This is a genomic window from Ensifer sp. Root954, assembly GCF_001429005.1.
Classification (GTDB): Bacteria; Pseudomonadota; Alphaproteobacteria; order Rhizobiales; family Rhizobiaceae; genus Ensifer; species Ensifer adhaerens.
Map to the genome: position 1 here is coordinate 63789 of NZ_LMJM01000027.1, position 56086 is coordinate 119874.

Sequence of the window (56086 nt, forward strand, 5' to 3'; positions counted from 1 at the left end):
ACGGTCTTTTTTTGCGCGGAACCGTGAATTTCGCCTCCGGTGAGGTCGCACCGCTGCTCGTCGATGGCCGCCTGGCGGCAAGCGTGGTGCTGATTGGCAATATCGGCGGTTCGCTGTGGCAGCCGTTCAGCGCGTGGCGGCAAGCCCGGTCGGATGGCGGCGGCGCCGATCCGCTCGACAATTGGTCGAAGGCCGTCATCAATCCGGTCGCCGGCGAGCAGGGGGCGACCGCCTTCTTTCCGTCGGATCCCCCGTGGCAGCCGTTCCAGCAGTGGGCGATGAGGGCCGAAGGCCTGAAACCGTCACCGCTGGGCATTCTCATCCATTCGCGTTTCGGCCTGTGGCACGGTTACCGCGGCGCACTTGCTTTCGGTATCCCGCTTGGCGAGACAGGTGAAGCGAGCGCCAGCCACCCTTGCGACCACTGTCTCGAAAAGCCGTGCATCTCGGGCTGTCCGGCGTCGGCGCTTGCAGGGGAACGCTTCGATGTCGGGCGTTGTCGCGGCCATCTGCGCACGGACGCGGGCAGGGCGGGCTGCCTTGCGAATGGCTGTCTATCGCGCGCTGCCTGTCCCATCGGGAGCCAATATCGCTACCCGCCCGAGCAGTTGCGCTTCCATATGTCTGCGCTTGAAGTGTGAGCGCCGGTCTCCACTCTGGCGCGCAAAGATGGTGCAAATCTCCAAAATGACTAAAATTGGAGGTGTCGTGGAAAGGTAATATTATCGAATTTATAACGATCTGGACGGCGTGGCGTTGGAGTCCATCGTATGAGAGGTAGCCCAGTCGTATCCGTGAGCAACTATCCTCCGCACCTGGCGCGCGAGGACGTGCAAGCGCAGATATCTCGGCTTGACAGTATTCACGCGGCCAACAGCCAGGTTTTGGGGGACGCTTTCAAGCGCCTGCTGGCGATCGGCGCCGGCCATGCGGCCGTCATCACCGCCTGCATTGCCGGCTTCGATGCGCTGGTGGACCGATCGGTTCTCACCGGCGATCTTCTGCCCGATGCCATCGACATCCTCAGGAAATTTGCGCTGACCGTCAGCGCGCTCGGCCTGTTCCTCACGTTCTGGGCGATCGGCAACAATTACGGCGAGGTCCAGAAAGAAGCCAGGCGCCATGCGGTGAAGGTGGCAACGACGCTCAGAGAGAAGCGGCTGCTTTTGTCGCTGTCGCAGGATGTGCTGAACCGCGATCCCAAATCCTATCTGCTTGCAGGCGTCGGGGGCTTTGCCTGCCTTTGCGCGATCTTCGGCCTTGCAAGTCTCGCCGGCATCGCCGGTCTCGTCACCACCATGGCGGCGATCGTCGGCGGCTAGTCGCCAAGCGTATGATTTCGCCTGTGCCCGCGCCAGAATAAGCCGCAATCTCAGGCATGCTTGGCGGCTGATTCGATTGGACCTTTCGCCATGCCGCTTTTTCCAAAACCCTTTCTCGTCGGTGCCGTTCTTTCGGCCGGTCTTGCCGGGCCTGCGCTCGGCGCCTGCCGCGATGTCAGCCACCTTGGCCAGGACTATGTCGCCTGCAGCTTCGATCCGGCGACAACCGATATCCGTCTCTACAACAAGGATCAGGCGGGCGTGCCCTTCCGCTCCTTCCGGGCGCTGTCGCTCGAACTGCGCCATCGCGAAGAATATATGAGCTTCGCCATGAACGGCGGCATGTATCACGACGATCTGTCGCCGGTCGGCCTGCATATCGAGGAGGGGCGCGAGCAGGCGCCGCTGAACACCAATTCCGGCTGGGGCAATTTCCACCTTTTGCCGAACGGGGTGTTTTATGTCGACGACGGCAAAGCGGGGGTAATGGCGGCGGACGCCTATCGCGACGCCAGGCTCACGCCGCGATTTGCCACGCAATCCGGGCCGATGCTGGTCATCGACGGCAAGCTGCATCCTCGCTTTCTGCCCGACAGCACCAGCTACAAGACCCGCAACGGCGTCGGCGTGACCCCCGAGGGCGAGGTGGTTTTCGTCGTCTCGAAGCGCCCGGTGCGGTTCCACGATTTCGCGACGCTGTTTCGCGATACATTGGATTGCCCCAATGCGCTCTTCCTCGACGGCACGATTTCGAGCGTCTATGCGCCTGATATCAACCGCCATGACCGGCTGTTTCCGATGGGGCCGATCATCGCCGTCGTCGGAAAATTTCCACGCTGACTTTCCTTGGGTGCGGGATTCGGGCGGAAAACCGCACACTTTTCCTCCTCCCGCGAAAAAAAATGTGCCGCCCACCCAAGGAACGGGCAGCCTGCAACGTCTAAGGTTCAAATGAGGTGAGGGCGGGCACGGATTTGGACGCTGAACTCGTCGAAAAGGCGGTAGGTGGAGACCGGCGGGCTTTCGGCCAGCTGGTCGAGCGACACTATGATTTTGTCCATGCGGTCGCCTGGCGATGGTCCGGAAACGTCTCTGACGCAGAGGACATCGCCCAGGATGTCTGCCTGCGGCTGGGTGCCGCCATTCGCGGCTTTCGCGGCACCAGCCGGTTTCGCACCTGGCTCTATACGCTGACGTTGAACGCCGCGCGCGACCATAGGCGGCGGCAGTTGCGCGATAACAGCCGCATGCAGGCCTATGCCAGCGAGCAGCCGACGGCAGCACCCCCTCAGGATCCTGACGAAGAGCAGCGCGAGGCGCTCTGGGCCGCGGTCCGGGAACTGCCGGAAAAGCAGTGCGATGCGGTGCTGCTCGTTTATGCCGAAGGCTTGAGCCATGCGGCGGCCGCCGACGTGCTTGGCTGTTCGGAGGCAACCATATCCTGGCATGTGCATGAAGCGCGCAAGCGGCTGAAGACATTGCTCGGCAAGGAGGCAGTGTGACCATGAGCGACGATTTCGAAAAGCTTGGCCGGATGAACCCGCCGAAGGCTTCTGCGGAAGCGCGCGCCCGTGCGCTCGCCTTGGCCATGCAGGCCTTCGACGAGCAGCAAGAAAATTCGAATGCCACCCAAGGATCGGTTCGGCCGGTTCGTCAAAGCTCCATCTTCAACCGGATATGGAGCCCCATCATGAACCGGAAACTGCTCGCAGGATCGGCACTGGCAACCCTTCTCGTCGTGCCCGCCGCCGCTTTCCTGACGTTTGAACTCACGCGCGACGGTGCGCCCTTCGGCGAGCCTGCGCAGGAGATCGCGCTGAAGGGTGAACTCACCAAGGAAGAGGCGCGGCAAAAGCCGGAGCCCCAGGTCGCCGCCAGGAAGGCGGCCGCCGACGAACGCGCGCGCCAGCAGGAAGCGAAAACCGTGGAGGTGCCCGCGACCGTAGAGGCCGAGAGCGAGGCTGCGGCTCCTGCCGCGCAGGCCGATGCGATGGCCAACAGTGTTGCGCGCGACAGCGTCGCTCCGCTCTCGGCCGTCGGCGGTGCGCAGCCGCAGATGACATACCTGCCGGCGCCCACGATTCAGGATGAGATGCAGCCGGCACCCGTGGAAAACCGCGAGCGCTTCGGCAAGGCCGACAGCAATCCGGTGAAGAGCGTTGCGACCGATCCGGTCTCGACCTTCTCGGTCGACGTCGACACGGCATCCTATGCTTTCGTGCGCCGTTCGTTGATGGAAGGGCAGATGCCCGAGCGCGACGCCGTGCGGGTCGAGGAGATGGTCAACTACTTTCCCTATGACTGGCCGAGGCCGGCAAGCGCTGCCGAACCCTTCAAGGCGACGGTGACGCTGACGCCGACGCCGTGGAATGGTGGCACGCGGCTGATGCATGTGGCGATCAAGGGTTATGACGTCGTGCCGGCGGAAGCGCCGAAGGCGAACCTCGTCTTCCTGATCGACGTATCGGGCTCGATGGACGAGCCCGACAAGCTGCCGCTCTTGAAAGGCGCTTTCCGGCTGCTGGTCGAGAAGCTGAAGCCCGAGGATACGGTCTCGATCGTCACCTACGCAGGCAACGCCGGAACCGTGCTGGAGCCGACGGCGGTCAAGGACAAGGCGAAGATCCTCGCTGCGATCGATACCTTGCAGCCCGGCGGCTCGACCGCCGGTGCGGAAGGCATCGACGCGGCCTACGGGCTTGCCGAGAAGGCCTTCGTCAAGGGCGGGGTCAACCGCATCATGCTGGCGACGGATGGTGACTTCAATGTCGGCCCGTCGAGCGACGAGGACCTGAAGCGGCTGATCGAGGAGAAGCGCAAAAGCGGCATCTTCCTCTCCGTGCTCGGCTTCGGCCGCGGCAATTATAACGACGCGCTGATGCAGACGATCGCCCAGAACGGCAACGGCACGGCCGCCTATATCGATACGCTGGCCGAGGCGCAGAAGACGCTGGTGGAGGAGGCGGGGTCCTCGCTCTTCCCGATCGCCAAGGACGTCAAGCTGCAGGTGGAGTTCAATCCGGCCGCGATCGGCGAATACCGGCTGATCGGCTACGAGACACGCGCCTTGAAGCGCGAGGACTTCAACAACGACAAGGTGGACGCCGGCGACATCGGTTCCGGTCACAGCGTGACGGCGATCTACGAGGTGACGCCGAAGGGCAGCCCAGCGGTGCTCAACGACGACCTGCGCTATGCAGAGGCGGAAAAGTCGGTGGCAGAGGTAAGCCCGAACAGCGGCGAACTTGCTTTCCTGAAAATCCGCTACAAGAAGCCGGACGGCGACAAGAGCGAGCTGATCACCACGCCGGTGACCGAGGCGAATGCGGTGCCGTCGCTCGCCGAGGCGTCCAATGACGTGCGCTTCTCGGTGGCAGTGGCGGCCTTCGGGCAGAAGCTTGCAGGCGTGACGGCGCTCGCTGACTATTCCTATGACGCAGTCATCGATCTCGCCGCAGCCGCCAAGGGCGCCGATCCGTTCGGCTATCGCAGCGAATTCGTCAATCTGGTGCGGCTCTCCAAGGGGCTCGGCGGTTCCGGCAAGTGATGTCGGGTGGGGGCAGCCCTCAACCGCGTGGTCAGGGTTTGCCCCTCATCCGCCTGCCGGCACCTTCTCTCCGTTATGACGGGGAGAGGGGAACAAGTGGCAACCGTTTCGCCCATCGTGAAGGCTGAGATTGTCGCTGACGTTGAGGCCTGGCACCGGAGGGTGCGCCTAGCGGCTCTCTCCCCGCCTGCGGGGAGAGATGTCCGGCAGGACAGTGAGGGGCACCCGTCACGCGCGAGCGTCGATCCCCTGTCGCCTCAAGCCTTCGGAAAGGCGCGTTCCAGCCCACCGGCTTTCGACAGGCCCGCCTTGAACGCCTGGTAGGCCGCATGCTGGCTGGAGCGTCCGGCTTCCATCAGGCGCATCTGCAGCCGCGCCGGTGCATGGCTGCCGAGCCACTGGCCGAGCTTTTCGAGTTTCAGCGAATTCAGGAACTTCGCCTCCGAGGCGATGTCGAGGTGGCGGTAGAGGCCGTCCATCAGGCGCTCGTCCTGCTCGGGGTTTTCCATCAGCAGGCGCAGGAAGGACTGGTCGGCTTCGCTGAAACTCCCGAATTTTTCGGCGACGGTGTCCCGGTCGGGAAAGGAGGCTGGGCCGGCGTTCATGTCACTGTCTCCCGTCTGCGGCCGCGCGGTGCGTTCTGCGGGACGCAAAGGCGCGGTGTGGCACGTTGAACCGCTGCAAGCAGCGAATCTCTCTTTCATCGGGGATAGGCCAGCGGTCACGGGTGCGCAAGCGGTGGCGAATATGCAGATATTGAACATATAGTCCAATATTGACAATTAATCCAAGTATGGGCATATGCGAGCCATGACCATAGCACCCGCCTTCACCTCGATCCTTGCAACGCACGCGCCGACGGCGGCTGCGATCAGCGCGCTTCTTTATCCGCATGGGGAGGTTGTGCTGCATGATCTCCGAACCGGTACGATCGCGGGGATCTGGAACTGTTTCTCCGGTCGCGCGGTCGGCGAAGATTCGCTGATCGAAGAGGAATTTTCAGCCCTCGGCAGCACTGAAGCGGTGCTCGGGCCCTATGAGAAGACCGGTGCGGATGGCCGGCGCTTCAAGTCGATCTCAGCCGTTCTGCGCGACGGGACGGGCGACGCGGTCGGCCTGCTTTGCATCAATCTCGACATGTCGATGATCGATCAGGCGGTGAAGCTGCTCTCGGCTTTCGCCGGCGCCGAGCAGCCGAAGCCGCAGGCGCTGTTTTCGCGCGACTGGCGCGAGGAGATCAACGCGACCCTGCATGGCTGGCTGAAGGAGCGGGGGCTGGCGCTCTCGGCGCTCAAACGCGGCGATCGCGTGGCGCTGGTGGCAGCGCTCGACGAACGCGGTCTCTTCCAGACGCGCAACGCGGTCGATCACCTTGCCAGCCTCATCGCCGCCTCGCGCGCGTCGATCTACAACTATCTCGCTGCGGCCCGCGGCGAGGCGCCCTGATTGCTGTGCGTAATATTTCGGACAGAGACCGCTTCTCGGGTCTTCGGACTTGCCTGACCCATAACCGTTCGCGTGCGCCTCAGCCGCGAGAGGAGGAAATATCCATGACGACCTTGCCCGATTTCCGGCTCGAAACCCATTTCTCCCGCTGGGAGTTCAGCGCTCGCCATCATATGACCGCGAGCGACAGCCAGACGACCAGCATGAGCGATCTTCTGGCGCTTGCCGACGCGGAGGACCGCGCCGCCTGGGACAACATCACGCTCGGCTATACCGAGACCTATGGCGCACCGGCGCTGAGGGCAGCGATCGCTGCGACCTATGAAGGGCTGACGGCTGCCGATATCCTCTGCTTTGCCGGCGCGGAGGAGGGGCTTTATTGCGCCATGCTGGCGCTGCTCGGGCCGGACGACCACGCGATCGTGACGGTGCCGAACTACCAGTCGATGGAGACCCTGCCGGTGACGATCGCCGGCGCGGTGACCGGCGTGCCGCTTCGCCCCGAGAACAATTGGCGGCTCGATATCGCCGACGTGCGCGCGGCGTTGAAACCCAACACGAAGCTGATCTGTGTGAATTTCCCCAACAATCCGACCGGCGCCATTGCCGACCAGGAAACCTTCGCGGCGCTCGCCAAGCTCTGCGCGGAGCGCGGCATTCATCTCTTCAGCGACGAGGTCTATCGCGGTCTGGAGCGTGACGCCTCGCTGCGCCTGCCGCAGGCGGTCGAACTTTTTGACCACGGAATCTCGCTGAATGTCATGTCCAAGGCCTATGGCCTGCCGGGCCTGAGAATCGGCTGGATCGCCTGCCGCGACCATGCGCTTCTCGAACGCATGGAGAAGATGAAGCACTATCTGTCGATCTGCAATTCGCGGCCGTCGGAAGTGCTGGCGACAATCGCGCTCAAGGGGCGTGCCGTTATCCTCGATCGCAACCGGGCGCTCGTTGCCGCCAATCTCGAGAGGCTCGGCGCCTTCTTTGCGGAATTCCCGGATCTCTATGAGTGGCGGGCACCTGACGGGGGCTGCGTCGGCTTTGCCCGCTATCTCGGTGCCGATGGCGTCGAGAGCCATTGCCGGGGGCTGGTGGAGGAGGCTGGCGTTCTGCTCTTGCCGTCGAGCCTCTTCGTATCCGATCTGCTGCCGGTCGCCACCGATCGCTTCCGCGTCGGTTTCGGCCGCAAGGATATCGAGGTCGGGCTCGATGCCTGGCGCCGACATATTCGGCGATAGCCCCAGTGTCGCCATCTTCGACCTGCTAGTTACCCGCAGGTCCCGCTCCCGGGCGTATGCCCCGGGAACCTTGGAACGCACGCATGTGGATACGGACCGCGCGACAATGGTTCCATTGTCAAGATTGTGTTAACGAGCGGCCCCCGCCACCGAGTGTTTCCTCTGCTGATGCAATACAGACCCGAAATCGATGGACTGCGCGCGCTTGCCGTCGTCCCGGTCCTCCTGTTCCATGCCGGTTTCGGCCTTGTCTCTGGCGGCTTTTCCGGCGTCGATGTCTTCTTCGTCATCAGCGGCTATCTCATCACCGCGATCATCCACCGCGAGATCAGCGACGGGAACTTCAGCATCGCCCGTTTCTACGAGCGGCGTGCCCGTCGCCTTGCACCGGCGCTGCTCCTGGTCTGCGCCGTCTGCATTCCATTCGCGCTGATGTGGATGCTGCCGGAGGAACTCAACAGCTTCGGCAAGAGCCTCTATGCGGTGAACCTGTTCGCCTCGAATTTCTTCTTCTGGGACCAGACCGGCTATTTCGCGCCGAGCACGGCGCTGCTGCCGCTGCTGCACACCTGGTCGCTGGCGGTCGAAGAACAGTTCTATCTGGTCTTCCCGCTGCTGCTTTTGCTGCTTCACCGCTTCTCGCGGGCAACGCTGTTGAAGGTGGTGGCGGCGCTCGTGCTCCTGAGTTTTGCGGCGACCCAGGTCTTTGCGAACCTGGACCCGGCTGCGAATTTCTACCTGCTGCCAAGCCGGTTCTGGGAACTCGGCGTCGGTGCGCTGCTTGCGCTCGTCGGCGTCGAAAAGCTCGATCTTTCGAAAGGCAGCCGCGAGCTTCTGTCAGCCCTCGGTCTGCTGGCGATCGTCGCGAGTTATTTGTTCGTGGTGGAATCGGCCTTCTATCCCGGCTGGACGACCGTGCCGGTGGTGCTGGGCACGGCACTGGTTCTCGCCTTCGGTCGCAGCGATACCGTCGTTGGCCGGCTGCTGTCGCTGAAGCCGCTGGTCGCGATCGGGCTCATCAGTTACAGCCTCTACCTCTGGCATCAGCCGGTCTTTGCCTTCGCGCGCTTGCGGTCGATCGAGGACATTCCGGCCGAAGGCTACGCGCTCCTGATCGCGCTCTGCTTCGTACTTGCCTATCTCAGCTGGCGTCTCGTCGAGCAGCCCTTCCGCAAGCCGGGCCGCTTCAGCCGTCGCGCGATTTTCGGTGCGACGTTTGCGGCCGGATCGGCGGCGATCGCCTTCGGCTTCACGCTCGACGGTTCGGACGGTCTCGCCGCCCGGAACCGCGAACTTGCACAGCTTTCGGAGCCGAGCGTCGGCCTCGGCAAGAAATGCGATGCCGTCGCCGACCTGCGCTGCGCCTCTAACCCGAAACCCGAGGTCGCGGTCTGGGGCGATTCCTTCGCCCGGCACCTCGTCGACGGCATTATCGCGTCGAAGCCGGACGTGCGACTGGTGCAGCTTGCCAAGAATAATTGCGGGCCGTTTTTGAACCTGTCGCCGATCATGCCGCGGCTCGGTCGCGACTGGTCCGACGATTGCGCCCGCTATAACGAAGAGGTCCGCCGTTTCCTGCTTGCCAACCGGTCGATCCGCTACGTCGTTCTGTCCTCGCAGCTCAGCCAGTACCTGAAGGAGGAGAAGGTGCTGGTCGATGGCCGCAGCGAGGTGACGACCGAGACGAAGCTTCTCATCGACGGCCTGCGGGCAACCTTTGCCTGGCTGCGCTCGAACGGCTTCGAACCCGTCTTCGTCGCGCCGACGCCGCATGATGGCCGCGATACCGGGCTCTGCGTTGCAAGAGCCCGTCTGCTCGGCCTGTCGGACCGGCATTGCGAGCCGGTGCTAACGACCGTTCGCGAATATGACCGCGATGTCCTGAACGTGGTTGCGGAAATCGCCGACGAGTATCCCGTCGTCAGCTTCATGGACTATCTCTGCGACGACGACAGCTGCAAGATCGAGGACAAGGGCGTCGCGCTCTTCGAGGACTTCGGGCACTTCTCCAAGGAAGGGTCCCGCCAGATGGGACGCGCCTTCGATTTCTACCGAGCTTTCATCGAGGCGGCGAAGGGCAGGCCCGTGGCTGAGCGGGCAACGGACGCCAAGGCCTTCGACAACGCCGCGCTTTAAGACAGCCGCCACATCGACGCATAAACGAAAACGCCCCGGATCTTTCGATGCCGGGGCGTTTGCTTGTCGATTTGCCTTGCCTGGCTTGATCAGGCGCGGCGGCTGCGGCGCTCGCGGGCAGGCGCGGCCGCCGTTTCGTTGGCGGTCTTGTTGCGCAGCGGGCCGATCTTTTCGATGATCAGGTCGAGCGTCGGGCGTTCGCGGCGCACATGTTCGTCGAGTGCGACGCGCATGGCGGCGAGGTGGCCGCAGGTGGTGCCGCAGCAGCCGCCGATGATCTTGGCGCCGGCATCGGCCGCAAGGCGCACATATTCGGCCATCAGCGGCGGCGTGCCGGAATAGTGGATCTCGGAGCCGCGGAATTCCGGAATGCCGCAATTGCCCTTGACGATCACGGTCGCCTCGGGTGCTGCCTCCGTCATGTCGAGCAGCGAGGAGAGAATGTCGGAAGCACCGACGCCGCAATTGGCGCCAACGGCGACCGGGCCGTCACCGAACTCGGTGGCAACGCCATGGATGTCCTTCGGGTGCAGCCCCATCATCGTCTTGCCGGCGGTATCGAACGAGCCGGTATAGACGTAGGGAAGGCCGACCTTGGCGGCCGCTTCGGCGGCCGCACGGATCTCGTCCGGCGAGGACATGGTCTCGATCCAGGCGACTTCGGCGCCGCCAGCCTTCAGGCCTTCGATCTGCTCGACGAAGGCGGCAACCGCATCTTCATAGGAAAGCGCGCCGAGCGGGATCAAGAGTTCGCCGGTCGGGCCGACGGAGCCGGCGGTGATGACCTTGCGCGATGCCTTGTCGGCAACCGCACGGGCGATCTCGGCGGCGCGCTTGTTCAGCGCATGCACGCGGTCGTCGGCCTGGTGCAGTTTCAGCCGGTGACGGGTGCCGCCAAAGGTGTTGGTGAGGATGATGTCGGCGCCGGCGTCGACGAAATCCTGGTGCAGCTTGGTGATGTTCTCCGGCTTCGTTTCGTTCCAGAGTTCCGGCGCTTCGCCTGCTTCGAGGCCCATGGCGAAGAGCGACGTGCCGGTGGCGCCGTCGGCGAGAAGAACGCCTTTTTCGGCGATGAGAGCGGAGAGGGCATTGGAGGCTGCGGTCATCGGTTTTTCCCGGCTAGAATAGATTGCAACAAGATATAAAGATATCTTTATGTCTTGGCAAGCGTTCAGCGACGGGAGGCTTCCGGTTCGGCGCGCATGCTCATGCGGCCGGCGAGCCCAAGGCCGAAGACGGCAAGTGCTGTCAGCAGCCACATCGGATCGGCGCGATTGAGGAAGAAGCTTTCGAGCATGGCGTTGTAGGTCATGAAGATCACCACCATGACGCAGAAATCGGCGAAGATGCGGCCCTGCGGTCGGCGATAGGCCCGTGCGTAGTCGAAGAGCGGTTTGACGAAGAGCAGAGTGGTCATGAGGATGCCGCCGGGCAGGCCGAACATCAGCACCGCGTCGAGATAGCTGTTGTGGCCGGTGACGATGCCGCGCACGTCCCAGCTCGCCTCGAAATTCGCCTCCATGCCCATGATCACGGGCGACAGCCAGAAACTCGCATAGCCCTGGCCGAGCCAGGGGCGCTCGGCGATGCTGGCGCTCGCGAATTTCCAGATGTCGTCGCGGCCGGTGAAGGTCGCATCGTCGATCAGCCCCTTGGTGATCGAAAGCAGCGTGTCGGAATAGATGGTACCGAGCGTCAGGCCGAAGACCAGCACTGACATGGCGAGATGGGCAAGGATCATCAGCCCGGGGCTGCGCACCGCACGGCCGGCAAAGACGAGGCCGATCGCGATCGGCAGGAATCCGATCGTCGTCTTCGATCCCGTGTGCAGCACGAAATTGGCCGCCAGCAGCGTGATCGCCCAGCCGCGAAGCGGCGCGCCGGCGCGCAGGCAATAAATGCCGAACATGCAGAGGATGGAAAAGACCGGCGCCGAGACGTTCTTGTGCAGGAGGTGGCCGCGCCAGAAACCGGCATGCCAGGGCTCGTCGCCGAAGGCCGAATGGATGGCGCGGTCGGGTGCCACGAAGAGAGCGGCGTAGTCGATCAGGATCAGAAGCAGGATCGCATTGGCGCCGGCGTTGACGAAATCGCGCTCGCTCTTCGGCAGCACCAGCACGCCCGCCACCATGATCATGGCGACGAGGCTCAGCGTCAGGCCGCGGGCGGAGGCGGCCGGGTCGTAGGACTGCAGGCAGGAGAGGTAGGCGATGGCGAAGATCGCGATCCAGGCCGGAGAGACGAGACGGGCGAGCACCCGCCGGTCGACGGTGAGCAGCATGGCGAAGAGATAGACCGCGCCGAGCACCAGGTAGCCGACCTGGTTGATGATGTTGCCTTCGTTCGCCGCGTTCGGATCCGTCGTCACCGCGCCCTGAAACGGGATCAACGTGAAGACGATGAGGAGCAGACCAAGGCCCGAAAGCAGCGCGGCAAGGCCGTTGACGAGTTCCGCCAGCCCGGCATCGAACGCCTCCGGCACGCGCTGGTGCGCGGTGGAGGTGTCTGCCGTGGCTGTGTTCGGGTGCATGGCGGCTTAAAAAACGAATGACTGGGACGCGGTTCGGCATCGGTGATCATGACCCCGGGCCGTCCTGCCGTTCGGACAGGGCCGGCCTTGGGAGATCCGCACCTTGGCGCAATCAGGTTAAACCTCGGTGAAACGGTGGACGGGCCGCCCGGGCGGGATCGGCAGTCGCGGCATTACCGGTCCCGATATTTGCGCGCCGATTGCCGCAGGTGCTTGCCGCCCGGTCGCCATGCCCTTAAAAGGCTAGGGTATATTGGCCGTGTGGAAAACGCGGCCCTTGCCGTATTTCGCGGTCCGTCTTCCATAATTCGATCTCGATTTTCGTTCCGAGGTCGTTCGATAGCGTCGAAACGAGAAAACACGATATGCAGTCCCTTATCCGTATGGTCGCGTCCGCGGCGGTCTCCGTAAGCCTGCTGCTTGGCAGCGCATCCTTTGCCGCCGCCGGGCAGGCTCATTTTGTCGTCAACGCCGACACCGGCTCGATCCTCGAGGCCGACAATGCCGACGAGCTGAACTTCCCGGCGTCGCTGACGAAGATGATGACGATCTATCTCGCCTTCGAAGCGCTGCGCAGCGGCACCCTGCAATGGGACCAGAAGCTGACGGTTTCCGAGCACGCCAACAGCCTGGAGCCGTTCAAGCTTGCCGTCGGCGCCGGACGCCAGATCACCGTGCGCGAAGCGGTCATGGGCATGGTCGTGCTTTCGGCCAATGACGCAGCCGTCGTTATCGGTGAGACGCTCGCCGGCAACGAGACCGCCTTCGGCCAGATGATGACCCGCAAGGCCAAGACGCTCGGCATGACCAGCACCGTCTTCAAGAACGCCAACGGCCTGCCGGACCCGGCCCAGGTAACCACGGCGCGCGACATGGCGACGCTCGGCCTCGCGCTGATGCGCGACTTTCCGCAGGAATTCCAGCTCTTCGCCAACAAGACGATCGAGTTTCGCGGTATGAAGCTGCGCGGCCACAACGGCGTGATGAAGCGCTACGAAGGCGTCGACGGCATCAAGACCGGCTACACCGACGCCTCCGGCTACAATCTCGTGACCTCGGCCAAGCGCGGCGACACCCGCCTCGTCGCCGTCGTCATGGGTGGCAAGACGGCGCAGTCGCGCGACGACGACATGATCTCACTGCTCGACAAGTTCCTGCCGCCGAAGGAAGACGCAAGCGCTGCCAGCGTCACTGAACCGGCTGCTGCAGCGGCGACGACCACCACGAACTGATCTCTCAGACCACTGAGATTTGCCCTTCACCCTAACCCTCTCCCCGCACGCGGGGCGAGGGGACGAGGGCTACGGCCGCGTTTCACATCGGGCCACCATCCGCGACGACGTCCAGGCGGACGGGATACGACGGCGTTCGTGTCCAGGCGAGTGGGCGCTACGAGTCCCTTCTTCCCGTCATGACGGGGAGAAGGTTCCGGCTGGCGGATGAGGGGCCGCGTCGGTCGCTGCCCCAATCATCGCTTGTCTCAAGCCGCAGCGCGATCCTCGTGGCTGACCGGCGTGACCATCGCGGCGATGACCGTGGAAAGGTCGAGGGCGCCGATCGGGCGGCCGTTTTCATCGACCACGTGGGCGGTTCCCACACGGGCGGCGGTCATCGTGCGCGCCGCCGATTCCAGTACAGTGCCGGTTGCAAGCGGCACGCCTTCGGCATTGCCGGAGATCGGCCGCATGATGGTCTCGACATTGATCACCCGGCCGCGGTTCACTTCCTTGACGAAGGCGGTGATGTAGTCGTCGGCCGGCGACAGCACGATTTCCTGGCCGGTGCCCTGCTGCACCACGCGGCCATCGCGCAGGATCGCGATCTTGTCGCCGAGGCGCAGCGCCTCGTCGAGGTCGTGGGTGATGAAGACGACGGTCTTCTTCAGTTCCTTCTGCAGGTCGAGCAGCACCGTCTGCATGTCGACGCGGATCAGCGGGTCGAGCGCCGAATAGGCTTCGTCCATCAAGAGAATGTCGGCATCGTTGGTCAGCGCGCGGGCGAGACCGACGCGCTGCTGCATGCCGCCCGACAGCTGGTTCGGATAGTGGTTCTCGAAGCCCTTGAGACCGACGCGCTCGATCCAGCCGCGGGCGCGCTTCTCGCTCTCCTTGCGTTCCACACCCTGGATTTCGAGACCGTAGACCGTGTTGTCGAGCACGGTGCGGTGCGGCAGCAGCGCGAACTTCTGGAACACCATCGCCGTCTTGTGGCGGCGGAATTCGCGCAGATCGTTGTCGTTCATCTTGCAGACGTCGACGCCGTCATAGAGCACTTCGCCGGCGGTCGGGTCGATCAGCCGGTTGATGTGGCGGATCAGCGTCGACTTGCCGGAGCCCGAGAGACCCATGACCACCATGACGCTGCCGGCGGGCATGGAAATGTTGATGTCCTGCAGGCCGAGCACGTGGCCGTGCTGCTCGTTGAGCTCGGCCTTGCCCATGCCTTTCTTGACGGCATCGACGAAGTCGACGCCGCGGGGGCCGAAGATCTTGTAGAGGTTCTTCACCTCGATCGCGTGACTAGCCATGGATAACCTCCGAGTGCTTTTGCAGCCGCTTGCCGAAGGCCTGGCTGGTACGGTCGAAAATGATGGCGATACCGACAAGGGCAAAGCCGTTGAGGAAGCCGACGGTGAAGAACTGGTTGGCGATCGCCTGCAGCACGTTCTTGCCGAGGCCGCCGACGCCGATCATCGATGCGACGACGACCATCGCCAGCGACATCATGATCGTCTGGTTGATGCCGGCCATGATGGTCGGCAACGCCAGCGGCATCTGCACGTTCTTCAGCTTCTGCCAGGTCGAGGAGCCGAAGGCGTCGGCCGCTTCCAGCACTTCCTTGTCGACGAGGCGGATGCCGAGATTGGTGAGCCTGATCATCGGTGGCACCGCGTAGATGACGACGGCTATCAGCCCCGGCACCTTGCCGATGCCGAAGATCATGACGACCGGGATCAGGTAGACGAAGCTCGGCATCGTCTGCATGACGTCGAGGATCGGATTGACGAAGGACTGCACCCGGTCCGAGCGCGCCATCAGGATACCGATCGGAATGCCGATGAGGATGGAGATCAGCGTGCAGACGGTGACCATGGCGAGCGTGACCATGGTGTCATTCCAAAGCCCGACAAGGCCGATGGCGATCATCGACAGCGCGGTGCCGATGGTGACGTTGATGTTGCGGCTGCCGAAATAGACGATCGCGGTCATCGCCGCCAGGATCACGATCCAGGGGGAGCCGACGAACAGGCTTTCGAGGTAGTTCAGGAACCATTGAAGCGGCTGGACCACCGTGTCGATGGCGTTACCATAGGATCGCACGAAGCCCTTGAAGCTATCATCGACAGCCTTGCGGGCGAGCCGGATCGTGCTCTCGTCAATGGCAGGGAACTTGCAGAGCAACGCTGGCAAGACACTGCAGATGGAGGCCATTTGTTTCCCCTTCTTGGCCGGAAGTTTTTTTAAGCCGGCCGCGTCTCGGCATCGAACGGGTCGATGACGGCGCACACTTGGGTGACCTCTTTGGGTCCCGGCACTTAAACTGTGGCAGCGAAATGTGTCGCCCGCTTACCTGATAGCGACGCGAAGGCTCCCGGTTCGCCGCCTCTGAGACGATGAACGTTCAAACGAAACCCGCAAGGACGCCCCATCGTTCCCTGTCCCGGCATCAAAACCGGAACGGGCAGGCGGCCGATTCCACGGTCCGCCTGCCGTCATATTCGATCAGAGCGCTGCCTTGACCTTTTCGGCCACTTCCGGGCTCACCCACTGTGTCCACATATCCGGGAACTCGGCGAGGAAGTGCTTGGCGCCGTCCTCGTTGGTGCCCTGGTTCTGGTCCATCCAGGCGAGAACCTTGTTGACGGTGCCATTGTCCCACTTGCGCGCCTTGACGTAGTCCATGGCAACGCTCGCCTTGTCGGCGAAGGACTTGGTCACGACGGTGTAAACGTCGGAAACCGGGTAGGAATTGACTTTCGGGCTCGGGCAATCCGGCACGGCGGTGCAGGCGTCCCAATCGGCCTTGTCGTGATCGACGCCGAAGGAGAGGCGGGTCATCTCGTATTTGCCGAGGATGGCGGTCGGTGCCCAGTAGTAGCCGAGCCAGCCGGTCTTCTTTTCGAACGCGTTGGCGATCGAGCCGTCGAGGCCGGCAGCCGAGCCGGTATCAACCAGCAGGAAGCCGTCCTTCTCCGCGTTCAGCGCGCGATAGAGATTGGCGGTCGAGACCTGGCAGTTCCAGCCGGACGGGCAATTGTGAACGGCGGCCTTCGACGAGTCTTCCGGTGCCGGGAAGAGCTCCGGGTGCTTCAGCGCGTCCTGCACCGTCTTGATGTCCGGGTGCGCGTCGGCGAGGAATTTCGGGATCCACCATCCTTCGACGCCGCCTTCGCTCAGGATCTTGGCGGCTTCGATGAGACGGCCTTCCTTGATCGCAGCGTCGAGCGGCGTGCGCACGGCGTTGACCCAGAGTTCCGGCGCCATGTCGGGCTGCGCCTTTTCGTTCATGGAAGCGAAGGTCGGCATGGTGTCGCCGGTGACCAGCGTCACCGTGCAGCCGTAGCCGTTCTCCAGAATGAACTTGTCCACCTGGGCGGCGACGCCGGCAGAAGCCCAGTTCATTTCGGCAATGCTGACTTCACCGCATTCCGCGGCCTGCGCGGAACCCGCCATGGCATAGAGGCCAGCGGCGAGAATGGTGGAAGCGAGGAGTTTCTTCATGTTGCAAGACCTCCCAGTCTTATTTTGCAGCCAAGATCCAAACGGGAATCCACGGCGGACGCGACATCCTCCGTCACCCGAAACAACGATGCAGCCGGGGGTTCGGCATCAAACAAGCCAAGGTTCACCCTTGCTGCGGACGGTGTGGGAGTTCGTATTCAGCCCTGGCCGCGGAACCCTGTCGCCAGCCAATCTCCTCTTATACCGCAAACCAAGCCTAAGGTTTCTCGCTGAGAAATCAACCTCTTCAATCGGTTGACCGGGAAGGACGGGGTCTCGTGCGTTCTGTCTGCGACATCGCCGAAGCGCGTATTTTGTGCGTGAGAGACCCCGAATTTAAGCAATAGCGACAATTCTTGCCGCAAAAAATGGCGCTGGGCGCCACGGACCTCAGAACCCTGTCGAGATCCTGACGTTTCCTGTCGTGATTGCGTCACGCCAAATGGCGCGCATGTCGCGAAAAATTTACAAAAAAGTCCGGAATTCATCTTTGGTTAAATCCTCAATAACCATCCGGTAACGATGTCCAGCTAATTGTTCTTCTCGCGGCGGGGGACTGCCGCCGGTCCGGATCAGGTTTGTGCGTCCCGGACTTTGAGCGAACCTTCGGTGTGTTTTTCCGAAGTGACCAGGCGTTTTTTGGCGGCCGCATCCCTCTTGAAGAGGTTGATGCGGCCTTCGCATTTCAGGGCCAATGCCGGACATAAAAAAACCGCCCCGGAGGGGCGGTGGAGGAGGCTCTGGGAGGAGAGCTCGAAGGGGCTTGCGCCCCGATCGCTGGCGTTAGCCGACGTTCGACGTGCGGATGACGCCGAGCGGGCCGAAGGGTGCGTCGACGACGAGGTTGCGTACGCGCGACTGGCTGGACGGAACCTTCGAGTTCCAGGCGATCTGAACGAAATTGGGCTTGCTGAAAATATACAGCATGGACATGAACCTTGAGAGGCCGGAGGCTTATCCTCCGGGGCGTGTTGCTATGCCGCTGATATAGGTGTGCGCTGCAAAAAATTGAATGCCAAACTCGCCACGCCATGTCGCATTCTGGCTATCGGCCGCGACATTTTCGACAAGCCTTGCGAAAGCGCGAAACAATGCGTGAAAGGGCTTTGTCAATTGCGGCGAAATCGTGTCGAAACAGACCTTTGCCGCTGCCCGTTTCAGTGTTACCGATGGCCGCATGACACGCAGGATCATGTTGCAGGGAACCGGCTCGGATGTCGGAAAATCGGTATTGGTGGCGGGGCTCTGCCGGCTTGCCGCCAATCAGGGCCTGAAGGTCCGGCCGTTCAAGCCGCAGAACATGTCGAACAACGCCGCCGTTTCCGACGACGGCGGCGAGATCGGCCGCGCGCAATGGCTGCAGGCGCTGGCCGCGCGCGTGCCGTCGTCGGTGCACATGAACCCGGTGCTCCTGAAGCCGCAGTCGGACGTGGGCAGCCAGATCGTCGTTCAGGGCAAGGTCGCCGGGCAGGCTAGGGGGCGGGAATATCAGGCGCTCAAGCCCAAACTGCTGGGCGCCGTCATGGAGAGTTTCGAACAAATATCGGCCGGTGCCGATCTCGTGGTGGTCGAAGGCGCCGGCTCGCCGGCCGAAATCAACCTCAGGCCCGGCGACATCGCCAATATGGGCTTTGCGACACGGGCCGACGTGCCGGTCGTGCTGGTCGGCGACATCGACCGCGGCGGGGTGATCGCCTCGCTGGTCGGCACGCATGCGATCCTGCCCGAGGAAGACCGGCGCATGGTGACCGGCTATCTCATCAACAAGTTCCGCGGCGAGGTCACGCTGTTCGACGACGGCATTGCTGCCGTCAACCGCTACACCGGCTGGCCCTGCTTCGGCGTCGTGCCGTGGTTGAAGGCGGCGGCACGCCTGCCTGCCGAAGATTCCGTCGTGCTGGAGAAGCTGACGCGCGGCGAGGGGCGGGCGCTGAAGGTTGCCGTCCCGGTACTGTCGCGCATCGCCAATTTCGACGACCTCGATCCGCTCGCCGCCGAACCGGAGATTGATCTCGTCTTCGTGCGGCCTGGCAGTCCCATTCCGGCAGACGCTGGCCTCGTCGTCATTCCCGGGTCGAAGTCGACCATCGGCGACCTCATCGATTTCCGTGCGCAAGGGTGGGACCGTGACCTCGAACGTCATGTGCGCCGGGGCGGCCGGGTCATCGGCATCTGCGGCGGCTACCAGATGCTCGGCCGGCGCGTCACCGATCCGCTCGGCATCGAGGGCGGCGAACGTGCGGTCGAGGGTCTCGGGCTGCTCGAGGTCGAGACCGAGATGGCGCCGGAAAAGACGGTGCGCAACAGCCGCGCCTGGTCTCTGGAGCATGATGTGGCGCTCGAAGGCTACGAAATCCATCTTGGCAAGACGCAAGGTGCAGACTGTGGCCGGCCATCGGTGCGCATCGACAATCGCGCCGACGGCGCGCTTTCGGCCGATGGCCGCGTGATGGGCACCTACCTGCATGGGCTCTTCACCAGCGACGCCTATCGTGGCGCGCTGCTCAAGAGTTTCGGCATCGAAGGCGGCGCCAACAACTACCGCCAATCGGTCGATGCGGCGCTCGACGATGTCGCGAACGAGCTGGAGGCTGTGCTCGATCGTCGCTGGTTGGACGAGTTGCTCAGCCGCTAGCGGCGCGGCAACGGTCAGTCAGCAGGTCCGGTACGTCGGGCCCAACAGGAGGAACGAGCTTATCCGGCGGAACTACGCTGCGACATCGTGCTCCTCGCTTGCGGCTTCCCAGACTTCCCGCGCGGCATCCATGTTCATCAGGGCAATCCCCAGGCCGACGATCAGGTCCGGCCAGGCCGACTGCCACAGATAGGCTGTCGCCAGACCCGCGGCGATGATGGCCACATTGGCGAAGGCATCGTTGCGGGCCGAGAGAAATGCTGCCCGCGTGAGGCTGCCGCTCGTGTGACGGTAGGCGACGAGCAGATAGGCGCAGAAGAGGTTGACCACCAGCGCCCCAAGTCCGGTCAGGGACAGGGCAAAGGGCTCTGGCGGGACCGGATCCATGAACTTCGCCCAGGCCGTCCAAAGGAAGGCCAGCGCCGGTACCAGTAGAATGAACGCCATCGCCATGCCGACCCGCGCGCGGGTCCGCGCCGTCCAGGCCAGAGCAAAGAAAATCAGCATGTTGACGGAGGCGTCTTCGAGGAAGTCGACGCTGTCGGCCATGAGGGACACCGAGCCGATCGAAAGCGCGACAAGGAGTTCGACCCCGAAATAGCCGAGGTTCAACAGGGAGACGATGAGGACGACGCGGCGCAGGTCGGTATCCACTCGAAAGGTTCCCTTTCTGGCGAGATTCGCCCTCGGCATTTTTGACACACGTGTTAGCAGCAGTTTGCTATCCATAGCACTAGGTTTCGACATCGGTTCCCTTCACACCGCCGTCGTGCCTGACGCCCGACAAATCGTCGCGTGGCGCAACTCGGCCGGGGAGGCGTCGCATGCGTCGATTGACTTTGGGCTGCCCGCTTCCTAATCATCAGGTGTTGGATGGTTCCCCCTTGTCGTGGCGATCTGGGGGAATAATTGGGAATGTGACGGATGGACCCAAATCGGGCATCCTTATCGCAGCCGACCCCGCGACTGTAGAACGGTCAGGGTTCGCCATCGGGTTTGGTGCCGGGCTGTCGGCCGGTTGCATGGGCAATCGGGGCAGGTCGGGGATCAAGCCGGAAAAGCCACTGGCGTGGCATCGTGATCAGCCGGGTTTGGACGCCTCTTCTTCTACGAATCGTCCGCCTTTCACGATGTCCCTCACAGCGCCCATGCGTCGGAGACGACGCGCAAAGGTTCGCTGTGGCACCGGAAAGACGCCGGGAAGGTGAGGCGGGCCGCTCGGGCCCTGACATCGGAACCTTGCCGTTTAAGGGCGAGGCGATGTTCGGCCCGTGACGCCGTGAGCCAGGAGACCTGCCATCCGGCATGGGCATTCCGCCCGAGGGGACTTTTGTCTCCAACGCCATCACGGAGGTTGTTTTGGCTCGCAGATGTTTTCAAGAACGCGCCCGTGGCGCGTCCGATGGCTTTTGCCACCGACGGCTGTTTTGGGAATGTTGAGGCAGCCACGATGAGCAGTCTCAGCGCCGGGCCCGTGCTGGTCCTTGGCGGCGCCCGTTCCGGCAAGTCCAGCTTTTCCGAGAGGCTCGTCGAAGCGTCCGGCCTCACCATGCATTATGTCGCAACGGGCCGCGCCTGGGACGACGAAATGCGCGAGCGCATCGACCATCACCGGACGCGCCGCGGCGAGGGCTGGACGACGCATGAGGAGCCGCTCGATCTCGTCGGCATCCTCAGACGCATCGATGATCCCAGCCATGTGGTCCTGATCGACTGCCTGACGCTATGGGTAACCAATCTCATGCTGGAAGAGCGCGACATGACGGCGGAGTTCGCCGCCCTTGTTGCGTATCTGCCTGAGGCGCGGGCGCGCCTCGTCTTTGTTTCCAATGAGGTCGGCCTCGGCATCGTGCCCGAGAACCGCATGGCCCGCGAGTTTCGCGACCATGCCGGCCGGCTTCACCAGATCGTTGCGGAGAAATCCGCTGAAGTTTACTTTGTCGCGGCCGGTTTGCCGCTGAAAATGAAGGGTTGATCCATGACCACTGCGAGAGCCAACCAGGGCAAGATCCCGGCGACCGTCATCACCGGCTTCCTCGGCGCCGGCAAGACGACGATGATCCGCAACCTGCTGCAGAACGCCGACGGCAAGCGCATCGCGCTGATCATCAACGAGTTCGGTGATCTCGGCGTCGACGGCGATGTCTTGAAGGGCTGCGGTGCCGAGGCCTGCACCGAGGACGACATCATCGAGCTTACCAATGGCTGCATCTGCTGCACCGTGGCTGACGATTTCATCCCGACCATGACGAAGCTGCTCGAGCGTGAAAACCGTCCTGACCACATCATCATCGAAACCTCGGGCCTTGCCCTGCCGCAGCCGCTGATCGCCGCTTTCAACTGGCCGGATATCCGCAGCGAAGTGACCGTCGATGGCGTCGTCACGGTGGTCGACAGCGCCGCCGTTGCCGCTGGCCGCTTTGCCGACGACCACGACAAGGTCGATGCGCTGCGCGTCGAGGACGACAATCTCGATCACGAAAGCCCGATCGAGGAGCTGTTCGAGGACCAACTGACGGCCGCCGATCTCATCGTTCTCAACAAGACCGATCTGATCGATGCCTCCGGCCTCAAGGCCGTACGCGACGAGGTGTCTTCGCGCACCAGCCGCAAGCCGACGATGATCGAGGCGAAGAACGGCGAAGTCGCCGCTGCCATCCTGCTTGGCCTCGGTGTCGGCACGGAAAGCGATATCGCCAACCGCAAGTCGCATCACGAGATGGAGCACGAGGCAGGTGAGGAGCACGATCACGACGAGTTCGACAGCTTCGTCGTCGAGCTCGGTTCGATCGCCGATCCCTCGGCGTTCATCGATCGCCTGAAGGGCGTGATCGCGGAGCACGACGTTCTGCGCCTCAAGGGTTTTGCAGACGTGCCCGGCAAGCCGATGCGCCTCCTGATCCAGGCGGTCGGCGCCCGCATCGACCAGTATTACGACCGCGCCTGGGGCGCCGGCGAAAAGCGCGGTACGCGCCTCGTCGTCATCGGCCTGCACGACATGGACGAGGCGGCGGTGCGCGCTGCGATCACCGCGCTCGTCTAGATCATTCTTGAATGAAATGATCTAACGCATTGAAATAATGCAGTTCCGGATGGAAAACGCTTTTAGCGTTTTCGTTCGGAATTGCCCCACCGGACAAGACGAATGCATCTGCTTCTCGCCCAGAAAGGAACGATCGCCGACGGCAACGAGGCGATCGACCTTGGGCAAACGCCGGCCGATATCCTTTTCCTCTCGGCCGCCGACACCGAGCTCTCCTCGATCGCCGCGGCTCACGGCCGACGCGACGGAGGCTTGAGCCTGCGCATCGCCAGCCTGATGAGCCTGATGCACCCGATGTCGGTCGACACTTACGTCGAGCGCACGGCGCGTCACGCCAAGCTGATCGTCGTCCGGCCGCTCGGTGGCGCCAGCTATTTCCGTTATCTGCTGGAAGCCCTGCATGCGGCTGCCGTCACCCATCGTTTCGAGATCGCGGTTCTGCCGGGTGACGACAAGCCGGATCCGGGGCTGGAGCCTTTCTCCACCGTCGCAGCCGACGACCGCCAGCGCCTTTGGGCTTACTTCACCGAAGGCGGCTCGGACAATGCCGGGCTGTTTCTCGACTATGCGGCCGCACTGGTCACAGGTGCGGAGAAGCCGCAGCCGGCAAAGCCCCTGTTGAAGGCCGGCATCTGGTGGCCGGGTGCTGGCGTGATCGGCGTCAGCGAATGGCAGTCCCTTGTTCAGGGACGGATGGTAGCGAGGGAGGGATTCGAACCCCCGACGGTTGGGATCTGCTTTTACCGCGCGCTCGTGCAGAGTGGCGAGACACGGCCGGTGGAGGCGCTGATCGATGCGCTGGAGGCTGAAGGTGTGCGGGCACTGCCGGTGTTCGTCTCAAGCCTCAAGGATGCCGTTTCCGTCGGCACGCTGCAGGCGATTTTTTCCGAGGCCGCACCCGACGTGGTGATGAACGCCACTGGCTTTGCGGTCTCGTCGCCCGGTGCCGACCGTCAGCCGACGGTGCTGGAATCGACCGGTGCGCCGGTGCTGCAGGTGATTTTCTCCGGCTCGTCGCGGGCGCAATGGGAAACGTCGCCGCAGGGGCTGATGGCGCGCGACCTCGCCATGAACGTGGCACTCCCCGAAGTCGATGGCCGCATCCTTGCGCGCGCCGTCTCCTTCAAGGCGGCGTCGATCTATGATGCCAAGGTGGAGGCCAATATCGTCGGCCATGAGCCGCTCGAAGACCGGGTGCGCTTTGCCGCTGATCTTGCCGTCAACTGGGCGAAGCTGCGCCGGGCAGAGCCCGCCGAGCGCCGCATTGCCATCGTCATGGCCAACTATCCGAACCGCGACGGTCGCCTCGGCAACGGTGTCGGGCTCGACACGCCGGCCGGTACCGTCGAGGTGCTTAGCGCCATGGCGCGGGAAGGCTATGCGGTCGGTGAGGTTCCCGCCGATGGCGACGCGCTGATCCGCTATCTGATGGCCGGGCCGACCAATGCGGCGAGCCATGACCGCGAAATTCGCGAGCGTATTTCGCTGAACGATTACAAGACGTTCTTCGATTCGCTTCCGAAACAGATAAGGGATGAAGTTGCCGGTCGCTGGGGCGTGCCGGAGGCCGATCCCTTCTTCCTCGATGGCGCCTTCGCGCTGCCGCTCGCCCGCTTCGGCGAGGTGATCGTCGGCATCCAACCGGCGCGCGGCTACAACATCGATCCGAAGGAAAGCTACCATTCGCCGGACCTCGTGCCGCCGCATGGCTATCTCGCCTTCTACGCCTTCCTGCGCCAGCAGTTCGGCGCGCAGGCGATCGTGCACATGGGCAAGCATGGCAACCTCGAATGGCTGCCGGGCAAGGCCCTGGCGCTGTCGGAAACCTGCTATCCCGAAGCGATCTTCGGGCCGCTGCCGCACATCTATCCCTTCATCGTCAACGATCCCGGCGAAGGTACACAGGCCAAGCGCCGCACCAGCGCCGTCATCATCGACCACCTGACCCCGCCCTTGACGCGCGCCGAATCCTACGGGCCGCTCAAGGATCTGGAGGCGCTCGTCGACGAGTATTACGATGCCGCCGGCGGTGATCCGCGCCGCCTCAGGCTGCTCAGCCGCCAGATCCTCGACCTCGTGCGCGACATCGGCCTCGACAGCGACGCCGGCATCGACAGGGGCGACAGCGACGACAAGGCGCTGGAAAAGCTCGACGCCTATCTCTGCGACCTCAAGGAAATGCAGATCCGCGACGGCCTGCACATCTTCGGCGTCGCGCCGGAAGGGCGGTTGTTGACGGACCTCACCGTAGCGCTGGCGCGCGTGCCCCGCGGTCTCGGCGAGGGCGGCGACCAGAGCCTGCAGCGGGCGATCGCAGCGGATGCGGGGCTGCGTGGGGTCGCTATTCCCACCTCGGCCGGGGGCAACCCCGCACGCGACGCCCAACCTTTCGACCCGCTCGACTGCGTCATGTCCGACACCTGGACGGGCCCGAAACCGTCCATCCTCGCTGACCTCTCGGACGCCCCCTGGCGCACCGCCGGCGATACGGTCGAGCGCATCGAGTTGCTTGCCGCAAATCTCGTGTCGGGTGAACTGGCTTGCCCGGACCACTGGGCCAACACCCGCGTCGTGCTCGGCGAAATCGAAACGCGCCTGAAGCCGTCGATTTCAAACTCGGGTGCCGCCGAGATGACCGGCTTCCTCACCGGTCTCAGCGGCCGCTTCGTCGCCCCCGGTCCATCGGGCGCGCCGACGCGCGGCCGGCCGGATGTGTTGCCGACGGGGCGCAATTTCTACTCGGTCGACAGCCGCGCCGTGCCGACGCCGGCGGCTTACGAGCTTGGCAAGAAATCGGCCGAGCTTCTGATCCGCCGCTACCTGCAGGACCATGGCGAATGGCCGTCCTCCTTTGGCCTGACCGCCTGGGGCACGGCGAACATGCGCACCGGCGGCGACGACATCGCCCAGGCCCTGGCGCTGATCGGCGCCAAGCCCACCTGGGACATGGTCTCTCGCCGGGTGATGGGCTACGAGATCGTGCCGCTCGCGGTCCTCGGCCGCCCACGCGTCGATGTGACCTTGCGCATTTCCGGCTTCTTCCGCGATGCCTTCCCGGACCAGATCGCGCTCTTCGACAAGGCGATCCGCGCCGTCGGCGCGCTGGAGGAAGACGATGCCGACAACATGATCGCCGCACGCATGCGGGCGGAAAGCCGACGGTTGGAAGGGGAAGGTGTCGAGGCTGCCGAGGCCGCGCGTCGCGCCTCCTACCGCGTCTTCGGCGCAAAGCCCGGTGCCTATGGCGCCGGCCTGCAGGCGCTGATCGACGAGAAGGGCTGGGAAACCAAAGCCGATCTCGCCGAGGCCTATCTTACCTGGGGCGCCTATGCCTATGGCGCCGGCGAGGAGGGCAAGGCCGAGCGCGATCTTTTCGAGGAGCGCCTGCGCACGATAGAGGCGGTGGTGCAGAACCAGGACAACCGCGAGCACGATCTGCTCGACAGCGACGACTACTACCAGTTCGAAGGTGGCATGAGCGCTGCCGCCGAACAGCTCGGCGGTCACCGTCCGGCGATCTACCACAACGACCATTCCCGTCCGGAAAAGCCTGTGATCCGGTCGCTCGAAGAAGAGATCGGCCGCGTGGTCCGGGCCCGCGTCGTCAATCCCAAGTGGATCGATGGCGTCATGCGCCACGGATACAAGGGCGCCTTCGAGATCGCTGCCACGGTCGACTACATGTTCGCATTTGCCGCGACCACGGGTGCGGTGCGCGACCATCATTTCGAGGCCGCCTATCAGGCGTTCATCGTCGACGAGCGCGTGGCTGACTTCATGCGCGTCAAGAACCCGGCCGCCTTTGCCGAGCTTGCCGAACGCCTGCTTGAAGCAATCGACCGCAATCTCTGGACACCGCGCTCGAATTCGGCGCGGTTTGAACTTGCCGGCATCGGCACGGCAGCAACCCGGCTTCGTGCCGGCAATGAATAGAGCGGTTCCGGGCTGGCGGTAATCCGTCCGGAATTGCTTGGAAACAAAGACCTGGTTCCGTTTCGCTGCTCAGTGAAGTGCGAAAAGGAACCGAAGCGGGACGAGGGCGTCTGCCCATCCCGAACTTGAGAACTGAGGGAGTGATCATGAGCGACGAGACGACAGTAGGCGGCGAAGCCCCGGCCGAGAAGGACGATGCCCGCCACGCCATGAAGATGGCGAAGAAGAAGGCAGCGCGCGAAAAGATCATGGCGACGAAGACCGACGAGAAGGGTCTGATCATCGTCAACACCGGCAAGGGCAAGGGCAAGTCGACCGCCGGCTTCGGTATGATCTTTCGCCACATCGCCCACGGCATGCCCTGCGCCGTCGTGCAGTTCATCAAGGGTGCGATGGCAACCGGCGAGCGCGAGTTGATCGAGAAGCATTTCGGCGATGTCTGCCAGTTCTACACGCTCGGCGAGGGCTTCACCTGGGAAACGCAGGATCGCGCCCGCGATGTTGCGATGGCTGAAAAGGCCTGGGAGAAGGCGAAGGAACTGATCCGTGACGAGCGCAACTCGATGGTGCTGCTCGACGAGATCAACATTGCTCTGCGCTACGACTACATCGACGTCGCCGAAGTGGTGCGCTTCCTGAAGGAAGAAAAGCCGCATATGACGCATGTGGTGCTCACCGGCCGCAACGCGAAAGAAGACCTGATCGAAATCGCCGATCTCGTCACTGAGATGGAGCTGATCAAGCATCCGTTCCGTTCCGGCATCAAGGCGCAGCAGGGCGTGGAGTTCTGATGAGCCAGAGCTGGCAGTTCTGGGCGCTGCTTTCGGCCGCCTTCGCTGCGCTCACGGCGGTGTTTGCCAAGGTCGGGGTTGCGCAGATCAACTCCGACTTCGCAACGCTGATCCGCACCGTCGTCATCCTCTGCGTGATCGCCGCCATCGTGGCGGCGACAGGGCAGTGGCAGAAGCCATCGGAAATCTCCGGACGCACCTGGCTGTTTCTCGCGCTGTCCGGTCTTGCCACCGGCGCCTCCTGGCTTGCCTATTTCCGCGCGCTCAAGCTCGGCGACGCCGCCCGCGTGGCGCCGATCGACAAGCTCTCGATCGTCATGGTCGCAATCTTCGGCGTGCTCTTCCTCGGTGAAAAGCTCAACCTGATGAACTGGCTCGGCGTCGCCTTCATTGCCGCCGGGGCGCTGTTGCTGGCGGTGTTTTGAGCGCGCCTGGTCTGGTGCCTGTCACTGAATGTTCGCCTTAGTCAAGCCGTAATCCGACACATGCAGCGGCTGTGACGAGCGGGAGGACGGCATGCAGATTGAAGGCAATTGGCGCGAGCGCCTTCCTGATCCGTCGGGCCACGTCGCGCAGTTCGGCAGACGCTGGAAGCGTCGCAGCCTGAGGGGGAGCCCTGCGTCAAACCCACCGGCGGACACGCCTGCAATAGGCACCGTAGGCGTCGCCGAAGACCTTGGCGAGGTGGGTTTCCTCCATGCGGATCTGGTAGGAAATCGAGATCCAGGCGGAGAGCGCCAGCGCCACCGAGATGACGTTGGGCACCGCCAGCACCGTGCCTATCAGCGCGGTCACCATGCCGACATAGATCGGGTTGCGCGAGAAGGCATAGAGGCCTGAGGTCACAAGCGGCGCGTCCTGCTTTTCAGGGATGCCGATCTTCCAGGAATGACGCATCGCCCATTGCGACAGCATCGTCAGCCCGCCGCCGAGCGTCATCAGCGCCAGGCCGACGGCGTGAAGGATGGGCGTGTCGAGCGCCGGGATCCGGCCGAGGGCGGCATCGACGGAGGCCGGGAGCATGGCGACCGCCAGCAGGTGGATCACCAGCGCTGCGACGATCAGGCGGAAAAGCCTGCCCGCAAACCCCTCCGCATCGTCGCCATAGGTCAGCACGACCGGCGAGCGGCCGGATTGCACACGGCGGAGGATCGCCAGCGCGAGCGTGGACAATCCCACGACGAGCATCAGGATGGCGGGAAGGGTGGTGGACATGGAAACCTCTGGAGCGAGCTGACAAGACAGGAGCGCACGACGGGTAGGCGGCCCATATGAGCGTCTACCCGGCGAAGCATTCTGATCACCTTGCAATCTCTAGTAACTAGAGGTTCAAGCGCCGGACCTGTCCGACTTTCGTCGTGGTTACCGGATCTTATTGCCAAGCGTTGGAGGCTGTCATCGTCGCCCCCGCCGTGTCGGAAGGTCGGCAAAATTCGTCTCTTGACGGCTGCTCCTTCCGCCGAGCGATTGCATAGGCAGGAGGCCGCACCCATGTTAGACCGTCGACAGGCTAAATACGGGTGAACCTTGAAGAATACTCTCAGAGCTGCGGTTGGTGTCGCATCGGTCTTGCTGTTCTTGTCATCAGGTGTGGCGGGGCAGGCGCAAACCGTGAAGAGCGGGGCGTCACGAGCTCAAGAAACGACGACCAGCCAGAAGGCGAAACCGAAAACTAAAACGACGCGCAAGCAAAGGGCTGCGGATGAAGCCAAGGCCAAGGCGCTCGCCGAAGCGCGCCGTCCACGGATTTGCAAGACGCGGGAGAACGAATGCAGCTATGGCGCAGGTCCGGTCGGAGAGCAGTGCTCGTGCTGGTCGAAATCCGGTGCGCCTGATCTTGGTATAACTGTCAGGCGTTGACCGCCCGCGACATTCGCGCGGGCAGGCAAGCGCGCGTCGCTCGAAGCGACGCCTGACGGCGATAGAAATCACGGGTCGCCTGGTTCGTTCTGAAAGCTTGGGATTGGGTTTAGGTGATGGACGCCGGCGTTGAACGCAAAATAATGACCGATCTCGAGAACAGCGCGCTCCAGTTTGCAACCCGAGCACACGGCGAACAGAAGCGTAAGTATGACAGTCGGCCCTATATCGTTCATCCGATTGCGGTGGCGGAGATTGTTCGAAGCGTGCCCCATACGCCCGAAATGATCGCCGCAGCGCTGCTTCACGATACGGTCGAAGATACCGACGTGACGCTGCTGGAGATCAAGGAAGCGTTCGGCCCCAAGGTCGCAACACTGGTTGCGTGGCTCACCGACATATCCACTCCGTTCCACGGCAATCGACAGGTGCGCAAGGAACTGGATCGCCAGCACCTCGCATCGGCGCCCGCCGCGGCGAAAACCGTCAAGCTCGCCGACCTGATCGATAATGCGATAGCGATCAAAGCCGGCGATCCGAATTTCTGGAAAGTGTTCGGCGCCGAGATGAAACGCTTGCTGGAGGTCTTGGGCGACGGCGACGAGACCCTTCTCGCAAAGGCCCGTGCATTGGCGCAGGAATGAGAGTGCCGCCGTTTATCGGCAAGCATGTCTGCGCCATGTCGACCCGGTCAACCGCTCATCCAAGACCGCAGAACGGACATGCATTTGCGGTTTTGCCCGCCGGTGTGGTCCAGCCACGCCTCACAGGCTGCGCGGTTGCGGCCGTTACGACAGCGCAAAATTTGCCGAGCGCGCCGCGCCTCAATGCCCCAGCCAGATCCTCAAGGGATGCGTCGGATCTGCGAGCAGCCGGATCGCGAGCGCGATCGAGACGATGACGAGCAGCGGCTTGATGATCTTGGCGCCCTTGGCCATGGCATAGCGCGAGCCGACCTGGGCGCCGAGGAACTGGCCGAGGCCCATCAACAGGCCGACCTTCCAGAGGATGGCGCCGAAGAAGAGGAAGACGCCGAAGGCGCCGACGTTGGAGCCAAAGTTGAGGAACTTCGTGTGCGCCGTCGCCTTCAACACGCCGAAGCCGGCGAGGGTAACGAAGCCGAGCATGAAGAACGAGCCGGTGCCGGGGCCGAAGACGCCGTCATAAAAGCCGATTAGCGGCACCAGTGTCAGCGTGAAGACGAAGGGGGTGACGCGGCTGTGCTGGTCGACGTCGCCCATGTTCGGCTTCAGGCCGAAATAAAGCGCAATGGCGATCAGCAGAAAGGGCAGGATCGCCTTCAGCACGTCGCCGGGAACGATGGTTGCGAGCAGGGCGCCGAGCACGGCGCCGGCGGCCGACATCAGCGCCATCGGCAGCTGCTCTTTCAGGTTCACGTGGCCGCGCAGGGCATAGGACAGCGTGGCCGAGCCGGAGCCGAACAATCCCTGCAGCTTGTTGGTGCCGAGCGTCTGCAAGGGCGGGATGCCCGCAATCAGCATGGCCGGAATGGTGATCATGCCACCGCCGCCGGCGATCGAATCGATGAAGCCTGCGATGAAGGCGGCGACGAACAGGAAGGCGAGCAGGTGGAAGGCGAGATCTTGCACGGCGGGGACTCGAGAGGAGAGCTGTCAGGCGGGATTTTCCGCCTTGTGTCAGAGCCCGGCGCGATTTGCAAAGCCTTCTGTCGCGGTGTTGCTGTCCATGCAGGTGTCGAAATTGAAAAACCGACAAAGATTCAAAGCCTTGTTCCGGCTCGCTGTCTTTCTGGATGGAGGCGCTTTCGCTCGCATGGTGCCGAAGAAGGGCTGTCCTTGCGATACGGCAGGGGGATGACGAGTTTCCTCAAACGCGACATGGCGATGGCGCAATCCGGTTTGACCGGCCTTCCGCGCTCCGGTAAAAATGAAGGATATGCGACGGCGTCCGCTTCGGCGGACTGAAAGAGCGTCCGGTGCGGCCGACCCAGCCAGGGGGCCATCAGCCGGTGCTGTCCAGATCGGCCGGGACGGATCGTCCCAGCCGGCGCTTCGTTAAGGAGAACAACGAAGGGAGCCGGCCGCCGATGCCATCGGGCAAACACTCTGCACAGACGACGAAAGCAGGAGCCGGGCTGGTGCTCGGGCTCGGCTGCGAGCGTCGCACGCCGGCCGAAGAGGTGATCGCCCTTGCCGAGCGTGCGCTTGCCGATGCCGGTGTTGCGCCCGGCGATCTGCGGCTGGTCGCCTCGCTCGATGCTCGCGCCGAGGAGCCGGCGATCCTGGCGGCCGCTCAGCATTTCGCGGTTCCGGCCGCGTTCTACGATGCCGCCACGCTCGAAGCCGAAGCTTCCCGGCTCGCCAACCCCTCCGAGATCGTCTTTGCCTACACGGGTTGTCATGGCGTTGCCGAGGGCGCAGCGCTCGTCGGCGCCGGTCGCGAAGCCGTGCTGATTGTGCAGAAGATCGTCTCCGCCCATGCGACGGCCGCACTTGCCGGGCCGGCGACCTTGCGCGCCGAAAAGCGCATCCAGGCGGCGGAGGCTGTCTGATGCGTTATTATGTTGTTGAATTGAATCAATCTTTTGCCCGGGGTTTCTCTCAAGTGGAATCCGGTTCTTTAGAGAGCGCGTCAGGCGTGCCTTTGGGTGGCGCCGAAATACAGGTGGGACAGCACGCATGATCGACGACCTCTTTGCCGGATTGCCGGCGCTCGAAAAAGGTTCGGTCTGGCTGGTCGGCGCCGGCCCCGGCGATCCCGGCCTGTTGACGCTGCATGCGGCCAATGCGCTGCGCCAGGCGGATGTGATCGTGCATGATGCGCTGGTCAACGAGGATTGCCTGAAGCTCGCGCGGCCGGGTGCCGTGCTGGAGTTTGCGGGCAAGCGTGGCGGCAAGCCGTCGCCGAAGCAGCGCGACATCTCGCTTCGCCTCGTCGAACTCGCGCGCGCCGGCAACCGGGTGCTGCGCCTCAAAGGCGGCGATCCCTTCGTCTTCGGTCGCGGTGGCGAGGAGGCGCTGACGCTGGTCGAGCACCAGGTGCCGTTCCGCATCGTGCCCGGCATCACCGCCGGTATCGGCGGGCTTGCCTATGCCGGCATTCCCGTGACCCATCGCGAGGTCAACCACGCGGTCACTTTCCTGACTGGCCATGATTCCTCCGGCCTGGTGCCGGATCGCATCAACTGGCAGGGCATCGCCAGCGGCTCGCCTGTCATCGTCATGTACATGGCGATGAAACATATCGGCGCGATCACCGCCAACCTCATTGCCGGTGGCCGCTCGCCGGACGAACCGGTCGCCTTCGTCTGCAACGCCGCGACGCCGCAGCAGGCGGTGCTGGAAACGACGCTTGCGCGTGCAGAGGCCGATGTTGCGGCGGCAGGGCTGGAGCCGCCGGCGATCGTCGTCGTCGGCGAGGTGGTGAGGCTGCGCGCAGCGCTCGACTGGATCGGCGCGCTGGACGAGCGCAAGCTTGCCGCCGACCCGTTCGCCAATCGCATTCTCAGGAACCCGGCATGAGCGGATTGCTGATTGCCGCACCCGCGTCCGGCTCCGGCAAGACGACGGTGACGCTCGGGCTGATGCGTGCCCTGAAGAGGCGCGGCGTGGCGATCGCGCCCGGCAAGGCGGGGCCGGACTATATCGATCCCGCTTTCCACGCGGCAGCGAGCGGCGAGCCCTGCTTCAACTACGACCCCTGGGCGATGCGCCCGGAACTGCTGCTTGCCAATGCGTCGCATGCCGCCTCCGGCGGGCGCACATTGATCGTCGAGGCGATGATGGGACTGCATGACGGTGCTGCCGACGGCTCGGGAACGCCAGCGGACCTCGCCGCGACGCTGAACCTTGCGGTCATTCTGGTGGTCGATTGCGCCCGCATGTCCCAGTCGGTTGCCGCCCTCGTGCGCGGCTATGCGGATCATCGCGACGATATACGGGTGGTCGGCGTCGTCCTCAACAAGGTCGGCAGCGATCGGCATGAAATGATGCTGCGCGATGCGCTCGGCAAGGTGCGCATGCCTGTCTTCGGCGTGCTCCGGCAGGACAGCGCGCTGCAACTGCCGGAGCGCCATCTTGGGCTCGTGCAGGCGGGCGAACACTCAGCGCTTGAGGGCTTCATCGAGGCGGCGGCCGCGCGGGTCGAGGCTGCCTGCGATCTCGACGCCATCCGCCTGATCGCGACGATTTTCCCGCAGGTGCCCGCGGCGGCCGATGCCGAGCGTTTGCGGCCGCTCGGTCAGCGCATCGCGGTCGCGCGCGATATCGCCTTTGCCTTCTGCTACGAGCACCTGCTTTACGGCTGGCGGCAAGGCGGCGCGGAGATTTCCTTCTTCTCGCCGCTCGCCGACGAGGGGCCGGATGCGGCAGCCGATGCCGTCTATCTTCCGGGGGGTTATCCGGAGCTGCATGCGGGGCAGCTGAGCGCCGCCGCCCGATTCCGTTCCGGCATGCATTCCGCGGCGGAACGCGGCGCCCGCATCTTCGGCGAGTGCGGCGGCTATATGGTGCTCGGCGAAGGGCTTGTCGCTGCCGATGGCACACGCTACGACATGCTCGGCCTGCTGCCGCTCGTAACCAGTTTTGCCGAGCGCAGGCGGCACCTCGGCTATCGCCGCGTCGTGCCTGTCGACAACGCCTTCTTCGATGGACCCATGACGGCGCACGAATTCCACTATGCGACCATCGTCGCCGAAGGGGCGACCGATCGGCTGTTTGCGGTCAGCGACGCCGCCGGCGAGGATCTCGGCCAGGCGGGCCTCCGGCGCGGACCTGTCGCCGGTTCCTTCATGCATCTGATCGACGTCGCAGGTGCTGCATGAGCGCACCGATCGTTCATGGTGGCGGCATCACCGAGGCCGCAGCGCGCTATGGCGGCCGACTTGAAGACTGGCTCGATCTGTCGACCGGCATCAATCCATGCCCCGTCGCCTTGCCCGCGGTCCCTGAGCGCGCCTGGCACCGGCTGCCGGATCGGCAGACGGTGGATGATGCGCGGAGCGCCGCCGCCGACTACTACCGCACCAACGGCGTGCTGCCTTTGCCGGTGCCGGGCACCCAGTCGGTGATCCAGCTCCTGCCACGTCTTGCTCCGGCCAACAGGCAAGTCGCGATCTTCGGGCCGACCTATGGCGAGTATGCCCGCGTGCTTGAAGCGGCCGGCTTTGCTGTCGATCGCGTCGCGGATGCCGACGCGCTCACGGCCGAACATGGGCTTGTCATCGTCGTCAACCCCAACAACCCGACCGGCCGCGCCTTGGCGCCGGCGGAGCTTCTGGCGATCGCCGCAAGGCAGAAAGCGAGCGGCGGACTGCTGCTGGTCGATGAGGCCTTCGGCGATCTTGAGCCGCAACTGAGTGTCGCTGGTCACGCGTCAGGGCAAGGCAACCTCATCGTCTTCCGCTCCTTCGGCAAGTTCTTCGGCCTTGCGGGCCTGCGCCTCGGCTTCGTCGTTGCGCCGGAGCCGGTGCTTGCGTCCTTTGCCGATTGGCTCGGTCCCTGGGCTGTCTCCGGCCCGGCGTTGACGATCTCGAAAGCGCTGATGCAGGGCGATACGAAGGCGATCGCGGCGGGCATCCTCGAGCGTCGCGCCGGCCTCGATGCAGCTCTCGATGGGGCAGGGCTCAACCGTATTGGCGGCACGGGGCTATTCGTGCTGGTCGAGCATCCCAGGGCAGCTCTGCTGCAGGAGCGGCTCTGCGAGGCCCATATTCTCACGCGCAAGTTCGACTATGCCCCGACCTGGCTCAGGGTCGGTCTTGCGCCTGACGCGGCTGGTGACCGACGGCTGGCGGACGCGCTTGCCCGCATGGAGCTCTGAGGTGTCGGAGACGATCCTGCTCATTCTCGCGCTGGCGCTGGTGATCGACCGCGTTGTCGGCGATCCGGACTGGCTCTGGGCGCGCGTGCCGCATCCGGTCGTGTTTTTCGGCAAGGCCATCGGCTTTTTCGACGCGCGGCTGAACCGGGAGGACCTCGAGGATAGCGCGCGCAAATTTCGTGGCGTCGTCGCGATCCTTTTGTTGCTTGGCATCAGCGCCTGGTTCGGCCATCTGCTGCATCGCCTGTTCGCCGTCCTCGGACCGCTCGGCTTTCTGCTCGAGGCGGTTGTGGTCGCGGTCTTCCTGGCACAGAAGAGCCTCGCCGATCACGTGCGTCGCGTGGCCGGGGGCTTGCGACAGGGCGGGCTGGAAGGCGGGCGTGCCGCCGTGTCGATGATCGTTGGTCGCGATCCAAAGACGCTCGACGAGCCGGCGGTCTGCCGTGCCGCGATCGAAAGCCTTGCCGAGAATTTCTCCGACGGCGTCGTGGCGCCGGCCTTCTGGTACGCGGTTGCCGGCCTGCCGGGGCTTCTTGCCTACAAGATGCTGAACACCGCCGATTCGATGATCGGCCACAAGTCGCCGAAATATCTGCACTTCGGCTGGGCCTCGGCCCGACTCGACGATCTCGCCAACCTGCCGGCAGCGAGGCTCTCGATCCTTTTGATCTCAGCCGGTGCGCTGATCCATCGTGGCGTAAGCGTCGCCAAGGATGCGCTGACCGTGGCCCTTCGCGACCATGGTCTGCACCGCTCGCCGAACTCCGGCTGGCCGGAAGCGGCCATGGCCGGCGCGCTCGATCTGCAGCTTGCCGGTCCGCGGATCTATGGCGGCGTCAAGGTCAGCGAACCGATGATCAACGGTCCGGGCCGAGCGGTTGCAACAAGCGAAGACATCGACGCCGGTATTGCTGTATTTTATGGCGCCTGTACGGTCATGGCCGGGTTTGTTCTTGCAATCGCAATGATTTGATCGCGGAAGTTGACCTTCGCATTAAGACTCTGCTTTCCATATGTATTAAGATCGTATCATATTCGATCAGTTATTCTCCTGGAACGTTTGGTTCCACCGGTACGTGTTCGTCTTCCCGGAGAGAGAAGCATGCGCAAAAGCTTTCTGACTGCGCTGATTGCCGCTCTGCTGCAGTTTGCCGTTCAACCCGCGAACGCCGCCAATCTCATTGCCGATATCAGCCTGTCGTCGCAGACGATGACCGTGCGGCAATACGGCGTGGTCATGTATCGCTGGAAGGTGTCGACGGCGCGCAAGGGCTATGTGACGCCACGCGGCAGCTGGAGCGCCAAATGGCTTTCCCGCAATCACCGTTCACGCAAATACGACGACGCGCCGATGCCATATGCCGTGTTCTTCAACGGCGGCTACGCCATCCACGCCACCTACGACATCAAACGCCTCGGCCGCCCGGCATCGCACGGCTGCGTGCGGCTGCATCCAAACAACGCGGCGGAGTTTTTTGCGCTGACGCGGGAACATGGGCTGAAGAACACGCGGATCGTAATTACGCGGTGACGCCTGCCTAGCCAGCCCCTCATCCCCCTGCCGGGACCTTCTCTCTGTTTTGAAGGGGAGAAGGGATCCGAGGCACCGTTTCCGCTTCATCGTCGAGCGTTTCGTAAGAAGTGAACGGTAGAACACGCGTCCCCATCTTCAACGTGATCGCTTGGCTTTCCTCGGGGTAAACCCGAGGAGAGGGCAATTCTGTCGGGCACTTGATGAGGCAGCTAAGAGCCGCTGGCGACCGTCAGTCGATGCCTGCCACATGCATCAGCCGGTCGAGGCTCGGCACGGTGACGTGGCGGCTGTTTTCGATGCGGATGACGTTCTCCTTGCGGAGCTTGGTGATCTGGCGGCTGACGGTCTCGATGGTGAGGCCAAGATAGTCGGCGATGTCGGCGCGCGACAGCGGCAGGTCGAACACGTTCGAGGTGCCGTTTTCCGGGTCGATGTGAGTCGCGATGATGTAGAGGAAGCTTGCGACCTTCTCCTGCGCGGTCTTGCGGCCAAGGGTGAGCATCCAGTCGCGCGCTTCGTCCAGTTCCTTCAGCGCCTGCTCGTGCAGCCGGTGTTCCAGCCCGGGAGCCTCGGAGACCAGCCGCTCGATGACGTTGCGCGGGAAGCAACAGATGTCGGTGTCGACAGCCGCTTCCGCCGTCAGCGCGCTTTCGCGGGTGAAGGGCCGGCCCATGAAATCAGGGGCGAACTGCAGGCCGACGATCTGCTGGCGGCCGTCGGCCAGCACCTTGCTGAGCTTGACGACGCCGGAGATGATATTTGCGTAGCTGTCGGTGGTTTCTCCCTGGCCGATGACCTCGCGGCCGGGCTCGATGCTGCGGCGGGTGGAGTGACGGCTGAGGTCGAGAAGCTGATCCGGAGAGAGCGTACCGCAAACGCCGCCATGGCGCGCCTCGCAGGCGGAGCAGACGGCTGGAACGTCCGAATTATGGATATCCTTGCGGCGATGTTCGTTCACGATCTGCAATTCTTTCTACCTGCATTCCATTGCTCCCTGGATGACCAAAGAGGATGCGGGTCGTTAAATCAAGAGTTGACAGGTGCTAATTCCGAAAGCGCGAAACAATGTCTCATGCTGGCTTGAGCATTGTCAATTTTAACGTGTTAATTCGCCGACTTGATCAAAATCAAAGGCCTCATTGCCGATCCGTCCTAAGCCGTTTTCATGACAGCGGAGAGACTGATGGACGACGCGCTAATCCTCAAGCATGCGAACCCCGTGCCACGCTACACCAGCTACCCGACCGCGCCGCATTTTTCCGAAGCGGTGGGGCCGGTTGACTATCAAAGCTGGCTCGGGGCGATCGGTCCGGATGAGGCGATCTCGCTCTATGCTCACGTGCCCTATTGCGACCGGCTCTGTTGGTTCTGTGCTTGCCATACCAAGCAGACGCTGCGGTATGATCCGGTGGCAACCTACCTCACGGGCCTGCATCGGGAGATTGCAGAGATTGGCGGGCGGGTGAGCCGCGAAGCCAAGGTAACGGCCCTGCATTTCGGCGGCGGCTCGCCGACGCTCGTCAGGCCCGACGACCTGATCGCGCTGAAACGCGCCTTTACCGATCACTTCACCTTCGCGGCTGATTGCGAGATCAGCGTCGAGATGGATCCGAACGATCTCGACGAAGCGCGCCATGATGCGTTGGCCGAGATCGGTATGACGCGGGCGAGCTTCGGCATCCAGGATTTCGACCCCGTCGTGCAGAAGGCGATCAACCGCATCCAGACCTTCGAGCAGACGCGTGACGCGATCGAGACGTCACGGTTAAGGGGCGTGCATTCGGTCAATTGCGACGTGCTCTATGGTTTGCCCTATCAAAGCCTGCAGTCGCTTGAGCGCACCATGGAGGCAGTGCTTTCGCTCGACCCCGATCGCGTCGCACTTTTCGGCTACGCCCATGTGCCGTGGATGAAGACGCATCAGAAGATGATCCCGGACGAAAGCCTGCCCGGCATCGTCGAGCGCTTCGCGCAGATGAGTCGCGCGGCCGAAATGCTGGCTGCCGCCGGCTACGAGGCCATCGGTATCGATCATTTTGCGAAGCCCGATGACAGCCTGGCGCGGGCCAGCCGGGAAGGGCGTCTCCGTCGCAATTTCCAGGGCTATACCGACGATGCCGCCGAAACGCTCGTTGGGCTTGGCGCCTCCGCGATCGGCCAGTTTCGTCAAGGTTATGTCCAGAACATGCCGGCGACCGGTGAGTATCTGCGCCATGTTGAAAACACGGGGCTCGCTGCGGTCCGCGGTTATCGCTTCACACCGGACGACACTTTGAGAGCAAAAGTGATTGCCGACGTCATGTGCCGTTTTGCCTTCTCCTTTGCTGAGGTTGAGGAAGCGTTTCCCGGGCTGGCAGGGGCTGTGATCGAGGAGGCACGGCTGTTTCGGGCGCGCGACGTGGATGGGCTGACGACGATCGAAAACGGGGTTTTCCGCCTGACTGAACGCGGCAGGCCCTTTGCCCGCTCGGTTGCAGCCACCTTCGACGCCTATCTCGGCAAGGGCCGGGGCCGGCATTCGGTGGCCGTCTGACCCCATGCTCTGTCGCAACACCGTTTTCCAATTCGAAAGCCTTTGCCATCAAGGCCATTGGCTTTTGCGGCGCATTTACCTATAGGATCGCCGAGACTCGACTTAAAATATTAGAGGTATGCGCGTGACAGCTACATTCGACAAGGTTGCCGACATCATCGCGGAAACGAGCGAGATCGATCGCGAGACGATTACGCCGGAAAGCCACACGATCGACGATCTCGGCATCGACAGCCTGGACTTCCTCGACATCGTGTTTGCGATCGACAAGGAATTCGGCATCAAGATTCCGCTCGAGCAGTGGACGCAGGAAGTCAACGAAGGCAAGGTTTCGACCGAAGAATACTTCGTTCTGAAGAACCTCTGCGCCAAGATCGACGAACTGCGGGCTGCCAAGGGCTGATCGGGCTTTCGCCCGAGCCTTGCCACTCGATTTCCAATGCCGCCCGTCGCGCCCCGCGCTTGACAGGCGGCATTGGCGTTTTTACTTGAGCCCGAAACCAACAGGGTGAGCCTCAATGCTCCTTGAATACTTCCAGATGATCGACCGTGTCGAAACGGTCGATCTTTCGGCTGGCCGGCTGACGGCGCGGTCCGTCGTGCCGGAGAAGAGCCCGGTGTTCGAAGGCCATTTCCCAGGCTACCCGCTGGTGCCCGGCGTGCTTCTGATCGAGACCATGGCGCAGGCCTCCGGTTTCCTGGTGCTCGCCGCCACCAATTTCGCCGCCATGCCCTTCCTGATGTCGGTCGACGGCGCCAAGATGCGGACCTTCGTCGAGCCCTCGGCCGAACTCGAGATCGAGGCTTTCCTCGAGCATGAAGGTTCGGGCTTTGCCGTCACCAAGGCGAAGATCACCTCTGGCGGCAAGAAGGTCTGCGATGCCCAGCTGAAACTGAGAACGATGCCGTTCGATCAGGTTCCGCTCGGCGATATCGTGCGCAAGCGGGCTGGAGAAGTGGGTCTGATGGCGGCGCTTTCGGCGGCAGCCGGTTCGGAGAAGTAAGATGAGCAAATCTGCAAACGACGTTGTCATTACCGGCGTCGGTATCGTCACCAGCCAGGGCGTCGGCGTCGAGCCGCATCTGGCGCTGCTTACCGCCGGCACCTCGCCGGCCGTGCGCGTCGAGACCGAAAAGTTCAGCCCCTATCCGGTGCACCCGCTGCCGGAGATCGACTGGTCGCAGCAGATCGCCAAGCGTGGCGACCAGCGGCAGATGGAAAACTGGCAGCGTCTCGGCGTTTTTTCCGCGGGCCTGGCGCTCGATGACGCCGGTCTCAAGGATAATCTCGAAGCCTGCGGCAGCATGGACATGATCGTCGCTGCCGGCGGCGGCGAGCGTGACATCAACGTTGATTCGCTGATCGTCGACGAGGCGCTGAAGCGCAACGACCGCGAACAGCTCCTCAATGAAAAGCTGACGACCGAACTGCGGCCGACGCTGTTCCTGGCCCAGCTTTCGAACCTGCTCGCCGGCAACATCTCGATCGTGCACAAGGTCACCGGTTCGTCGCGCACCTTCATGGGCGAGGAAGCGGCCGGCATCTCGGCGATCGAAACCGCCTTTGCCCGGATCAAGGCCGGCCAGTCGACGCATACGCTCGTCGGCGGCGCGTTTTCGGCCGAGCGCCTGGACATCATGCTGATGATCGAGGCGATCCAGGGCCAGGCAACCGGTGACTGGCACCCGATCTGGTCGCGCAGCCGCGACAACGGCGGCGGCATGATCCCCGGGTCGGTCGGAGCCTTCCTGGTGCTGGAATCACGCGAGTACGCCGAAGCCCGTGGTGCCCGCATCTATGCGACGATCGACGCGATCGGCAGCGACCGCGGCAGCCGCGCTGACGGCAAGCTCGAAGCACGCCTTGCGGACCTTGCGAAACCGGCCGAAAAGCTCGACCCGGCAGGCACCGTGGTCTTTTCCGGCACGTCAGGCTTTCATGATCTCGTCGCCAGCGAAAAGGCGTTCCTGCAGGCCAAGCTGGCCGGCGCGCCGGTGCGTGCCTATGGCGGCGTCGTCGGGCACAGCATCGAGGCGCAGTTTCCGGCGGGCCTCGCGCTTGCTGCACTCACGCTTGGCCACGGCGCCAAGGTACCGGCCTTCGACGGCAGCTTCGAAAAGCCGATGACGGCTGCTGCCCGGTCGGCGGTCGTGACCACCGTCGGTCATTCACGCGGCGAAGGCGTCGCGGTCCTTTCGGCCGAATAAGAGGAACGATTGATGAGCAACGCTTACAAGGATCATCTCGGTCGTCCGATCGTCGCCGTCACTGGCATGGGCGTCATCACCTCGCTCGGGCAGGGCCTGGAAGACAACTGGTCAGCGCTGACCGGCGGCGTCTCCGGCATCCGCAAGATCACCCGTTTCCCGACGGAGGGTCTCAACACCCGCATCTCCGGCATGGTCGATTTCATCGAGGTGCCGGCGGCCAACTCCGTCGAGCGCTCCTACGCCATGGCGCGCGAGACGACGCTGGAAGCGCTGGCGCAGGCCGGGCTTTCCGGCGACTTCAACGGTCCGCTGTTTCTGGCCGCCCCGCCGATCGAGCCGGAATGGAGCGCGCGCTTCGAGCTTGCCGACCGCTCGCCGCCTTCCGAACAGCCGGGCGATGCGTACAACCGTTTCCTCGCCGCGATGCGCCAGAAGGCCGATCCGGTGTTCCATGAGGCCGTGCTCTTCGGCTCGATCTCCGAGCGCCTTGCCGATCGCTTCGGCACGCGCGGCCTGCCGGTGACGCTCTCGACGGCCTGTGCCTCGGGCGCGACCGCGATCCAGCTCGGCGTCGAGGCGATCCGCCAGGGCCGCACCGATCGTGCGCTGACGGTCGCGACCGATGGTTCGGTCAGCGCCGAAGCACTCATCCGCTTTGCGCTGCTTTCCGCGCTCTCCACCCAGAACGATCCGCCGGAGAAGGCCTCCAAGCCCTTCACAAAGGATCGGGACGGCTTCGTCATCGCCGAAGGCGCTGCGACCCTGGTCCTGGAATCGCTTGAAGCTGCCGTTGCCCGCGGCGCCCGTGTCTACGGCATCCTGAAGGGCTGCGGCGAGAAGGCCGATCTCTTCCACCGCACGCGCTCGTCGCCCGACGGCGGCCCGGCGATTGCGACGATCCGCGCGGCCCTTGCCGACGCCGGCATCGACGAAGGCGGCATCGGCTACATCAACGCGCACGGCACCTCGACGCCCGAGAACGACAAGATGGAATATCTGTCGATGTCTGCCGTCTTCGGTGAGCATCTGCCGTCGATCCCGGTCTCGTCGAACAAGTCGATGATCGGCCACACCCTGACGGCCGCCGGCGCGGTCGAGGCGGTGTTCTCGATCCAGACGATGCTGACGGGCACGCTGCCGCCGACGATCAACTACCAGAACCCCGATCCGGCGATCGTGCTCGACGTGGTGCCGAACGTGAAGCGCAGCCAGCAGGTGTCTGCGGTGCTGTCGAACTCCTTCGGTTTCGGCGGCCAGAACGCCAGCCTGGTGATGACGGCCGAGCCGGCTTGAGCCGGACCTGGTGAAACGAAATACCCCCCTCTGGCCTGCCGGCCATCTCCCCCAACAAGGGGGAGATCGACGCGCGGCCGGCCGATCGCTCCAATAACAAGGCCCGATTTCGGTGCTTTTCGTGAAGGGCAAAGGGGTGCCACATCCAATCTCCCCCCTTGTGGAGGAGATGCCCGACAGGGCAGAGGGGGCTAACGCGCCGCTCTCTGTAGAATGGCGACATGCCCACAAGACGTGTATATGCCGCCTGTCGATCTGAACATTTAAAGGAAGAACCATGCGCGCCCTGCAACTGCTCGATGACCGCAAGCTCGAAATCACCGACATTCCGGAACCGGAAGCACCCGGCCCGGGCGAGGTGACGTTGCGCGTCAAGGCGGTTGCGCTCAACCATATCGACGTCTGGGGCTGGCGCGGCATGGCATTCGCCAAGCGCAAGATGCCGCTCGTCATCGGCGCTGAGGCAGCAGGCGTCGTCGACAGCATCGGTCCCGGTGTTTCAAGCGTGCTTCCGGGCCAGCTCGTCTCGATCTACGGCGCGCGCACCTGCGGCCTCTGCCGTCCCTGCAAGGAAGGCCGCGACAACCTCTGCGAACATGTCGGCGGCGTTCACGGCTTCCACCTCGACGGCTTCGCACAGGAGAAGATCAACCTGCCGGCGCGCCTGCTGGTACCGGCACCTCCGGGCGTCGACGCGGTCGCCGCAGCCCTTGCTCCGGTCACCTTCGGTACCGTCGAGCACATGCTGTTCGACAACGCCAAGCTTGAGCCCGGCGAGACCATCCTCGTGCATGCTGGCGGTTCCGGCATCGGCTCGGCGGCGATCCAGCTTGCCAAGAAGATCGGCTGCACCGTGATCACCACCGTCGGCTCCGACGACAAGATCGAGAAGGCCAAGGCGCTCGGCGCCGATCACGTCATCAACTACCGCACCGACCGCTTCGAGGGCGTGGTGCGCAAGCTTACCAAGAAGAAGGGCGTCGACGTCGTGTTCGAGCACGTCGGCAAGGACACCTGGGCGGGCTCGATGCTCTGCATGAAGCGCGGCGGCCGTCTCGTTACCTGCGGCTCCACCTCGGGCGTGTCCACCGACATGAACCTGATGATGCTGTTCCAGCAGCAGCTGAAGCTGCTCGGCTCCTTCGGCTGCCGCATGGAAAACATGGCGAACGCCATGCAGAAGATGGCGCGCGGCCTCGTACATCCGGTCATCGACACCGAAATCGGCCTGGACGAGATCGACCGCGCGCTGGAGCGCATGGAATCGCGCCAGATCTTCGGCAAGATCATCCTGAAGATGGATTGATCGACGTGCGCATGCTGATCACACGGCTGGTGCTGGCGGCGGATCGTTTCCGCCAGTGGCTGATTGCGCAGTTCGTGTTTCTGCTTCTGACGATCCTGAAGATGTTTCCCGCTGACGGCGCGATCAACTTCATGGATCGCGCCCTGCGGTTCATCGGCCCGAAGACCAGCCGTCAGAAGCTGACGCTGACGAACCTGCGCAATGCATTCCCGGAAAAGAGCGAAGCGGAGATCGAGCAGATCGCGCTCGAAAGTTGGGGCAACATGGGCCGCATGGCGGCCGAATACGTGTTCCTCGACCGTCTCTTCGATTTCGACCCGGAGCGCACGACGCCCGGGCGCATCGAAGTCTCGGGCATTCCCTTGTTCCTCGAGCTTCGCGACAATCCGCGCCCCTTCATCGTCTTTACCGCGCATAGCGGCAATTTCGAAATGCTGCCGGTCGCCGGCTCAGCCTTCGGGCTCGACGTGACGGTGCTGTTCCGGCCGCCGAACAATCCTTACGTGGCCGAAAAGGTCTTCAACTTCCGCGCCGAACGCATGGGCAAGCTCGTGCCGTCGCATGCGGGCTCGTCCTTTGCGCTCGCCCGCCAGCTGGAGCGCGGCCAGGGCGTCGGGGTTCTCGTCGACCAGAAGTTCCGCAAGGGCCTAAAGACCAAGTTCTTCGGCCAGGATGTGCAGACCAACCCGCTGCTCGCCAAGCTCGTCCGCCAGTTCAACTGCGAGGTCTATCCGGCCCGCTGCATCCGCTTGCTGGGTGGCCGTTTCCGCCTGGAGATCGAACCGGCGATCGCCATCCCACGCAAGGCCGACGGCAGCGTCGACGTGACCGCTACGGCGCAGGTTCTGAACGACAAGGTGGAAAGCTGGGTGAGGGAATATCCCGGCCAATGGCTCTGGTATCACGACCGCTGGCACATCAAGCGCTACCTGAAAGACTGATTCTCCTTCGCCCGCGACCCCAGCCAGATTGCGTCTTGCGCAAGCAGGCTTGATCTTCCTGCAAGCCCGGCACCCCGCGTGCCGGGCTTTGCGTTTTGCCAAGTACGCGGGAGTATCGGCACCGATCTTCCCTCGAAAACGTGCGTAAACGTTAAGTTTTTCTTTCTGCTGTTGAACGCTATCGCAATGAGTGTAAACTTATGACTGTCGCGTGAGAAAATGCCTGCAAGCGCTTTGGATGACCCGAGCAGCGCGGTTTTACGCGGAAGTGGTGGGGGAAACGTCAAGAACCAGATCAGTGTCCTGAGCATCTACGCCTGTTTTGTAAGTGCATCGAAGCGGTTTTGCCGTGGGGGAATTGGGGTTTCGAATTGAACGCACTGATTGAGCTGTTCTGGTTCAAATATTCGCAGCTGCAGTATGCCGTTCGTACGGCAGACGAGCATTTGATCAGCATTCTGGATCGCGAATTGGATCCGATCTTGAGATCCGTCTACGACGAGAAGGCGGTGAGCGTCGAAGATGCCCGGCTTCAGTTCCAGTTCCTGATCGACATTCTTCGCGTCGAAGCCGACGACATTTCCTGCGTGCTGCGCCATTCGCAGTTGCTGCAATCGCTGATCAATCGCTACTTTGCGGCGACCGGTGGGGAGAACCTCGCCGACCTGCAACTGGAGCGCCTGCCGGCGCAGCCGAACAAGGGCAGGGCGGACGAAGGATTGCTCAACGAGGCGATCCTCGACAGCTTCCCGGACCGGCTTGCGGTGATCACGCCCGACTACCGCTACCTTTACACCAATCCGCGCAATGCCGAGCATCTGGAAAGCCGCCCGATGGACCTGATCGGCCGGCATATCGTCGAGTTCATCGGCATCCAGCGGTTCGAGCTTCGGGTGAAATCCTATCTCGACCGGTGCTTCGCCGGCGAGGTGGTGGACTACACCTTCGCCAAGACGGTCGACGCGCGCACGGTCGTCGTGCGCTGCCGGCTGACGCCGTGCATGTCGAGCACCGGCAAGCTCATCGGCGCTATTCTAGTGATCCAGGAACATGCCGACCGCCGCCGCGCGATCGCGGCCTGAGGCGCCGGTTCCGGCGGTATCAATCGAAAATGCATGAGGGGATGCGCGGCCGGATAACGGCCGCCTGACGTGTCCGTTTTGCGGCGCGCTGCCCCAAAGGCCGGTTTATCCGACCGGCGCGGTGATGCTGCGCAGACATTCCTGCTCGAAGCCGACGTGCCGCCTGAGGCTCGTGAAGAAGCCGCGCAGCATGTAGCCGGCGGTCTCGGCATTGACCGTCTGGTCGGCAGCGCCGAGGCGCTCCAGCATCTCGGTCAGCTCCTCGGCGAAGCACTCGTCCTCGCAGTGTTCGTATTTCAGCCGCTCCAGCGTCGCGCCGAGCGTCGGATCGCCGCGGTAGGTGCGTTCGATCCAGGAGAAGACGAGGTTTTCTTCGCCCGAGTGCATCTCGCGGATCAGCGGCTCCAGCACCTTTGCGGCATAGAGGCATTTCTGCCGGTCGATTTCCGCAGGCAGGCTGTCGGCGATTTCCTCCAGGCAATTGCAGAGCGCAAGCTGCTCCTCGTGGGCGCGGGCAAGCCAGGCAAACGGCTCGGCCACGGGCTCTCGCCGGGGGGCCGGGTCCAGCCGGCTGCGGATTCGTCCGTCTTCAAAAGTCTTTTTCATCGGCTTCAGACGCCAGCTCCCACGGCGCTCCCTATTGTTTGCCGAGGATGATCCAAACGAGGTGACAAAGCCTTGATCTGAATCAAGGCCGGGCTGCCCCGATTCTGACACTTTCGGGCAAGCTGCGGTGACACCCCTCGTTTCGGGGTGTTGTCGCGTGCGTTCGGATAAAGTTGGGGACCCAACCATGAAATACACATTCGAGATGATCCTGCTCGGGGTCGGTGCATTCCTGGCGCTTGTCGGCGCCGGGTTTGCCCAGGACCGGCACTTCGAAGCCCATATGTGGGTGCTGTTCTTCACGCTTCTTGCCGGCACCATCCTCCTGATGCGCCGCATCGAGTTCAGCCCGGCTTCCGCGGGCAGGGCGTCACCGCCGCCACCCCAGTCGGAGTATTTTGACGAGGTGGTCAAGTACGGCGTGATCGCCACCGTCTTTTGGGGCGTCGTCGGCTTTCTCGTCGGTGTCGTGGTTGCACTCCAGCTTGCCTTCCCGGACCTCAACATCGAGCCCTGGTTCAACTTCGGCCGCATGCGGCCGTTGCACACCTCGGCGGTGATCTTCGCCTTCGGCGGCAACGCGCTGATCGCAACGTCCTTCTACATCGTCCAGCGCACCAGCCGTGCCCGCCTTTTCGGCGGCAATCTCGGCTGGTTCGTGTTCTGGGGCTACCAGCTCTTCATCATCATGGCCGCCACCGGCTATCTGCTGGGCATCACCCAGTCGAAGGAATATGCGGAGCCGGAATGGTATGTGGACCTGTGGCTGACGATCGTCTGGGTCGCCTATCTCGCCGTCTTTCTCGGCACGCTGCTGACGCGCAAGGAGCCGCATATCTATGTGGCCAACTGGTTCTACCTCGCCTTCATCGTCACGATCGCGATGCTGCACATCGTCAACAACCTGGCGGTTCCGGTCTCCTTCCTCGGCTCCAAGAGCTACTCGGCCTTTGCCGGGGTGCAGGATGCGCTGACGCAATGGTGGTACGGGCATAATGCCGTCGGCTTCTTCCTGACGGCCGGCTTCCTCGGCATGATGTATTACTTCATCCCGAAGCAGGCCAATCGCCCTGTTTACTCCTACCGCCTGTCGATCATCCACTTCTGGTCGCTGATCTTCATGTACATCTGGGCGGGTCCGCACCACCTTCACTACACCGCGCTGCCCGACTGGGCGCAGACGCTCGGCATGGTGTTCTCGGTCATGCTCTGGATGCCCTCCTGGGGCGGCATGATCAACGGCCTGATGACGCTTTCGGGCGCCTGGGACAAGATCCGTACCGACCCGATCATCCGCATGATGGTCATGGCCGTTGCCTTCTACGGCATGGCGACCTTCGAAGGTCCGATGATGTCGATCAAGACGGTCAACTCGCTCAGCCACTACACCGACTGGACCATCGGCCACGTGCATTCCGGCGCGCTCGGCTGGAACGGCCTCATCACCTTCGGCGCGATCTACTATCTCGTTCCGAAGCTGTGGAACCGCGAGCGCCTCTACAGTGTGCGCATGGTCAACTGGCACTTCTGGCTCGCCACGCTCGGCATCGTCGTCTACGCGGCGGTCATGTGGGTTGCCGGCATCCAGCAGGGCCTGATGTGGCGCGAGTACGACGACCAGGGCTTCCTCGTCTATTCCTTCGCGGAATCGGTCGCGGCCATGGTTCCCTACTACGTGCTGCGTGCCCTTGGCGGCGCACTCTTCCTCGCCGGAGCTCTGCTCATGGCCTTCAACGTAACCATGACCATCCTCGGCCGCGTGCGCGATGAAGCCCCGATCTTCGGTGCGACGCCCGCGCTCAAGGCTGCGGAATAGGAGGGCATAGAGAATGTCCATTCTCGACAAACACGCGACGCTCGAACGCAACGCGACCCTGCTGCTCGTCGGCTCGCTGCTCGTCGTCTCCGTCGGCGGCATCGTGGAAATCGCGCCGCTCTTCTACCTCGAAAACACCATCGAGAAGGTGGAGGGCATGCGTCCCTATTCGCCGCTGGAGCTTGCCGGCCGCGACATCTATGTGCGTGAAGGCTGCTATGTCTGTCACAGCCAGATGATCCGCCCGTTCCGCGACGAAGTGGAGCGCTACGGTCACTACTCGCTGGCGGCGGAATCCATGTACGACCATCCGTTCCAGTGGGGCTCCAAGCGCACTGGGCCGGACCTGGCGCGCGTCGGCGACCGCTACTCCAACGAGTGGCACGTGCAGCACATGATCGAGCCGCGCTCGGTGGTGCCGGAATCGGTGATGCCGAGCTACGCCTTCCTCAAGGCGACGCCGCTCGATGTGAACAACATCGCCGCGAACCTCAAGGCCAACAAGGCGGTCGGTGTGCCCTACACGGACGAGATGATCGACAACGCGCTTGCCGACATCAAGGCGCAGGCAGATCCGAACGCCGACACGTCCGGCGTCGAGGGCCGCTATCCGAAGGCCAAGCTCGGCGACTTCGACGGCGATCCGCAGAAGCTGACGGAGATGGACGCGCTCATCGCTTATCTGCAGATGCTCGGCACGCTGGTCGACTTCTCCACCTACGACGACACCACCGGCTATCGCTAAGGAGACCGCACCATGGAAACCTACACGGCCATGCGCCAGTTCGCCGATAGCTGGGCGCTCCTTGCCATGACGCTCTTTTTCCTGGGCGTCGTCGCCTTTATCTTCCGGCCCGGCGCCAAGAAGGCCGCCGATGATGCCGCAGCCATCCCCCTGAAGGAGGATTAATAGAATGGCGGACAAACACGTCGACGAAATCAGCGGCGTCGAGACCACCGGCCACGAATGGGACGGTATCCGCGAGCTTAACAACCCGATGCCGCGCTGGTGGGTCTATACCTTCTACGCGACCATCGTCTGGGCGGTCGGCTACATGATCGTCTATCCGGCCGTGCCGCTTCTGACCGACGCCACCAAGGGCGTGCTCGGCTATTCGAGCCGCGCCGAGGTGAGTGCGGAGCTTGCCAGCGCCAAGGCGGCGCAGGCCGGCAACCTCGAGAAGATCGCGTCGAGCTCGCTCGCCGACATCATGGCCGATCCGCAGCTGCAGCACTTCGCCGTTTCCGGCGGTGCCTCGGCCTTCAAGGTCAACTGCGCCCAGTGCCACGGCTCGGGTGCGGCCGGTTCTGCCGGCTTCCCGAACCTGAACGACGACGACTGGCTCTGGGGTGGCAAGCCCGAAGAGATCTACCAGACGATCGCCCACGGCATCCGCTATAACGGCGATGACGACACCCGCGTCTCGGAAATGCCGTCCTTCGCGGAAATCCTGCAGCCGGAAGAGATCAAGCAGACGGCGGCCTATGTCGTCAGCCTCACCGGCACGCCGTCGGATGCCTCCATGGTAGAGCCGGGCAAGGCGCTGTTTGAGGCAAACTGCGCCTCCTGCCACGGTGCCGACGCCAAGGGCAACCGCGAGTTCGGCGCGCCCAACCTTGCCGATGCGCTGTGGCTGAACGGCTCGAGCGAACAGGCGATCGTCGCCCAGATGAAGGCGCCCAAGCACGGCGTCATGCCCGCCTGGCTGCCGCGCCTCGGCGACACCACCGTCAAGCAGCTCGCCATCTTCGTGCATTCGCTGGGTGGCGGCGAGTAAGAGGAACGAGGGGCTTGCGGACCTGCCACGCATCCGTAGGTGATGGTGGCGCCCCTCATTCGCCTGCTGGCCCTTCTCCCCGCCAGGCGGGGAGAAGGGCGCAAGCCGCGCTAGCCTCGCCAGGTTAAACGTAAGGTTGGCGATGGAGCCGCCCATCACGTTCTTGAGTGGGCTACCGCTCAGACTTTTCAGGCTTGATGCAGGGCGGGTGCCCCCAGCATTTCTCTCCCCGCCAGGCGGGGAGAGATGTCCGGCAGGACAGTGAGGGGCAGCTCTCATCCATCCAGTCGAGAAGGCCGCGCCAAAGGGCGCTGCCTTTTTCATCTGGAGACGTTTCGCCATTGAGGGGAGATGTCAATGAAATGGCAGACGTGACCTCTCAAGATCTCGCCTTTTCGCCGACACGCCTTCGCAACGAAACCACGGCCAGCGTCGCCATGATCGCGATGGCGACGGCGCAAACGGCGGCGGCTGCGTTGAAGCCGGTCATGAAGGCGGCCTGGGCTTGCTCCAGCATGCCCGCCGGTAGCTCGGTCGCGACGGATACGGCGCCGGCGAGGCTGTCCGACAGCCTGTGGCCGATCTCGCCGGGGATCAGCGTCTGGCCGGCCATTTCGATGCGGTAGACGGCGGTGGTCAGGCTGCCGAGCGTGGCGATGCCGACGGCAAGACCGAGTTCCTGCACCACTTCGGAGAGGGCCGAGGCCGAACCGGCCTTTTCGGCGGGCGCTGCGCTGACGACGAGATCGGTGCCAAGCGCGGCAATGGTTCCAAGGCCGAGATAGACGAGCGCAAATGCGGCGGTTACCAGCCCGACCCCGTATGGCGTATGGCCGAGCTGGGCGAGCAGGAGGTAGCCGACCACGGAGAGCGCCAGCGCCGCTGCGATCACGGGGCCGGGGCCGAAGCGCCTGGCGATGAGCGGTGCGGTGATGCCGGCCAAAAGCATGGCGAGCGCCGAGGGGCCCATTCTCAGGCCCGCCGACAGCGGAGAAAGCCCGACGACGAGCTGCAGATACTGGGTGACGAGCAGCATCGTGCCGCCGACAGCCGTCAAGCCGATCAGGAGGATCAGCAGCGCTGTGCGGAAGGCGCGATCTGAGAAGAGCTCGAGGTCGATCAGCGGGCTTCGCAGGCGGCGTTGTCGCCGGATGAAGAGGAGCGTGGCGACGAGGCCGACGGTCAGGCCGAGCGTGGCGCCGAGCCCAAGGCCATCCTTGGCGACCTGCTTGATGCCGTAGACGATGGGCAGCAGCCCCGCCAGCGACAGCGCCACACTGGCCATGTCCAGGCGGTCCGATTGCGGGGCACGATATTCCGGCAGCAGAAACGGCGCGACGATGAGCAGCAGCCCGACGATCGGCAGTGCGACGAGGAAGGCGGCCCCCCACCAGTACCGTTCGAGCAGGATGCCGCCGACGATCGGCCCCGCGGCCATGCCGAGCGCGAACATGGTCGCCCAGACGCCGATCGCAAGCGCGCGCTGGTGCGGGTTCAGGAACATGTTGCTGATCAGCGCCAGGGTCGGCGGCATCAGCGTTGCGCCGGCAACGCCGAGTGCCGCGCGTGCAGTGATCAGCATGGTAGCGCTGGTGGAATAGGCCGAAAGCACCGAGGCGACGCCGAAGGCGGCCGCGCCCAGCATCAGGAGCTTGCGGCGACCGATGCGGTCGCCGAGCGTTCCCATGGTGATCAGAAAGCCGGCGATCATGAAACCGTAGGCATCGACGATCCAGAGCGCCTGGGTGCTGGTGGGCTTCAGATCCGCCGCGAGCGCCGGCAAAGCGAGATGCAGCAGCGTCAGGTCGAGCCCGAGCAGGATGGTGGGGAGCGCGAGCAGGGCGAGCCCGGCCCATTCTCGCAGGCCCGCGCGCGTTTCACCGGGATCGGCATGGTCGGTGAGGTGGGATGGTCGGTCGCTGAGAATTGTCAAAAGTGGCCTCCGTCTTCGCTTGGGCTGGTTGCGGAGACCACATCTTCAGGGCACAATCATCCTGTTACAATTTAAGTATTTATCCTATTACTGAGAGCAATAGCGTGAACGAACGAAGTCTTGAGCGAAGCAAGAACGAGCTGTCGGAGTTTTTGACGAGACACAGGGCGAAGCTGACGCCGGCCGATGCCGGCCTTGCCTTCACCGGGCGGCGGCGCACCCCGGGCCTCAGGCGGGAGGAGGTGGCAGCGCTCGCCGGTGTCGGGCTCACTTGGTACACGTGGTTCGAGCAAGGGCGCGACATCAGAGTGTCGGAGGCGTTCCTGCTGAATGTGGCGCGAGCGCTGAAGCTCGACGACGCCGAATGCAGCCATCTGTTCCTGCTTGCCCACAAGCGGCCGCCACCGCCGGAGGCACATCATCGCGTTACCGTTTCGCCGCTGATCCAGACGTTGCTGGACGAGCTCACGGTCCGGCCGGCCCATGTGATCAACCTGCGCTGGGATGTCGTTGCCTGGAACGCTGCGGCAGACGCTCTGTTCGGCTTTAGCGCCCGGCAGCCGGAGCTTGGCAATATCCTGCAAATGGTGTTTGCCGATCCCGAGATACGGAGGCGCATGCCTGCCTGGCGCGAGGACGCGCCGAAGCTGCTTGCCCAGTTCCGATACGATTTTGCCGTGGCGCCGGATGATCCGTCGATGCTGGCCCTGGTCGAAAGCCTGAAGGACCTGTCGGCCGATTTCAGGCGCTGGTGGGCAGCGCCCGGCGGTGACGAGGTCCGTCGCGGGATTGGGTCCCTGATCGATGCCGGGGCCGGGCGCCTGCGTTTCCGCCACGAGACGTTGGTTGTGGACGAGCACCGGCATCTGCGGATGGTGGTTTACTTCGCCGAGCCGGCGCTTGCCTGATGGCGACGCCCGAAGCGGCAGGCGCCGGGCCTTCTTATTCGAGGGCTGCGGCGATGGTGGCGCCGACCACGACGCTCGATAGCGCCGTGCCGAGCAGCAGCGAGGTGTTGACCGGCTTTCTCACGACCGTGCCGAAGTTGAAAAGGTTCATCGGCAGGAGGTGAAAACCGCCGCTTTCCGGCTTGCTCGACGGCGCTTCCATGAAGCACTCATCGTCGAACCAGATCCAGTCGTCGCGCCAGGTCCAGCAGCCGTGCTGGCGATAGATGTTTGCCACCTGCTCGGCGAAGCCCTTGTCGGCGGGCAGACGGATATAGTCTTGCGGCCTGCGGCTGAAATACTGCATGGCGAGCGGCATGGAGCGCTCGGTGCAATAGTTCGACATCCAGAGCTTGAAGCCGATCTCGTCGCGTAGCCGGTCGAGCACCCGGAAGACCTGCACGTGATCCTCATGGCCGTATTCGCCCCAGGGATTGTGGGTGAAGACGTTCATGTCGGGCTTCAGGAGCGGCAGCAGCGTGCGATAGAGCGTTTCGTAATTGTCCCGGTAAGCCTGGGCGATCGGCCGGGTGGAGTGGCGGAAGCTGCCGGGCATGATCTGCGACAGCGATTTCTTGACGATGCGCTTGGCTTCGCGGCGTGTGCCTTCGGTGCCGAACTCCATTCCGAAGGGACCGGGCTTCGGGTTCGTCCAGTCGGCGCAATCGAAGGAGCCGGTTTCTTCCATTTCCAGAAAGCGCACGTTGCCGCGCGGGTAGGCCTTGATCGCAGCGGCGCGTGCGTCGCCCATCTGCGGCTCCGACCAGATATCGCGGTAAAGGATGATCACCTCGTCGACTTTTCGGAGGATCGAGGTGAACCACAGCAACTCGTCATCGGGATGGGCGCCGATGATGACGGAGTTCTTCAGAAAATCATGCGTGTCGGCCATGCTCTTGCGCGCCCTCGTGTTCGTCGCGCGCAATTCTGACGTGTAGAGATTAAACCGGCGTAAAGCCGGAGCGCGTGTCCACAGGGAAGCGGTGCGGTCGTAGCGCCACCGCCCTCCTGGCCTGACCCTCCCGGCAATTTACTGCGCAGACCAGACCGCCAGTTCGTAACCATCCGGGTCGGCGAAATGAAAGCGCCTTCCGCCAGGGAAGGTGAAGATCGGCTTGACGATCCTGCCGCCGGCCTTTTCGACGCGGGCGAGCATATCCTCGAGCTTGTCGGCATAGAGGATGATCAGCGGTCCGCCGCTGCCGACGGGGCCGGTGGTGGTAAAGCCGCCGGTCAGTCGGCCGTCCTGGAATTCGCAATATTCCGGGCCGTAGTCGGTGAAGGTCCAGCCGAAGGCGCTGCCGTAGAAGGCCTTGGTGGCGGCGATGTCGGAGACATTGAACTCGACATAGTCGATGCGGCTGTCGTTGCCCTTGTTACCCATTTTTCTACCTGTCTTCTCCGGATTCCATGATCGATTTCAAGGTGGCGAGATCCTTCGCCACCCAGCCGGCATCGCCGGCAAATTGTTCGGCGCTCATGCCCGGCTGCCGCAGCAGCGTGAACATCACCTCCGCGCCGTCGCCGTTCGACACGACGCGCAGCGCATTGTGGACCTCTGTGCCGTCTTCCAGCGTGACGAGATGATCGGTGACGCCGAAGGCGTTGTCAGGCGCAAAGCGCACGCGGGCATTACCGAGCGGACCCGGCGCCAGCCAGTGATCACCCTCGCGGGTCAAGCCCGACGACAGGCCGGACGCCCAGCGCGGCATGTTCTCGGGCTTTGCCATGAAGGCATAGACGTCGCGCCAGTCGCGGTCGATGGTGGTGTGAACGATCTTTGCTTCAAGTGTTGCCATGCTTTGTTCTCCTGCATGACGGAGTAGCACGGGTCGCCCGACCGGTCTTGAACGAAACGGCCAGTCAGGCCGCCTCCCGGTCACCGACGAGCTGGCGGCGGATTTCGGCGGGTGAGAGCGAGGTCAGCTGCCTGGCCTCGCGCGACAGATGCGCCTGGTCGGCATAGCCGGCATCGAGCGCAAGCAGGCCGAGCGTGGCGAATGGTTCCCTTTGGCATGCCCCGAGGAAGCGCTGTAGGCGCAGGATGCGGTCGAGCGTCTTGGCGCCGTAGCCGAAATGCTCGTGGCAGCGGCGCCTCAGCGTCCTTTCACTGGTGCCGGTGATGGTAGCGAGGGCGCGGATGGGGTTGTTGTCGGACGAGCCATGGCTCTGCCGAAGATGGGCGAGGGTGGCGGCGATATCGCCTGATGGCGGCGAGACGGCCGGCAGGCGCTCAAGCACCGCTTCCGTGAGCATCTCGGCGCGGCGGACCGCATCGGGCGCGTCCTCAATCCTGGTTTCGAGTTCGCGCGCGGCTGAACCCCAGAAGGCGTCGAGCGGAACGACCGCGCCGATGATCTGCGAAAGCGATGTGTGCAGGAAGGACGCCGCGATGCCCGGGCGGAAGCGCAGGCCGATGATGTCGGTGCCCGGCGCGAAGACGGGGAAGGCGGCCACCCGGTCGGGCCCGGCAACCGCCAGGCCGTGCCTGGACCAGAGGATATCGACACAGCCGTCGGGTACGACCGCGATGGGGGCGGCCGTCCCCTCCGGCAATTGGTGGCGCCAGAGGCATTCGACATGGCCGCCGAGTGCGCCGGGCGCGGCATACTCTCGATAGATACCGCGCCGCTTGGCCAGTGTCGGCTCTGCCGGAGCCGGCTCCGTCTGTCTCAGCGGCCCGTGGGCGCCGTCCATGCCTTGTCCTCCACGCTTCGGACCGTGCCGGCCGCCTCTTGGCGCGACCAGATCTCGCCGTCGATCTGGCCCTGCAGCTCCGGATAGTCGGCCGCATGGAACACCGGGTCGAGACCCTGCCGGCGCTGGGCGAAATAGTCCTTCGTCAGTTTGGCAATGGTACCGGAGAGGAGCACGATGGCAATGAGGTTGATCGTCGCCATCAGCCCCATCGAGGCGTCTGCCGCGTCGAACACGGTGGTGATGCTCTCGGACGCACCCCAGACGACCATGACGAGCACGGCGCAGCGCATGACCAGAACGCCGACGCGATTGGCGCCGCCGAGATAGGTGAGCGCATTCTCCGCATAGGAATAGTTGCCGATGATCGAGGTGAAGGCGAAGAAGAAGATCGCGATGGCAATGAAG

At 63.6% G+C, this 56086-nt stretch carries 55 protein-coding genes and 1 riboswitch (2 of these 56 only partly in view); of the genes, 37 read left to right on the plus strand and 18 right to left on the minus strand.

The window, feature by feature from the left end; translation table 11 throughout:
• The 5 genes from ASE71_RS22245 to ASE71_RS22265 form a co-directional block, all read left to right on the plus strand.
• Positions 1 to 641 carry the 3' portion of a 4Fe-4S dicluster domain-containing protein gene (locus ASE71_RS22245; RefSeq protein ID WP_060520598.1) on the plus strand. 64 nt of this gene lie to the left of the window's left edge, so only the last 641 of its 705 coding nucleotides appear in the window; its start codon lies beyond the left edge, outside the window; it ends in the stop codon at positions 639 to 641.
• A gap of 129 nt (positions 642 to 770) precedes the next feature.
• The gene (locus ASE71_RS22250) at positions 771 to 1322 is read left to right on the plus strand and encodes a hypothetical protein (protein ID WP_156400736.1); all 552 of its coding nucleotides are present in this window, start codon (positions 771 to 773) and stop codon (positions 1320 to 1322) included.
• 90 nt (positions 1323 to 1412) lie between these two features.
• The gene (locus tag ASE71_RS22255) at positions 1413 to 2162 is read left to right on the plus strand and encodes a phosphodiester glycosidase family protein (protein WP_060520600.1); all 750 of its coding nucleotides are present in this window, start codon (positions 1413 to 1415) and stop codon (positions 2160 to 2162) included.
• 134 nt (positions 2163 to 2296) lie between these two features.
• Complete coding sequence (locus tag ASE71_RS22260) at positions 2297 to 2824, plus strand: RNA polymerase sigma factor (RefSeq protein WP_060520601.1); 528 nt, start codon at positions 2297 to 2299, stop codon at positions 2822 to 2824.
• Positions 2825 to 2826: 2 nt separating this feature from the next.
• Positions 2827 to 4869 carry a vWA domain-containing protein gene (locus tag ASE71_RS22265; protein WP_413814646.1) on the plus strand — a complete coding sequence of 681 codons (2043 nt, stop codon included), beginning with the start codon at positions 2827 to 2829 and terminating at the stop codon, positions 4867 to 4869.
• A 257-nt stretch (positions 4870 to 5126) separates the two neighbouring features.
• Here the strand turns inward: ASE71_RS22265 and ASE71_RS22270 are convergent, their stop codons facing one another.
• Entirely contained in the window at positions 5127 to 5474 is a 348-nt protein-coding gene (locus ASE71_RS22270; protein ID WP_034788228.1) for a hypothetical protein, read from the minus strand.
• A 205-nt stretch (positions 5475 to 5679) separates the two neighbouring features.
• Between ASE71_RS22270 and ASE71_RS22275 the strand changes: the two genes are divergently transcribed.
• The 3 genes from ASE71_RS22275 (at position 5680) to ASE71_RS22285 (ending at position 9686) form a co-directional block, all read left to right on the plus strand.
• A complete protein-coding gene (locus ASE71_RS22275; RefSeq protein ID WP_060520603.1) occupies positions 5680 to 6315 on the plus strand; it encodes a transcriptional regulator in 636 nt (211 codons plus the stop codon).
• A 104-nt stretch (positions 6316 to 6419) separates the two neighbouring features.
• Positions 6420 to 7550, plus strand: coding sequence for an aminotransferase class I/II-fold pyridoxal phosphate-dependent enzyme (locus tag ASE71_RS22280; protein WP_060520604.1), 1131 nt, complete (start codon positions 6420 to 6422; stop codon positions 7548 to 7550).
• 168 nt (positions 7551 to 7718) lie between these two features.
• Positions 7719 to 9686, plus strand: a complete 1968-nt coding sequence (locus tag ASE71_RS22285) for an acyltransferase family protein (RefSeq protein WP_060520779.1) — start codon at positions 7719 to 7721, stop codon at positions 9684 to 9686.
• An 89-nt stretch (positions 9687 to 9775) separates the two neighbouring features.
• Here the strand turns inward: ASE71_RS22285 and bmt are convergent, their stop codons facing one another.
• The gene (gene bmt, locus ASE71_RS22290) at positions 9776 to 10792 is read right to left on the minus strand and encodes a betaine--homocysteine S-methyltransferase (protein ID WP_060520605.1); all 1017 of its coding nucleotides are present in this window, start codon (positions 10790 to 10792) and stop codon (positions 9776 to 9778) included.
• 65 nt (positions 10793 to 10857) lie between these two features.
• Entirely contained in the window at positions 10858 to 12216 is a 1359-nt protein-coding gene (locus ASE71_RS22295; RefSeq protein WP_060520606.1) for an O-antigen ligase family protein, read from the minus strand.
• Between the two features lie 365 nt (positions 12217 to 12581).
• On the opposite strand from ASE71_RS22295, the gene ASE71_RS22300 reads away from it, so the two are divergent.
• Positions 12582 to 13448, plus strand: coding sequence for a D-alanyl-D-alanine carboxypeptidase family protein (locus ASE71_RS22300; protein ID WP_060520607.1), 867 nt, complete (start codon positions 12582 to 12584; stop codon positions 13446 to 13448).
• Between the two features lie 248 nt (positions 13449 to 13696).
• Here the strand turns inward: ASE71_RS22300 and ASE71_RS22305 are convergent, their stop codons facing one another.
• From ASE71_RS22305 to ASE71_RS36535, 4 genes are all read right to left on the minus strand, one after another.
• A complete protein-coding gene (locus tag ASE71_RS22305; RefSeq protein WP_060520608.1) occupies positions 13697 to 14743 on the minus strand; it encodes a quaternary amine ABC transporter ATP-binding protein in 1047 nt (348 codons plus the stop codon).
• A complete protein-coding gene (locus tag ASE71_RS22310) occupies positions 14736 to 15647 on the minus strand; it encodes an ABC transporter permease (RefSeq protein WP_034788251.1) in 912 nt (303 codons plus the stop codon). The genes ASE71_RS22305 and ASE71_RS22310 overlap by 8 nt, the downstream gene beginning before the upstream one ends.
• Positions 15648 to 15938: 291 nt before the next feature.
• Complete coding sequence (locus ASE71_RS22315; RefSeq protein WP_034788254.1) at positions 15939 to 16937, minus strand: ABC transporter substrate-binding protein; 999 nt, start codon at positions 16935 to 16937, stop codon at positions 15939 to 15941.
• Between the two features lie 783 nt (positions 16938 to 17720).
• On the minus strand, positions 17721 to 17864 hold the full coding sequence (locus tag ASE71_RS36535; RefSeq protein WP_089044242.1) for a hypothetical protein: 144 nt from the start codon (positions 17862 to 17864) through the stop codon (positions 17721 to 17723).
• Between the two features lie 250 nt (positions 17865 to 18114).
• Here ASE71_RS36535 and ASE71_RS22320 point away from each other — a divergent pair, with 250 nt between their 5' ends.
• Positions 18115 to 19572: a cobyric acid synthase gene (locus tag ASE71_RS22320; protein ID WP_060520780.1), complete on the plus strand. Its 1458-nt coding sequence runs from the start codon at positions 18115 to 18117 to the stop codon at positions 19570 to 19572.
• 72 nt (positions 19573 to 19644) lie between these two features.
• Here ASE71_RS22320 and ASE71_RS22325 read toward each other — a convergent pair whose 3' ends face one another.
• Positions 19645 to 20226, minus strand: a complete 582-nt coding sequence (locus ASE71_RS22325) for a cation transporter (protein ID WP_413814648.1) — start codon at positions 20224 to 20226, stop codon at positions 19645 to 19647.
• Positions 20227 to 20429: 203 nt separating this feature from the next.
• A riboswitch (cobalamin riboswitch) is annotated at positions 20430 to 20888 on the plus strand.
• A gap of 134 nt (positions 20889 to 21022) precedes the next feature.
• Here ASE71_RS22325 and cobU point away from each other — a divergent pair.
• From cobU to ASE71_RS22350, 5 genes are all read left to right on the plus strand, one after another.
• Positions 21023 to 21547: a bifunctional adenosylcobinamide kinase/adenosylcobinamide-phosphate guanylyltransferase gene (gene cobU, locus ASE71_RS22330; protein ID WP_060520781.1), complete on the plus strand. Its 525-nt coding sequence runs from the start codon at positions 21023 to 21025 to the stop codon at positions 21545 to 21547.
• A gap of 3 nt (positions 21548 to 21550) precedes the next feature.
• Positions 21551 to 22615, plus strand: coding sequence for a cobalamin biosynthesis protein CobW (gene cobW, locus ASE71_RS22335; protein WP_060520610.1), 1065 nt, complete (start codon positions 21551 to 21553; stop codon positions 22613 to 22615).
• A 102-nt stretch (positions 22616 to 22717) separates the two neighbouring features.
• Positions 22718 to 26548 (plus strand): cobaltochelatase subunit CobN, encoded by a 3831-nt coding sequence (gene cobN, locus ASE71_RS22340; RefSeq protein ID WP_060520611.1) that lies wholly within the window; start codon positions 22718 to 22720, stop codon positions 26546 to 26548.
• Positions 26549 to 26694: 146 nt separating this feature from the next.
• Entirely contained in the window at positions 26695 to 27339 is a 645-nt protein-coding gene (gene cobO / locus ASE71_RS22345; RefSeq protein ID WP_043617391.1) for a cob(I)yrinic acid a,c-diamide adenosyltransferase, read from the plus strand.
• Entirely contained in the window at positions 27339 to 27764 is a 426-nt protein-coding gene (locus ASE71_RS22350) for an EamA family transporter (RefSeq protein WP_060520612.1), read from the plus strand. The genes cobO and ASE71_RS22350 overlap by 1 nt, the downstream gene beginning before the upstream one ends.
• A gap of 196 nt (positions 27765 to 27960) precedes the next feature.
• Here ASE71_RS22350 and ASE71_RS22355 read toward each other — a convergent pair whose 3' ends face one another.
• Positions 27961 to 28554, minus strand: coding sequence for a methyltransferase family protein (locus ASE71_RS22355; protein WP_060520613.1), 594 nt, complete (start codon positions 28552 to 28554; stop codon positions 27961 to 27963).
• Between the two features lie 788 nt (positions 28555 to 29342).
• Here ASE71_RS22355 and ASE71_RS22360 point away from each other — a divergent pair.
• Complete coding sequence (locus tag ASE71_RS22360) at positions 29343 to 29843, plus strand: HD domain-containing protein (RefSeq protein WP_082566471.1); 501 nt, start codon at positions 29343 to 29345, stop codon at positions 29841 to 29843.
• Positions 29844 to 30023: 180 nt separating this feature from the next.
• Here the strand turns inward: ASE71_RS22360 and ASE71_RS22365 are convergent, their stop codons facing one another.
• The gene (locus ASE71_RS22365; RefSeq protein ID WP_060520615.1) at positions 30024 to 30809 is read right to left on the minus strand and encodes a TSUP family transporter; all 786 of its coding nucleotides are present in this window, start codon (positions 30807 to 30809) and stop codon (positions 30024 to 30026) included.
• Here ASE71_RS22365 and ASE71_RS35885 point away from each other — a divergent pair.
• The 8 genes from ASE71_RS35885 (at position 30789) to ASE71_RS22395 (ending at position 36532) form a co-directional block, all read left to right on the plus strand.
• A complete protein-coding gene (locus tag ASE71_RS35885) occupies positions 30789 to 31145 on the plus strand; it encodes a hypothetical protein (RefSeq protein ID WP_156400737.1) in 357 nt (118 codons plus the stop codon). The genes ASE71_RS22365 and ASE71_RS35885 overlap by 21 nt on opposite strands.
• 122 nt (positions 31146 to 31267) lie before the next feature.
• Complete coding sequence (locus tag ASE71_RS22370) at positions 31268 to 31732, plus strand: cobalamin biosynthesis protein (RefSeq protein WP_060520616.1); 465 nt, start codon at positions 31268 to 31270, stop codon at positions 31730 to 31732.
• Positions 31732 to 31863 carry a hypothetical protein gene (locus ASE71_RS37415; protein ID WP_274533444.1) on the plus strand — a complete coding sequence of 44 codons (132 nt, stop codon included), beginning with the start codon at positions 31732 to 31734 and terminating at the stop codon, positions 31861 to 31863. Before ASE71_RS22370 ends, ASE71_RS37415 begins: the two co-directional genes overlap by 1 nt.
• A complete protein-coding gene (gene cobA / locus ASE71_RS22375; protein ID WP_413814649.1) occupies positions 31863 to 32702 on the plus strand; it encodes a uroporphyrinogen-III C-methyltransferase in 840 nt (279 codons plus the stop codon). The genes ASE71_RS37415 and cobA overlap by 1 nt, the downstream gene beginning before the upstream one ends.
• Positions 32699 to 34003: a cobyrinate a,c-diamide synthase gene (locus ASE71_RS22380; protein WP_060520618.1), complete on the plus strand. Its 1305-nt coding sequence runs from the start codon at positions 32699 to 32701 to the stop codon at positions 34001 to 34003. Before cobA ends, ASE71_RS22380 begins: the two co-directional genes overlap by 4 nt.
• A complete protein-coding gene (gene cobD, locus ASE71_RS22385; protein ID WP_060520619.1) occupies positions 34000 to 35001 on the plus strand; it encodes a threonine-phosphate decarboxylase CobD in 1002 nt (333 codons plus the stop codon). The genes ASE71_RS22380 and cobD overlap by 4 nt, the downstream gene beginning before the upstream one ends.
• Before the next feature lies 1 nt (position 35002).
• Positions 35003 to 35974, plus strand: coding sequence for an adenosylcobinamide-phosphate synthase CbiB (gene cbiB, locus ASE71_RS22390; RefSeq protein ID WP_060520620.1), 972 nt, complete (start codon positions 35003 to 35005; stop codon positions 35972 to 35974).
• A gap of 129 nt (positions 35975 to 36103) precedes the next feature.
• Entirely contained in the window at positions 36104 to 36532 is a 429-nt protein-coding gene (locus tag ASE71_RS22395; protein WP_034788308.1) for a L,D-transpeptidase, read from the plus strand.
• A 232-nt stretch (positions 36533 to 36764) separates the two neighbouring features.
• On the opposite strand, the gene ASE71_RS22400 is transcribed toward ASE71_RS22395, so the two are convergent.
• Positions 36765 to 37502: a Crp/Fnr family transcriptional regulator gene (locus tag ASE71_RS22400; protein ID WP_051659129.1), complete on the minus strand. Its 738-nt coding sequence runs from the start codon at positions 37500 to 37502 to the stop codon at positions 36765 to 36767.
• Positions 37503 to 37718: 216 nt separating this feature from the next.
• Here ASE71_RS22400 and hemN point away from each other — a divergent pair, with 216 nt between their 5' ends.
• From hemN to ASE71_RS22440, 8 genes are all read left to right on the plus strand, one after another.
• Positions 37719 to 39068 carry an oxygen-independent coproporphyrinogen III oxidase gene (gene hemN, locus ASE71_RS22405; protein WP_060520621.1) on the plus strand — a complete coding sequence of 450 codons (1350 nt, stop codon included), beginning with the start codon at positions 37719 to 37721 and terminating at the stop codon, positions 39066 to 39068.
• Between the two features lie 118 nt (positions 39069 to 39186).
• A complete protein-coding gene (locus ASE71_RS22410) occupies positions 39187 to 39471 on the plus strand; it encodes an acyl carrier protein (RefSeq protein ID WP_089044188.1) in 285 nt (94 codons plus the stop codon).
• Between the two features lie 115 nt (positions 39472 to 39586).
• Complete coding sequence (locus ASE71_RS22415) at positions 39587 to 40072, plus strand: 3-hydroxyacyl-ACP dehydratase FabZ family protein (RefSeq protein WP_034788315.1); 486 nt, start codon at positions 39587 to 39589, stop codon at positions 40070 to 40072.
• Between the two features lies 1 nt (position 40073).
• Positions 40074 to 41276, plus strand: a complete 1203-nt coding sequence (locus ASE71_RS22420) for a beta-ketoacyl-ACP synthase (protein ID WP_060520622.1) — start codon at positions 40074 to 40076, stop codon at positions 41274 to 41276.
• A 12-nt stretch (positions 41277 to 41288) separates the two neighbouring features.
• A complete protein-coding gene (locus ASE71_RS22425) occupies positions 41289 to 42572 on the plus strand; it encodes a beta-ketoacyl-ACP synthase (protein ID WP_060520623.1) in 1284 nt (427 codons plus the stop codon).
• Positions 42573 to 42849: 277 nt separating this feature from the next.
• Positions 42850 to 43878: a zinc-binding dehydrogenase gene (locus ASE71_RS22430; RefSeq protein ID WP_034788322.1), complete on the plus strand. Its 1029-nt coding sequence runs from the start codon at positions 42850 to 42852 to the stop codon at positions 43876 to 43878.
• A gap of 11 nt (positions 43879 to 43889) precedes the next feature.
• Entirely contained in the window at positions 43890 to 44819 is a 930-nt protein-coding gene (locus ASE71_RS22435) for a lipid A biosynthesis lauroyl acyltransferase (RefSeq protein WP_060520782.1), read from the plus strand.
• Between the two features lie 371 nt (positions 44820 to 45190).
• The gene (locus ASE71_RS22440) at positions 45191 to 45901 is read left to right on the plus strand and encodes a PAS domain-containing protein (protein ID WP_060520624.1); all 711 of its coding nucleotides are present in this window, start codon (positions 45191 to 45193) and stop codon (positions 45899 to 45901) included.
• Between the two features lie 105 nt (positions 45902 to 46006).
• Here the strand turns inward: ASE71_RS22440 and ASE71_RS22445 are convergent, their stop codons facing one another.
• The gene (locus ASE71_RS22445; protein WP_234852497.1) at positions 46007 to 46441 is read right to left on the minus strand and encodes a hemerythrin domain-containing protein; all 435 of its coding nucleotides are present in this window, start codon (positions 46439 to 46441) and stop codon (positions 46007 to 46009) included.
• Positions 46442 to 46694: 253 nt separating this feature from the next.
• Between ASE71_RS22445 and ccoN the strand changes: the two genes are divergently transcribed.
• The 4 genes from ccoN to ccoP are packed head-to-tail and all read left to right on the plus strand — an operon-like array spanning position 46695 to position 50101.
• Positions 46695 to 48323, plus strand: coding sequence for a cytochrome-c oxidase, cbb3-type subunit I (ccoN, locus tag ASE71_RS22450; protein WP_034788365.1), 1629 nt, complete (start codon positions 46695 to 46697; stop codon positions 48321 to 48323).
• Positions 48324 to 48336: 13 nt separating this feature from the next.
• Positions 48337 to 49068 carry a cytochrome-c oxidase, cbb3-type subunit II gene (gene ccoO, locus ASE71_RS22455; RefSeq protein WP_034788367.1) on the plus strand — a complete coding sequence of 244 codons (732 nt, stop codon included), beginning with the start codon at positions 48337 to 48339 and terminating at the stop codon, positions 49066 to 49068.
• A gap of 12 nt (positions 49069 to 49080) precedes the next feature.
• On the plus strand, positions 49081 to 49233 hold the full coding sequence (locus tag ASE71_RS22460) for a CcoQ/FixQ family Cbb3-type cytochrome c oxidase assembly chaperone (RefSeq protein WP_034788377.1): 153 nt from the start codon (positions 49081 to 49083) through the stop codon (positions 49231 to 49233).
• Positions 49234 to 49237: 4 nt separating this feature from the next.
• Positions 49238 to 50101 carry a cytochrome-c oxidase, cbb3-type subunit III gene (gene ccoP, locus ASE71_RS22465; RefSeq protein ID WP_060520625.1) on the plus strand — a complete coding sequence of 288 codons (864 nt, stop codon included), beginning with the start codon at positions 49238 to 49240 and terminating at the stop codon, positions 50099 to 50101.
• A gap of 379 nt (positions 50102 to 50480) precedes the next feature.
• On the opposite strand, the gene ASE71_RS22470 is transcribed toward ccoP, so the two are convergent.
• Positions 50481 to 52034 carry an MFS transporter gene (locus ASE71_RS22470; protein WP_082566460.1) on the minus strand — a complete coding sequence of 518 codons (1554 nt, stop codon included), beginning with the start codon at positions 52032 to 52034 and terminating at the stop codon, positions 50481 to 50483.
• Positions 52035 to 52138: 104 nt separating this feature from the next.
• On the opposite strand from ASE71_RS22470, the gene ASE71_RS22475 reads away from it, so the two are divergent.
• Positions 52139 to 52942 carry a helix-turn-helix transcriptional regulator gene (locus ASE71_RS22475; RefSeq protein WP_060520626.1) on the plus strand — a complete coding sequence of 268 codons (804 nt, stop codon included), beginning with the start codon at positions 52139 to 52141 and terminating at the stop codon, positions 52940 to 52942.
• A gap of 34 nt (positions 52943 to 52976) precedes the next feature.
• On the opposite strand, the gene ASE71_RS22480 is transcribed toward ASE71_RS22475, so the two are convergent.
• The 5 genes from ASE71_RS22480 to ASE71_RS22500 all read right to left on the minus strand — a co-directional run.
• Positions 52977 to 53873: a hypothetical protein gene (locus ASE71_RS22480; protein WP_060520627.1), complete on the minus strand. Its 897-nt coding sequence runs from the start codon at positions 53871 to 53873 to the stop codon at positions 52977 to 52979.
• 138 nt (positions 53874 to 54011) lie between these two features.
• The gene (locus ASE71_RS22485) at positions 54012 to 54365 is read right to left on the minus strand and encodes a VOC family protein (RefSeq protein ID WP_034788390.1); all 354 of its coding nucleotides are present in this window, start codon (positions 54363 to 54365) and stop codon (positions 54012 to 54014) included.
• 4 nt (positions 54366 to 54369) lie between these two features.
• A complete protein-coding gene (locus tag ASE71_RS22490; protein WP_060520628.1) occupies positions 54370 to 54780 on the minus strand; it encodes a polyketide cyclase in 411 nt (136 codons plus the stop codon).
• 64 nt (positions 54781 to 54844) lie between these two features.
• Positions 54845 to 55678 carry a helix-turn-helix domain-containing protein gene (locus ASE71_RS35895; RefSeq protein ID WP_244496922.1) on the minus strand — a complete coding sequence of 278 codons (834 nt, stop codon included), beginning with the start codon at positions 55676 to 55678 and terminating at the stop codon, positions 54845 to 54847.
• Positions 55654 to 56086, minus strand: partial view of an alanine/glycine:cation symporter family protein gene (locus ASE71_RS22500; protein ID WP_089044184.1) — the 3' portion only. Its footprint extends 1046 nt past the window's final position; the window shows 433 of its 1479 coding nt (coding positions 1047-1479); its start codon lies off the right edge, out of view — the gene reads right to left on this strand; the stop codon is at positions 55654 to 55656. The genes ASE71_RS35895 and ASE71_RS22500 overlap by 25 nt, the downstream gene beginning before the upstream one ends.

What these genes read in the sequence shown, in the direction of transcription:
- ASE71_RS22250 (WP_156400736.1), top strand. Translation starts at nt 771, where the DNA reads ATGAGAGGTAGCCCAGTCGTATCCGTGAGCAACTATCCTCCGCACCTG.
- ASE71_RS22255 (WP_060520600.1), top strand. Translation starts at nt 1,413, where the DNA reads ATGCCGCTTTTTCCAAAACCCTTTCTCGTCGGTGCCGTTCTTTCGGCC.
- ASE71_RS22265 (WP_413814646.1), top strand. Translation starts at nt 2,827, where the DNA reads ATGAGCGACGATTTCGAAAAGCTTGGCCGGATGAACCCGCCGAAGGCT.
- ASE71_RS22270 (WP_034788228.1), bottom strand. Translation starts at nt 5,474, where the DNA reads ATGAACGCCGGCCCAGCCTCCTTTCCCGACCGGGACACCGTCGCCGAA.
- ASE71_RS22275 (WP_060520603.1), top strand. Translation starts at nt 5,680, where the DNA reads ATGACCATAGCACCCGCCTTCACCTCGATCCTTGCAACGCACGCGCCG.
- ASE71_RS22280 (WP_060520604.1), top strand. Translation starts at nt 6,420, where the DNA reads ATGACGACCTTGCCCGATTTCCGGCTCGAAACCCATTTCTCCCGCTGG.
- ASE71_RS22285 (WP_060520779.1), top strand. Translation starts at nt 7,719, where the DNA reads ATGCAATACAGACCCGAAATCGATGGACTGCGCGCGCTTGCCGTCGTC.
- bmt (WP_060520605.1), bottom strand. Translation starts at nt 10,792, where the DNA reads ATGACCGCAGCCTCCAATGCCCTCTCCGCTCTCATCGCCGAAAAAGGC.
- ASE71_RS22295 (WP_060520606.1), bottom strand. Translation starts at nt 12,216, where the DNA reads ATGCACCCGAACACAGCCACGGCAGACACCTCCACCGCGCACCAGCGC.
- ASE71_RS22300 (WP_060520607.1), top strand. Translation starts at nt 12,582, where the DNA reads ATGCAGTCCCTTATCCGTATGGTCGCGTCCGCGGCGGTCTCCGTAAGC.
- ASE71_RS22305 (WP_060520608.1), bottom strand. Translation starts at nt 14,743, where the DNA reads ATGGCTAGTCACGCGATCGAGGTGAAGAACCTCTACAAGATCTTCGGC.
- ASE71_RS22310 (WP_034788251.1), bottom strand. Translation starts at nt 15,647, where the DNA reads ATGGCCTCCATCTGCAGTGTCTTGCCAGCGTTGCTCTGCAAGTTCCCT.
- ASE71_RS22315 (WP_034788254.1), bottom strand. Translation starts at nt 16,937, where the DNA reads ATGAAGAAACTCCTCGCTTCCACCATTCTCGCCGCTGGCCTCTATGCC.
- ASE71_RS36535 (WP_089044242.1), bottom strand. Translation starts at nt 17,864, where the DNA reads ATGCTGTATATTTTCAGCAAGCCCAATTTCGTTCAGATCGCCTGGAAC.
- ASE71_RS22320 (WP_060520780.1), top strand. Translation starts at nt 18,115, where the DNA reads ATGACACGCAGGATCATGTTGCAGGGAACCGGCTCGGATGTCGGAAAA.
- cobU (WP_060520781.1), top strand. Translation starts at nt 21,023, where the DNA reads ATGAGCAGTCTCAGCGCCGGGCCCGTGCTGGTCCTTGGCGGCGCCCGT.
- cobW (WP_060520610.1), top strand. Translation starts at nt 21,551, where the DNA reads ATGACCACTGCGAGAGCCAACCAGGGCAAGATCCCGGCGACCGTCATC.
- cobN (WP_060520611.1), top strand. Translation starts at nt 22,718, where the DNA reads ATGCATCTGCTTCTCGCCCAGAAAGGAACGATCGCCGACGGCAACGAG.
- cobO (WP_043617391.1), top strand. Translation starts at nt 26,695, where the DNA reads ATGAGCGACGAGACGACAGTAGGCGGCGAAGCCCCGGCCGAGAAGGAC.
- ASE71_RS22350 (WP_060520612.1), top strand. Translation starts at nt 27,339, where the DNA reads ATGAGCCAGAGCTGGCAGTTCTGGGCGCTGCTTTCGGCCGCCTTCGCT.
- ASE71_RS22355 (WP_060520613.1), bottom strand. Translation starts at nt 28,554, where the DNA reads ATGTCCACCACCCTTCCCGCCATCCTGATGCTCGTCGTGGGATTGTCC.
- ASE71_RS22360 (WP_082566471.1), top strand. Translation starts at nt 29,343, where the DNA reads ATGACCGATCTCGAGAACAGCGCGCTCCAGTTTGCAACCCGAGCACAC.
- ASE71_RS22370 (WP_060520616.1), top strand. Translation starts at nt 31,268, where the DNA reads ATGCCATCGGGCAAACACTCTGCACAGACGACGAAAGCAGGAGCCGGG.
- ASE71_RS37415 (WP_274533444.1), top strand. Translation starts at nt 31,732, where the DNA reads ATGCGTTATTATGTTGTTGAATTGAATCAATCTTTTGCCCGGGGTTTC.
- ASE71_RS22380 (WP_060520618.1), top strand. Translation starts at nt 32,699, where the DNA reads ATGAGCGGATTGCTGATTGCCGCACCCGCGTCCGGCTCCGGCAAGACG.
- cobD (WP_060520619.1), top strand. Translation starts at nt 34,000, where the DNA reads ATGAGCGCACCGATCGTTCATGGTGGCGGCATCACCGAGGCCGCAGCG.
- ASE71_RS22395 (WP_034788308.1), top strand. Translation starts at nt 36,104, where the DNA reads ATGCGCAAAAGCTTTCTGACTGCGCTGATTGCCGCTCTGCTGCAGTTT.
- hemN (WP_060520621.1), top strand. Translation starts at nt 37,719, where the DNA reads ATGGACGACGCGCTAATCCTCAAGCATGCGAACCCCGTGCCACGCTAC.
- ASE71_RS22410 (WP_089044188.1), top strand. Translation starts at nt 39,187, where the DNA reads ATGCGCGTGACAGCTACATTCGACAAGGTTGCCGACATCATCGCGGAA.
- ASE71_RS22415 (WP_034788315.1), top strand. Translation starts at nt 39,587, where the DNA reads ATGCTCCTTGAATACTTCCAGATGATCGACCGTGTCGAAACGGTCGAT.
- ASE71_RS22420 (WP_060520622.1), top strand. Translation starts at nt 40,074, where the DNA reads ATGAGCAAATCTGCAAACGACGTTGTCATTACCGGCGTCGGTATCGTC.
- ASE71_RS22425 (WP_060520623.1), top strand. Translation starts at nt 41,289, where the DNA reads ATGAGCAACGCTTACAAGGATCATCTCGGTCGTCCGATCGTCGCCGTC.
- ASE71_RS22430 (WP_034788322.1), top strand. Translation starts at nt 42,850, where the DNA reads ATGCGCGCCCTGCAACTGCTCGATGACCGCAAGCTCGAAATCACCGAC.
- ASE71_RS22435 (WP_060520782.1), top strand. Translation starts at nt 43,890, where the DNA reads ATGCTGATCACACGGCTGGTGCTGGCGGCGGATCGTTTCCGCCAGTGG.
- ccoN (WP_034788365.1), top strand. Translation starts at nt 46,695, where the DNA reads ATGAAATACACATTCGAGATGATCCTGCTCGGGGTCGGTGCATTCCTG.
- ccoO (WP_034788367.1), top strand. Translation starts at nt 48,337, where the DNA reads ATGTCCATTCTCGACAAACACGCGACGCTCGAACGCAACGCGACCCTG.
- ASE71_RS22460 (WP_034788377.1), top strand. Translation starts at nt 49,081, where the DNA reads ATGGAAACCTACACGGCCATGCGCCAGTTCGCCGATAGCTGGGCGCTC.
- ccoP (WP_060520625.1), top strand. Translation starts at nt 49,238, where the DNA reads ATGGCGGACAAACACGTCGACGAAATCAGCGGCGTCGAGACCACCGGC.
- ASE71_RS22480 (WP_060520627.1), bottom strand. Translation starts at nt 53,873, where the DNA reads ATGGCCGACACGCATGATTTTCTGAAGAACTCCGTCATCATCGGCGCC.
- ASE71_RS22485 (WP_034788390.1), bottom strand. Translation starts at nt 54,365, where the DNA reads ATGGGTAACAAGGGCAACGACAGCCGCATCGACTATGTCGAGTTCAAT.
- ASE71_RS22490 (WP_060520628.1), bottom strand. Translation starts at nt 54,780, where the DNA reads ATGGCAACACTTGAAGCAAAGATCGTTCACACCACCATCGACCGCGAC.
- ASE71_RS35895 (WP_244496922.1), bottom strand. Translation starts at nt 55,678, where the DNA reads ATGGACGGCGCCCACGGGCCGCTGAGACAGACGGAGCCGGCTCCGGCA.